Source organism: Roseospira goensis (assembly GCF_014197795.1).
Lineage (GTDB): Bacteria > Pseudomonadota > Alphaproteobacteria > Rhodospirillales > Rhodospirillaceae > Rhodospira > Rhodospira goensis.
This window is the reverse complement of sequence record NZ_JACIGI010000005.1, coordinates 136,471-192,930: the sequence shown is the minus strand read 5'-3', so window position 1 is coordinate 192,930 and position 56,460 is coordinate 136,471. Positions and strand designations below refer to the sequence as shown.

The window sequence follows — 56,460 nt, the reverse complement described above, 5'->3', positions numbered from 1 at the left end:
CATCTCGGTTCCACGCTCCCGCGTGGAACCGCGCTCCGCCCGAAACGCACCGCGCCCACGCGGGAGCGTGGGCGCCAGACACATTATCTTTCTCGGTTCCACGCTCCCGCGTGGAACCGCACACCGCCCGAAACGCACCCCGCCCACGCGGGAGCGTGGGCGCCAGATACATTATCATTCTCGCTCCCACGCTCCCGCGTGGGAGCGTGTTCGGCTAGGACGGCTCTACCCCAACCTCAGAACCCCAGCATCGGCGCCACCATGCGCGGCACCAGGCCGGAGAAGCGCAGCGGGGCCTCGGTGCCGATGATGCAGATGCACTCCTCGCCCGAATCGGCGATCGGCTGGTGGTTCACGTCGCTGTCCAGTTCGGCCAGGTCGCCGCGGGTGAAGCGGCCCTGCTCGTCGGTGAACGAGCCCTGCAAAACCACCGTCAGTTCCAGCCCGGTGTGGCCGTGCTCGGGCAGCACGCGCCCCGGCGCGATGCGCAACAGCTTGGCGGTGTCGCGCCCCTTGGGCCGGTGCATCAGGTCGAGCTGGCGCACGCCGGGTGACACCCACTGCCAGCGCGCCGCCGACAAATCCTGCACATAGCCGCGCAGGGGCGCCGGCAACGCGATGCCCTGCGGCGCCGCCCGCGCCGGCGAGGACGCCGGCCGCCGCCGCGTGACCGGCGGCGGCGCGCCCGCGCCCGCTTCGGGCCGGTCCAGCCGCCCCAGAACCGACAGCGCGTCGGCGCCCATGGCGACCGGCGCGACGGTGTCCATCATGGCGCCGCCGACCGCCTCCGCCTCGGCCACGGCCGCGCGGCAGTGCGGGCACAGCGTCAGATGCGTGGCCACCAGCAGCGACAGACCCTCGCCCAGATGCCCGGCGGCATAGGCGATGAGCAGCGCCTCGCTGGGATGATGCTTGACGGTCATGCCAACTCTTCTCCCACCAGCGCCCGCACCTTGCGGAAGGCCAGGCGCAGACGTGATTTCACGGTCCCCAGCGGGATGCCGAGCCGCTCGGCGATCTCCGAATGGGGAATGTCCTCGTAGAACGACAGCGTCAGGACCTCGGCCTGCTCCGGCGGCAGCGTCGCCATGGCGTCGCGGATCCGCACCTGCACCTGAGCGGTGGCCATGTGGGCCTCCGCCGACGGCTCCGGTTCGCCGACCAGCATCGGATCCTCTGCGTCCGGTTCGGGCCGGCGCTCCCGACGCAGCACGTCGATACGCCGATTGCGCGCGATGGTGAAGATCCACGTGCTCACCGCCGCCTTGCCGGGGTCGAACTGGGCCGCCTTGCGCCACACCGTCAGCATGACGTCCTGGGCCAGGTCCTCGGCCTCGCTCTCGATCGCGCCCTGACGCATCAGGAACCCCTTCACACGCGGCCCGAAGTACTCGAACAGCGCCACGAAGGCCGTCTGGTCCTGTCGCTCCGCGACCGCCCGCACCAGTTCTGCCAGGGCTTCGCCCTCCACGGCCACGCTCATCATGCCTGCCCCCCCGCGCCGTGCGGGTGAGCCTGGACGCGTCCGCTGACGAGGGTCAGTGGGCGCGGGGGGCGTGCGCGAAGGCGTCGCCGAGAATGCTGCCGCGTCGTCATACATATCCCTCCTACGCAGAGGACCGTCCCTGGATCATCGTCCGCGGCCCGGAAACTGTCTCATCCCCGGATCGACGCGCCAAGGGCCGCGACCGAACCCGTTCGTTGGGCGGACTGTAGCAGCCCACCATCGCACTTGGGTATGGCAGGGGCGGTACCGAAGGATTAATTCGCCGAAAGGTCCACTGGTCCAACACCACCTCTCGCCCCGTGCGGGTGATCCGGCTGCGAAAACCCTGCGTAGGGGCAGGAGATTGTGGTGACGGTTGTCGGCACCCGGGCGGTCGGCCCGGACGATCGACGGCAGAGGACACCGCAGAGGACTGCGCAGAGGAAAAGGGGGCAGACGACAGCATGACCGGGACCATGACAGGGGAGGAGGCGCTGGCCGCGGCCGGCAGGACGCAGGCCGGCGGACCGTCTCGGCGGATCGCCGTGGTCGGCACCGGCATCGCCGGCATGTCGGCGGCTTGGCTTCTGAGCCAGCGTCATCAGGTGACCGTGTTCGAACGGGGCGACTACGTCGGCGGGCACACCAACACGGTCGAGGCGCCGGGCCGAGACGGGCGTCCGATCGCGGTCGATACCGGCTTCATCGTCTATAACGAGGTGAACTATCCCAATCTGGTGGCGCTGTTCGACCACCTGGACGTCGCCACTCACGCCAGCGACATGAGCTTCGCCGCCTCCCTGGACGATGGCCGCCTCGAATATGCGGGCGACGGCCTCGGCGGTCTGTTCGCCCAGCCAGGGAATGCGCTGCGGCCGCGCTTCTGGTCCATGCTGCGTGATCTGATGCGGTTCTACCGCGAGGCGCCCGCGCTGCTGCGCCAACCAGAGGCGCACCGCATCACCCTGGGCGCCTATCTGGACGCCAACGGCTACGGTCGCGCCTTCATCGAGGACCATCTGCTGCCCATGGGCGCGGCGATCTGGTCGACACCGGTGGCCGACATGCGCGACTACCCGGCGGCCGCCTTCATCCGCTTCTTCGACAACCACGCGCTGCTGAAGCTGACCGGGCGGCCGCAGTGGCGCACGGTGACCGGCGGCAGTCGCGCCTACGTCAAGCCGCTGACCGCCCCCTACGCCGACCGCATCCTTCTGAACACCAAGGTCACCGGCATCCGCCGGGTGCAGGGCGGCGTGATGGTCGAGGACCTGCGCGGCGAGACCCGCCTGTTCGACGACGTCGTTCTGGCCTGCCACGCCGACGAGGCCCTGGCCCTGCTGGACGACGCGGACGATCGCGAGCGTACCGTGCTGCAAGGGTTCCGCTACACCCGCAATCGCGCCATCCTGCACAGCGATGCCAGCCTGATGCCGAAGGCGCGGCGCGCCTGGGCGAGCTGGAACTACATCGGCACCCGCGACGCCGACGGCAATCCGGCGGTGTGCGTGACCTACTGGATGAACCGGCTCCAGGGGCTGGACCCCGAGACGCCCCTGTTCGTCACCCTCAATCCGCCGCGCGAGCCCGCCGAGGGCACGGTGATCCGCGGCTTCCTGTACGACCATCCGCTCTACGACCGCGCCGCGCTGGCCGCGCAGAATCAGGTCTGGCGCCTCCAGGGCCACCGCCGGACCTGGTTCTGCGGCGCCTACATGGGGTCGGGCTTCCACGAGGACGGTCTCCAGGCCGGCCTGGCGGTCGCCGAAGCCCTGGGCGGCGTGCGCCGTCCGTGGCGGGTGCCAGACGAGAACGGCCGCATCGTGGTCGGCGACACGCCGGCCGCGGCGACGGATGCGGGCGAGGCCGCGGCATGACGGCCCCGACCTGGACCTCCGCCCTGTACGCGGGAACGGTGCTGCATCGGCGCCTGAAGCCGAAGCGGCACCGGCTGGATTATCGGGTGTTCTCGCTGCTGCTGGACCTGGACGAGCTGCCCGACCTGGACCGGCGGCTGCGCGGGTTCGGCCACAACCGGTGGGCACCGCTGGCCTTCCACGACCGCGACCACGGCCCGGGCGACGGTCGGCCGCTGCGCCCCTGGATCGAGTCCGCCCTGGCCGAGGCCGGGCTGGACCTGGGCGGCGGGCCGATCCGGGTGCTGTGCTATCCGCGCCTGTGGGGCTACGTGTTCAACCCGCTCACCGTCTACTTCTGCCACCACGCGGACGGCCGCCTGGGCGCGGTGCTGCATGAGGTCAACAACACGCTGGGTGAGCGCCACTGCTACCTGATCCCGGTCTCGGAGTCGGATGCGGCGGATCGGGTGGTGCGTCAGACCTGCGACAAGCGCTTCTACGTCTCCCCGTTCATCGCCATGGAGACGACCTATCACTTCAAGATCAAGCCGCCGGACGATAAGGTTGCGGTGGCGATCCAGCAGACCGACGCCGAGGGCACGGTGCTGCACGCCTCGTTCACCGGCGCCCGGCGCCCGCTGTCGGACCGGACCCTGGCCGCAGCCGTGGCGCGCCACCCGCTGATGACCCTGAAGGTGATCGTGGGCATCCACTGGGAGGCCCTCAACCTCTGGATCAAGGGCGTCAAGGTGGTGCGGCGCGATCCGCCCCCGGCCAACCTGGTCACCGTGGTGACCCCGCGCCCGGTGCCCTGACTCGTCGGCTCCCGAGCGCCGTTCCGCCCGCCGACGACCCGGACCAGCCCCCCGGACCAGCCCCCCGGACCAGACTGGAGCAGACCCGACGCCATGTCAGAGCCCAGCGCGAACGCCACCACGGCGCCCCTGTCGATGCCCCGCCTGCCCCGCGTGTTCCCCGGCGAGGACGCCCTGTGGCTGATGGTCCTGGACCGGGTGCTGCGGCGCCTGCAGCGCGGCCGCCTGACCCTGGTGCGCCCGGACGGCCGCACCCGTGTCTACGCCGGCCGCGACCCGGGACCGGAGGCCACCCTGTGCCTGCGCTCGACGGTCGCGGCGCGGCGGCTGATGGTGAACGGCGCCGTCGGCTTCGCCGAGGCGTTCATGGACGGGCTGTGGGATGCGCCGGACATCGAGGCGGTGCTGCGCCTGGCGCTGGCCAACAACGAGCGCATCTCGATCGCCAAGACCGGCTCGGCCTTGGCGCGGCGCCTGCGCAACCGCCGCCATCGCCGCAACGCCAATACAAAGGCCGGCAGCCGGCGCAACATTGCCTATCATTACGACCTGGGCAACGCGTTCTACCGCGCCTGGCTCGACCCCTCCATGACCTACTCTTCGGCCCTGTGGGAGACCCCGGCCCAGTCGCTGGCGGACGCGCAGGCAGCCAAGTACCGGCGCCTGTGCCGCAGCCTGGACCTGCGGCCGGGCCAGCACGTGCTGGAAATCGGCTGCGGCTGGGGCGGCTTCGCCGAGATCGCGGCGCGCGAGTTCGGCTGCCGGGTGACCGGCATCACCCTGTCGCGCGAGCAGCTCAGCTACGCCCGCGCGCGCATGGCGGCGGCCGGCCTGGCCGACCGCGTGGAGATCCGGTTCCAGGACTACCGCGATGTGACGGGGCAGTTCGACGCCATCGCCTCCATCGAGATGTTCGAGGCGGTCGGCGAGGACCACTGGCCCGTGTTCTATCGAACCGTGCATGACCGCCTCAAGCCCGGCGGGCGCGCCGCCCTTCAGGTGATCACCATCGAGGGGTCGCGCTTCGAGGACTACCGCTCCGGCGCCGACTTCATCCAGACCTACGTGTTCCCGGGCGGCATGCTGCCGACCGTGGACCACCTGCGCGATGGCCTGTCGGGCGCCGGACTCGCGGTCGGCGGCGCGCACGCCTTCGGGGCCGACTACGCCCGCACCCTCGACCTGTGGCGGGACGCCTTCCTGCGCGCCTGGCCCGAGCTGGTCGGCGCCGGCGGCGGCTTCGACGAGCGCTTCCGCCGGCTGTGGCTGTACTACCTCACCTACTGCAAGGTCGGCTTCGAGCACGGCAGCATCGACGTCGTCCAGGTGCGGGCGGACCGCCCCGCATGACCCCCGCGATGAGGGACAGGCGGTGGGCACAGGTCCTCTACGGCCTGCCCGGGCTGGCGCTGGCCATGCCCACCATCCCCGTGTTCGTGTTCCTGCCCACGCTGTACGCCGACGACCTGGGGCTCGGGCTGGCGGCGGTGGGCACGGTGCTGCTGGCCTCCCGCCTCGTCGACGGGATCACCGACCCGCTGGTCGGCGTGCTCAGCGATCGCCTGACGACCCGCTGGGGCCGGCGCAAACCGTGGATCCTGCTCGGCGGGCTGCTGGCGGCGCCGGCGCTGGTGATGCTGTTCCTGCCGCCCGACGGGGCCGGCATCGGCCATCTGCTCACCTGGACCCTGGTGCTCTACGTGGGCTGGACCCTGATCAGCGTCCCCTACACCGCCTGGGGCGCCGAGCTGTCCGGCGACTACCACGAGCGCACCCGCATCACCGGCTGGCGCGAGGGGCTGATGATCGTCGGCATCCTGGTCGCGGGCGCCATGCCGGTGCTGGCGACGGCGCTCGGGCTGGGCGAGGACGCCGGGCTGGGGCTTGTGGCCGGCGCGGCCATCGTGCTGGGCGCGCCGGCGATCGCGCTGCTGCTGTGGCGGGTGCCGGAGGTGCCGCTGCCGGCCGGGCGGCGCCGGGACCTCGGCTCCCTGTGGCGCCAGGCCCGGGGGGTGCTCGCCAACCGGCCGTTCACCCGCCTGCTGGCGGCGTGGGTGCTCAACGGTCTGGCCGGCGGGCTGCCGGCGGCGCTGTTCCCGCTCTACCTGGAGCACGGCCTGGGCGTCGACGAGGCCACCCGCGACCGCCTGATCCTGATCTACTTCGTGGCGGCGGTCGTAGCCATACCAGGCTGGTTGGCGCTGAGTCGGCTGTGGTCCAAGCATCGGGCCTGGGCCGCCGCCATGGCGCTGGCCTGCGTCAGCTTCGTCTGGGTGCCGCTGCTGGGGCCGGGCGACGTGGCGCCGTTCCTGGTCATCTGCATCCTGACCGGGGCGGCCCTGGGCGCCGACCTGGCGCTGCCGCCGGCGATGCAGGCGGACGTCATCGACCTGGACGCACTGCGCACCGGCCAGCGGCGCGAGGGGGTGTTCTTCGCGCTCTGGGGCATGGGCACCAAGGGCGCGCTGGCGCTGGCGGTCGGGCTGGCGTTCCCGATCCTGGATGCGGTCGGGTTCGACGCCCAGGCCGAGTCCAACACGCCGGCCGCGCTGGCGACGCTGGCGGGGTTGTACGCCCTGGCGCCCGTGGCCCTGAAGGTCGGGGTTCTGGCGCTGGTCTGGAACCACCCCATGACCCGGCGGCGCCAGGCCATCGTTCGCAAACGCCTGACCCGCCTGGGAGGGGAGACATGCTGAGAACCGTTCGGGCGCGCGCCGCGGCCGCCACCCGCCCTTTGCCGACCCTGCGTCGCCGCCTGGGGCGCCTGCTGGCGCTCGGGCTTCTGATCATCGGGACCGCGTCCCTGACCGCCTGTGGAGGCGACATGAAACTCGAGGACTTCAAGGGTACCGAGCCCACATTCGTGCTGGAGGAGTACTTCCCCGGCAAGACCTACGCCTGGGGCATCTTCGTCGACCGCTTCGGCAAACTGCGCCGTCAGTTCCAGGTGGAGATCGACGGCACCTGGGACGGCGAGACGCTGACCCTCGACGAACACTTCGACTACGCCGACGGCGAGACCGACCGCCGCGTCTGGCGCATCACCAAGACCGGCCCCGACACCTACGAAGGCCGCGCCGACGACATCCTCGGGGTGGCCAACGGCCGTATCGCCGGCAACGCGCTGAACTGGACCTACGACATGAACCTGGAGGTTGGAAACAGCACGTGGAAGGTCCACTTCAACGACTGGATGTGGCTGCAACCGGGCGGGGTGATGATCAACCGCGCCACCGTGTCACGCTGGGGCTTCGAGATCGGCACCGTCACCTTGTTCTTCCGCAAGGACGGTGAGGCCGCCGCCCAATCGGAGGCAGCGGAGTAGACCGGCCGCGGCGCGCGCGGTCAGGGGCGGAAATCGGGGCGCCGCCACAGCGCGGTGACGATGGTCAGGCCGGCACCGATGGCGCCGATGGTGAACACCACCCGCAAGGCATCGTTGACCGCGCTCAGCAGCAGGGCGTCCGCCCCGGCCACGTCCGGGGCGGTCAGCTCCAACAGGCTCATGATGCCCTGCGCCGCGAGGCTGCCGGGGATCATCGGGATGCAGCCGGCCACCGCCAGGGCGGCGCCGGCCCGGCGCACGCCGACCGGCACGGTGTCCAGGGCCTGCACGCTGACGGCCACGGCGGCGGCCGCCACGAAGGAGGCGGCCTCCAGGCTCCAGCCCGCCTCCAGCCCCAGAGTCCGCACCGACAGGGCGATGGCGCCGGCGGCGGCGGCCCAGGCCACCGCCCCCCAGCCGAAGTTGAACAGCACCCCGAACCCGGCCGAGGCGACGGCGCCGAACAGCGCCTGATGCCACAGCACCCGGGGCGGCACCGCGACCGGTCCGGGCTCCAGCAGGCCCAGGGTGGCCTGGGCCGTCCAGACCCCCACGGTCAGGAACACCAGGGTCATCAGCACGCTGACCGCGCGGGCGCTGCCCAGGGTGGGCTGACCCTCCATGATGTCGGTCTGCGCGTTCAGGGCATGCACCCCCGGCACCAGCATCAGCACGGCGGCGATCATCGCGGTCTCGGTCATGCCGCTGCCCAGCGCCCGGGCCGCGGTCGCCGCCAGCGCCGAGGCCACGAAGGCCACCACGGCCGTGGTCACGAACGCGTTCAGGCCGCGCCGCGCCAGGTGGTGGCGCACCGCCTGGCCCAGCGCGCCGGCCGCCAGCACCGGGGCGACCGCGATCCAGTCCACCCCCAGCAGGCGGCCGAAGGCGGCGCAGGCGACGCCCACCGCCAGGCACACCAGCGGCCAGGGATGGCGCGGGGTCTCGCGCTCCAGCCGGTCCAGGTCGGCGCCGATCGCGTCCACGGTCAGGTCGCCACGCCCGGCCCGCGCGCACAGCCGGCGCAGGGCGTGGTTCAGGCGCAGGTTGACACCGTGCGGTCCCACCACGGTCATGCGGGTGATGGTCTGGGCCCCGTGGCCCACGGTGATGGCGAGCGAGGCGAAGCCGACCCGGACATGCACCTGGGTGGCGCCCAGGCCGCGCGAGATGCGGTCGACACCTTCGCGCACCACCTGGGCCTTCACCCCGCATTCCATCAGCAGGCGGCCGGCGCGCAGCGCGACCAACGCGATCTGTTCCAGGTCGCGGTGGCGCATGGGCACCGTGTCGGCGGCCTCGTGGTCCAGTGTCTCCGGCATCGACGCGGCCCCCTTCTGGTCCGGACGGGATCGTCGCCGCCATCCTCCGCCAAACGGCGGCCGGAGGCCAGAGGGACCGCGCCGCCGGGCTGCCGCCCGTCCGCCCCTATGCCGCCGCTTGCTCCAGGGCCTCGCCGTTGACGATCAGGCCGCCCTCGCCGGCGGAGACGCGGGCGGTGTCGCCGTCGCCGATGCGCCCCTCCAGGACCATCATGGCCAGTGGGTTCTCCAGGTGGCGCTGGATCACCCGCTTCAGCGGCCGGGCCCCATAGACCGGATCATAGCCGCGCTCGGCCAGCCACGCCTTGGCCGCCGCGTCCAGCTCCAGCGCGATGCCGCGGTCCTCCAGGCGCGCCGTCAGACGGCCGATCTGGATCTCGACGATGCCGGCCATGTGTTCCTTGAACAGACGGTGGAACAGCAGGATCTCGTCCAGCCGGTTGAGGAACTCGGGCCGGAAGGCGGCGCGCACCTCCTCCATGACCGGGCCACGCACCGCCGCCGAGTCCTCGCCCTCGCCCTGCGCCGCCAGGATGTCCGCGCCCAGGTTGGAGGTCATGACGATCAGGGTGTTGCGGAAGTCCACCACGCGACCATGACCGTCGGTCAGACGCCCCTCGTCGAGCACCTGCAACAGCACGTTGAAGACGTCCGGGTGGGCCTTCTCGATCTCGTCGAACAGCACCACCTGATAGGGCCGCCGGCGCACCGCCTCGGTGAGCGCCCCGCCCTCGTCGTAGCCGACGTAACCCGGGGGCGCCCCGATCAGCCGGGCCACCGCGTGCTTCTCCATGTACTCCGACATGTCGACGCGGATCAGCGCCGTCTCGTCGTCGAACAGGAACGCGGCCAGGGCCTTGGTCAGCTCGGTCTTGCCGACGCCGGTCGGCCCCAGGAACAGGAACGAGCCGATCGGCCGGTTGGGATCACCCAGCCCGGCGCGCGCCCGGCGCACCGCGTTGGAGACCGCCGAGACCGCCTCGGCCTGGCCGACCACGCGCGTCCCCAGGGCGGTTTCCATCGCCAGCAGCTTGTCGCGTTCGCCGGTCAGCATCTTGTCGACCGGAATGCCGGTCCAGCGCGAGACCACGCTGGCCACCGTCTCCTCGGTGACCACCTCGTTCAGCATCGCCTGGCCCTGGCCGGTCTCGGCCTCGGCCAGCTTCTTCTGAAGGTCGGGGATGACGCCGTACTCCAGCTCGCCGGCCCGGGCCCAATTGGCCTGGCGGCGCGCGATGTCCAGTTCCCCGCGGGCCTGATCGAGCTGCTCCTTCAGGGTGTTGGTGTCGGCCAGCGCGCTCTTGTGACGCTGCCATTCGGCGGCCAGGGCGGCGGCCTTGGCCTCCAGCTCGCCCAGTTCGTCCTCCAGCTTGCCGAGACGATCGCGCGACGCCGGGTCCTCCTCCTTCTTCAGCGCCTCGCGCTCGATCTTGAGCTGGATGACGCGCCGGTCCAGTTCGTCGAGCGCCTCCGGCTTGCTGTCCACCTGCATGCGCAGGCGGGCGGCGGCCTCGTCCACCAGGTCGATGGCCTTGTCGGGCAGGAAGCGGTCGGTGATGTAGCGGTTGGAGAGGGTCGCGGCGGCCACCAGCGCGGCGTCGGCGATGCGGACGCCATGGTGCAGTTCATACTTCTCCTTGATGCCGCGCAGGATGGAGATGCTGTCCTCCACCGACGGCTGGGCCACGAACACCGGCTGGAACCGGCGCGCCAGGGCGGCGTCCTTCTCGACGTGCTTGCGGTACTCGTCGAGCGTGGTGGCGCCGATGCAGTGCAGTTCGCCGCGCGCCAGCGCCGGCTTGAGCAGGTTGGAGGCGTCCATCGCACCCTCCGCCTTGCCGGCGCCAACCAGGGTGTGCATCTCGTCGATGAACAGCACGTATTCGCCGTCGCTGGACGAGATCTCGGACAGCACGGCCTTCAGCCGCTCCTCGAACTCGCCGCGGTACTTGGCGCCCGCCACCAGGGCGCCCAGGTCCAGCACCATCAGCGTCTTGTCGCGCAGGGACTCGGGCACGTCGCCGTTGACGATGCGCAGCGCCAGGCCCTCGACGATGGCGGTCTTGCCGACGCCGGGCTCGCCGATCAGGACGGGGTTGTTCTTGGTGCGCCGGGACAGCACCTGGACGGTGCGCCGGATCTCGTCGTCGCGACCGATGACCGGGTCCAGCTTGCCCTCGCGGGCGGCCTCGGTGAGGTCGCGGGCGTACTTCTTGAGGGCGTCGTACTGCTGCTCGGCGCCCGCGCTGTCGGCGGTGCGGCCCTTGCGCAGGCGCTCGACGGCGCCGTTCAGGCCCTGCGGCGTGACCCCGGCCTCGGCCAGCACCTTGGCCGCCGCGCTGCCTTTGGCCAGCGCCAGGGCAAGCAGGATGCGCTCGACGGTCACGAAGCTGTCGCCGGCCTTCTCGGCCATCTGCTGGGCCTGATCGAGCAACCGGGTGGTCTGCTGCGCCCAGTACATGCTGGACGCGCCCTCGACCCGCGGCAGCTTGCCCACCTCCAGGTCGGTGCCGCTGCGCGCCTGCTCGACGTCACCGCTGGCGGCGGAGATCAGGCTGGCGGCCATGCCCTCCGGATCGTCGAGCAGCGCCTTCAGCACGTGTTCGGGGGTGACCTGCTGGTGGTGCTCGCGCAGGGCGATGGTCTGCGCTGCCTGCAGGAACCCCTTGGCGCGGTCTGTGAATTTCTCCAGGTCCATCACGGTCGTCCTCTGTCTCCCGGCGAGGACGCCGACCCCCGGATCCCGGGTCCCGTCCCCGGGTCCGTCCTGGGCTGTCGCACGTCCCCCCGCACGACCGGCGCGCCAACGGAACGGCGGCCGGCCACGTGGTTGGCGGGCGGCGGGGCCGCCCGGTCTCGTCCCGTCGATATAGGGAGGCGCAACGAACCGCCGCAAGCTGGCGCGTCCGCCCGACCCGCGCGGGATGGTGCCGGCGGCGGCGCGGGGTCGAACGCACGAACCCCCTGGCGGGACAGCACGGTCCGCACCAGGGGGTCGGGTCTGCGCGAAAGCGCGATCTGGATCGACGCGCGCGGGCGACCGGGGCCGCCCTCAGGCCACCGCCGGGGCGGCGCCGCCGTTGCCGGCCCCGGCCCCCCCGCCGGGCACGGCGCGGGTCATCCACTTCTGGAGCTTCTCGAACGCGCGCACCTCGATCTGACGCACCCGCTCGCGGGAGATGCCGTACTCGCGGCTCAGGTCCTCAAGGGTCATCGGCTCCTCGCTCAGGCGCCGTTCGGTCAGGATATGCCGTTCGCGCTGGTTGAGGGTCTCCATAGCGCGGGCCAGGAGATCGCGGCGCTGGCTCAGCTCCTCGTGGTCGGCCAGCAGGCTTTCCTGGTCATCGCCCTCGTCGACCAGCCAATCCTGCCACTCGCCCTCGCCGTCGATGCGCACCGGCGCGTTCAGCGAGTGGTCGGGGCTGCCCAGGCGGCGGTTCATGTTGATGACGTCCTGCTCCGGCACGCCCAGCTTGGTGGCGATCTCGGTGACGCTCTCGAACGGCAGGTCGCCGTCTTCCATGAGCTGGAGCTGGCCCTTCATCTTGCGCAGATTGAAGAACAGCTTCTTCTGCGCCGCCGTGGTGCCCATCTTCACCAGCGACCAGGAATGCAGAATGTACTCTTGGATCGAGGCCCGGATCCACCACATGGCATAGGTGGCCAGGCGGAAGCCCCGGTCGGGGTCGAACCGCTTCACGGCCTGCATCAGGCCCACGTTGCCCTCGGAGATGACCTCGCCCATGGGCAGGCCGTAGCCGCGATACCCCATGGCGATCTTGGCCACCAGCCGCAGGTGGCTGGAGACCAAACGGTGCGCGGCATCCGCGTCTGCATTGTCCTGATAGCGCTTGGCGAGCATGTATTCCTCGTCCGGCGCCAGCATGGGGAACTTGCGGATATCCTGAAGGTACCGCGACAGGTTGCTCTCCGGTTCAAGGCCGAGCAGGCCGCCGGGTGCATTTGCCATCAGTCGCTCTCCTTGTCGCCGTGGCCCCGCGAGCCCCGGCGGTCGCCGGGACCGGAGCGGCCGAGCCGAACGTCACAGCGGACGCGGGGGTCTGCCCTGACGCCAGTTTGGAGTCATCCTAACCAGCCCGATCATCCGAGTCCAACCATACTGTACCAAATTGGTCAGAAATCTGGATGAATTCCCCGTAACGTGTCGAGGCTTTCCAGGATGTCCCTGAGGTCCTTGGGCATACGGGCGGTGAAGCGCATCGGTTCACCGGACACGGGATGATCGAAGCCGAGAGCGATGGCGTGCAGGGCCTGGCGCGGCAGACTGACGAGCCGGGTCATGATCTCCGGCGGCAGAGACGGCCGAGACGGCGACCGCCGGGGCGGCCGGCCATAGGTCGCATCGCCCACCAGCGGATGCCCGATGTGGGCCATGTGGACCCGAATCTGATGGGTCCGCCCGGTGGCGAGGCGGCATTCCAGCAGCGCCAGCCCCGGCCCCCAGGCCCGCAGGGTGCGGTAGCGGGTCAAGGCCGGCTTGCCCCCCGACTCGACCACCGCCATGCGGGTGCGCTGGGTGGGGTGGCGGCCGATCGGCCCGGCGACCTCGCCCGCCGCCGGGCTCGGCACGCCCCAGACCAGCGCGTGGTAGACCCGGTGCAGGGTGCGGTCGCCGAACTGCGCCGCCAACGCCCGGTGGGCGCGGTCGGTCTTGGCCACCACCATCAGGCCGCTGGTGTCCTTGTCCAGGCGGTGCACGATGCCCGGCCGGCGCACGCCCCCGATGCCCGACAGGCTGTCGCCGCAGTGGGCCAGCAGGGCGTTGACCAGCGTGTGGTCGGGGTTGCCCGGAGCCGGATGCACCACCAGGCCGACGGGCTTGTCGATCACGATGACGTCGGCATCCTCGTACACCACCGCCAGCGCCATGTCGCGCGGGCGCGGGGTGGCGTCCTCGGGCGGCGGCTCGGCCAGCCGCACCGCCTGGCCGGCCCGCAGCCGCCGGCTGGGGTCGGTCACCACGACGCCGTCCAGGGTCAACGCGCCGCCCGCGATCAGGGCCTTGAGGCGTGAGCGGGAATGCCGCCCGTGGGTCTCGGCCAGCCAGCGGTCGAGGCGCAGCCCCGCCGCGGTGTCGGGCACCGTGGCCGCGAAGGGCGGCGGGGACGGGGAAGCGTTGCCCTCGGTCATGCCGTGCCCGTATACCCGCTCGGGAAGGACGCCGGCCCGGCGTCGCAAGGGAGGGAACACATGGCTGCCGTCAAGGGTCTGGTCGCGTTCATGTCGCTGCTGCTGCTGCTCGGGCTCGGACTGCTGGGCTACGGGATGGTTCAGAAGTCGGACGAAATGCGGCAGCCGGAGGGCAGTGGCCTGGCGGCCTTCGGCCCGGCCGGCCTCGACGAACCGGCGGGGACGCGGATCACCCACATGGTGAGCGACGGCCGCGGCCGGGTGCTGCTCGGGCTGACCGGCGGCGGCCGACCGGACCGCGTGGCGGTGATCGACGCCGCCGACGGCCGCCGGCTTGGCACCCTCACCGTGGGCGGCGCCGGGGCCGCGCCGCAATGACCGCTGCCGGGCCGCGCGCCCTGGTGCTGCCTGCCCCGGCCCGCGCCGCGATCCTGGACCACGTGCGCGCCGGCTGGCCGCGCGAGGCCTGCGGGCTGCTGAGCGGACGCGACGGCCCGGACGGCACCGTGCTGGTCGCGGCCGCGCATGCCGCCGCCAACGTGGAGGCCAGCGGCCGGCCGGACCGCTTCGAGGTCGATCCGGCGGCGCGGTTCGCCCTGATGCGCGCCCTACGCGGCGGCCCGACGCGCCTGATCGGACACTTCCATTCCCATCCGGGCCACCCGCCAGTGCCCAGCGAGACCGACCGCCGGGCCACCCACGAGCCCGACCTGGTGTGGCTGATCGTGGGGCTGTCGGGACCAGACGACCCGGCGCCGGCCCTGGCCGCCTGGACCGTCGCCCCCACGGCGCCGACCGGCTTCCGGCCGCTGCCGCTCACCTGAGCCCCCCGCGAGCCACCGCCCGCGACCGGCCCGGGGGCCTTGGGCCTCAGTCGGCGGCGGACGTCGTGACGGCAGGCTCGGCCATCGGCAAACGCACCGTCACGGTGGTCCGGCCGGACACACTGGCGTCCAGATCGACGCGGCCGCCCTGGGCGCGCGCCATCATCGCCGCCGAATAGGTGCCCAGGCCGGTGCCGCCGGCCTTGCCGCTGGTCACGAACTTCTCGAAAAAGCGGTCGCGGATGTCGTCGGGCACGGCACCGGGATTGGTGATGCGCACGACCGCCGCCCCCGCCTCGGCGGTCAGGGCGATGGCGACCGTCTGTCCGCTCTCGGGCAGGGCTTCCAGGGCGTTGCGGACCAGGTTCGACAGCAGGGTGCGGCACAGCCACACCTCCCCCATCGCCCAGAGGTCGCGGCCGTCCTCGACCGTCACCGCCGCCCCGCGCGCCTCGGCCAGGTAGCGCAGTTCCTCGACCACCTCGCCGACCATGGTCCCCAGGGGCACCGGCACCGGGTCCAGGGGATAGGTGCCCGCCTCCATGCGGTGCAGCGCCATGGAGGTATCGAGCATCGTGAGCTGGCGCTGGTTGGCGCGCTCCATCATGTCCAGGGTCCGGCGCTGGTCCTCGGTCAGCGTCTCGCCCAGGCGCAGGATGGCGATGCCGGCCAGGGTGGCGGCGATCGGGCTGCGCAGGTCGTGGCGGACGATGCGCTCGACGTCGTCGCGGAACACCTCCGCGCGCTTGCGGTCGGTCACGTCCTGCACCGTGCCGTGAACCACGTGACCGGCCGGTCCGCGCTGCGGCTCGGGCTGCCCGAGGGCATGGATCCACTTCTGGCGCCCGTCCGGCAGGTCGAGTCGCAGGGTCAGTTCGAAGGGCACGCCGGCGTGGATGGCCTCCCGCATGGCCGTGCGAAAGGCGGCGAACGCCTCGCCGGCGTGCAGGGCCTCGTAGTCGGCCGGCCCCGGCGCCCCGCGCGCCGGGTCGCGCTCGTAGATGCGGTAGACCTCATCCGACCACGACTGGACACCGACAGCGGGATCGTAGGTCCAGCTTCCGACCCGGGCGATGCGCTGCGCCAGTTGCAAATGCGTCAGGTGCTGGGCCAGCGCGCGCTCGTGGCGGACCTGCTCCGTGACGTCCACGGCCACGCCCTGCATGACGACCACGGTCCCGGTCTCGTCGCGGACCGGCATGCCCCGCACCTTGATGTGGCGCACCTCCCCCGACGCGCCGTGGATAATGCGGTGCGTCCTGGTGTAGTCGGTGCCGGTGCGAATGGCCGTCTCGAAGGCCGCTTCCAGGCCCGGGCGGTCCTCGGGGTGGACCACCGGCAGATAGCTGTCCGGCGTGAGCGGCGGCTCGTCGAACCCGTGCAGGCGGCACCAGTTCTCGGACACGGTGCCGCGCCCCTGCACACAGTCCCACTCCCACGACCCGGCATCGGCGAGCTGCTCGGCCTGCGTCAGAAGGGTGGCGGTCTCCCGCAACCGCTGCTCGGCCCGCTTGCGCTGGCCGATGTCCTCGGCGATCACGAGGACCATGTCCGGCGGGACCGGCACCACCTTCAGCGCGAAATGCCGCACCTCGCCGGTCGCGCGCAGGGGGTAGAGGCTCTCCGTGGCTTCGACGAGACCCTTCGTATGGCTGCGCCACACCATGTCCCGCATCCAGGGCAGATCGGCATAGAAGGCCGACAGACGCCGTCCCAGGCTGGCGTGGGCCTGCCCCCCCGTGAGCTCCTCCGACGCGCGGTTAACGTCGGTGAGCACGAAGTCGTCGCCGTCCCGGCGCCACAGGGCGAGAAACAGCGGCAGATTGTCGAACAGGCGGCGGAACCGCACCTCGCCGGCGGCCAGCGCGTCGAGGGCGCGCGCCTGCACGGTGACGTCCTGGACCACACCGACGATCTGCACCGGCGTGCCCCGGGCGCCAGTGACCCGCTTGGCCACCCCGCGCACATGGAGCACGGCGCCGGTGCGGGCGTGCAACAGGCGATGCTCATAGGTCTGCGGGGTCCCGTCCAGAGCGCGGGCGATCACGGCATCGACCGCTGCCAGATCCGCCGGATGCACCAGCGCCCGCAACGCGGCGTCCGAGAGATCCCCGCTGTCGACGCCGATGTGGTGGACCCAGTTCTCGGAGATCCACCAGCGGCGGCGGTCGAGATCGAACGCGAACGAGCCCAGGTTGGCGAGGCTCTGTCCGCTGGCCAGCCACGCCGCGCGCTCCTCGGCCGTCGCCTCGGCCCGGCGGCGCGCGATCGCCAGCCCGCTCAGGCGCGCGGCCTCGACCAGCGGTTCCAGGGCGGCGTCGACCGGCGGCCCGGGATGCCGGAGGCACTGGGCAACGACGCCCAGCACGGTCCCCGCGTCATCGGTCACGGGCTCCCACCAGACGGCCCGGACCCCGGCCTCGTCGAGGGCCGCGCGCACCGCAGCCGGGAGGTCCCGGGACCTCACGTCCGGCCAGACGGCCCGCAGGAGAGGGGGCGTGCCCCGCGCGTCGGTGCCCGCAAGGCGGTCCGGCCAACCGCGCGCGGCCACAGCGGCCAGGGCGCCCGCCACGGCCCCGGGCAGCGTGGGCACGGCCGCCGCCCGCAGGGTCGTGCGGGACGGCTCGCAGACCAGGACGGCACAGCCCGCCGCCGGGTCGGCCTCCTCGACGCTGCGGGCGATCTCGGCCAGAACATCGTCGAGGGCAGCATCCCCCGCCAGCGCCTCGAGGGCCTGCTGGCGCCGCCGAAGGCTGCGGACCGTGGCATCAAGGCCCGGCGCTCTGCACGGCATCTCCACCCTGCCCTCAACACCGCTTGACGGGTTCTTGGTTGTATGTTGCGTCGCAACTTGCCCACAGGCTATCCCTGCGCCGCAACGAAAGCAACCGGCAAAGATGAGGGCACAGCCATGTGCCGATCAAAAGGATGTCTGGCAGTCACGGTGGTGGCAAAGTCATCGCGACTCGTTGGTCGGGGCCGTCGAGGCCCGCCGCCTCATCTCCGGGTCGCACCGTCGACCATCCGGCTCCTTTGCACGGATGCCGAGTTGCAACCCCTTCATTCTATCCCGGACCAGTCAGTCCAGACCGGGACGGCCGCGCATCGCCTTCACTTGACTGCGGCGCACCTTGTCCTCGACCCGGCGTCGCCGCGCCGCCCGGCTGGGCGCGGTCGGCTTGCGTCGGGCCGGGGCCTGGGTGGCGGTGCGGATCAGGTCGGCGAGTCGATCGCGGGCATCGGCCCGGTTGCGCTCCTGCTGGCGGAAGCGGTCGGCGGTCAGCACCAGCACGCCGTCCTTGGTCAGCCGGCGCCCGGCGAGGCGCACCAGGCGGGCCTTCACGGCATCGGGCAGCGACGGCGAGCGGCGCACGTCAAAGCGGAGCTGCACCGCCGTCTCGACCTTGTTGACGTTCTGCCCGCCGGGGCCGGAGGCGCGCGCGAAGCGCTCCTCGATCTCGGCCTCGGGAATGGACAGCGTGGGCGTGACGGTCAGCATGGGATACGGTCCGGGTTGAAGAGCCGGCGCCCGGACCTGAGCCGACCCGCGGAGCCGGTCAGCCGGCGGCCGTGGTGGCCTTCAGCTTGGCGAGAATCGGCGTCTCGTACGCCATCAGGGTGTCGTAGCCGCCGATCAGGTGGCCGTCCATCAGGATCTGCGGAACGGTCTTGGCGTCGGGCAGGCGCTGCTTCATCTCGCCGAAGGCGGCGGCGGTGGAGACGTCGTGCTCCTGATAGTCGATGCCGTGTTCCCGCATCCACGCCTTGGCCTTGGTGCAGAAAACGCAGTTCTGCTTGGTATAGATCTCGACCTGAACCATCGTGTCTCCGTCTCCCGATCGGCCGCCCGGGCCGACTCCGTCATTGTGGTGGAATGATGGCGGGCGGGGCCACCCCGCCGCCGATATAGGCGGCGCCGGCGCCCGGAACAACCCGGCACCACCGGCACCGCCGCCCCCAGGCGTCCCCGGGCGGCCCGTTACCCGCGCGGCGGCGGGAACGGCTTGCCATCGTCGCGCAGCGCCACGTAGATCGCCGGCACCACCAGCAGCGTGAGCGCGGTCGACGACGCCAGGCCGAACACCAGCGACAAGGCCAGCCCCTCGAAGATCGGATCGGCCAGGATGAAGGCCGCGCCGATGATCGCCGCCAGCGCGGTCAGCAGGATCGGCTTGAAGCGGATCGCCCCGGCGTCCAGCAATGCCTCGCGCAGGCACGAGGCCGTCGGCTGGCGGTGGCGGATGAAGTCGACCAGCAGGATGGAGTTGCGCACGATGATGCCGGCCAGCGCGATAAAGCCGATCATCGACGGGGCCGAGAACGGCGCCCCGAACAGCCAGTGCCCGACCATGATGCCGATGAACGTCAGCGGCACCGGGGTCAGGATCACCAGCGGTGCCTTGAACGAGCCGAACTGCGCCACCACCAGCAGGTAGATGCCCAGGATGGCGACGCCGAACGCCGCGCCCATGTCGCGGAAGGTCACATAGGTGATCTCCCATTCGCCGTCCCACAGCAGTACCGGTTCGGCGGTGCTCTCAGGCTGGCCGTGCAGGCGGATCGAGGGCTTGAGCAGGCCCAGGCCTTCCCAGTCGTGGGCGTCGATGCGGTCCTGCACCTCCAGCATGCCGTAGATCGGCGCCTCGAAGCGGCCGGCCAGGTCACCCATGACCATCTCGACGAAATGCCCGTCGCGCCGAAACACGGTGTGCGAGGCCATCTCGCGGTGGGTGACCGTGACGTCGCCCAGTTCCACGATGCCGTCGAGCCCCGGCACCGGCGTGGTCAGCAGCGCCTCGCCCGGCGTCAGCCCGGCCTTGGGCAGGCGCACGGCGATCTCGATCGGGTCGATGCCGTCGCCACGGTGGGAGTAGCCGACGCTGACCCCGCCGAGCAGAGCGCCCAGGGTGTCGTAGACCGCCTCCTCCTCGACGCGGTGGTACTCCAGCGCCTGCTGGTCGATGGCGTAATGCAGCCGCGCGGCGGGATCGCCCCAGGAATCGTCCACATCGACGATGAAGTCGACGTCGGCGAAGATGGCCTTCACCTCCTCCGCCACGGCCCGGCGGGTGGCGGCGTCGGGGCCGTAGATCTCGGCCAGCAGGGTCGCCAGCACCGGCGGTCCGGGCGGCACCTCCACCACCTGAAGGGCGGTCCCCTCGGGCAGGTCCATGTCGGCCAGGCGCGCTCGCACGTCCAGCGCGATGGCGTGGCTGGCGCGGGCACGCTCGCCCTTGGGGGTCAGGTTGACCTGGAGATCGCCCAGGTTGGGGGCGTCGCGGAGGTAGTAGTGCCGCACCAGACCGTTGAAGTTGAACGGCGCCGCGGTGCCGGCGTGAAGCTGCATCGACGTCAGTTCGGGCAGGTCGGCGAGGCGGCGGGCGGCATCCATCAACACCCGCTCGGTCTCCTCCAGCGGGGCATCGTCGGGCAGTGTGAGCACCACCTGCATTTCCGACTTGTTGTCGAACGGCAGCAGCTTGACCGTCACGTCCTGGGTATAGAACGGCACCCCGGCGGCCAGGGTCGCCAGCCCCACGGCGATCAGGAACACCCAGGCCCGCAGCCGGGTCTTCAGCACCGGGGCGGCGATGCGCCGGTACAGGCGGCCCAGTCGGCCTTCCTCCTCGGCGTGGCCGCCCGCCTCCGCCATGCGCGCGACCCGGCGGCCGGCGACCTTCAGCAGCAGCCACGGCGTCAGCATGACCGCAACGAAGAACGAGAAGATCATCGCCGCCGACGCATTGGCCGGGATGGGGCTCATGTACGGCCCCATCAGGCCGGAGACGAACATCATCGGCAGCAGGGCGGCGACGATGGTCAGGGTCGCGACGATGGTCGGGTTGCCCACCTCGGCGACCCCCTCGATGGCCTTCCGCACCACCGAGCGGTCGTCCTTCATGGCCCAGTGGCGGGCGATGTTCTCGACCACCACGATGGCGTCGTCGACCAGGATGCCGATCGAGAAAATGAGCGCGAACAGGCTGACCCGGTTGATGGTATAGCCCATCATCCAGGCCGCGAAGAGGGTCAGCAGGATGGTGGTGGGGATGACCACGGCGACCACCAGCCCCTCGCGCCAGCCGATGGCGACGGTGATGAGCAGCACGATGGAGACCGTCGCCAGCCCCAGGTGGAACAGCAGTTCGTTGGACTTCTCCAGCGCCGTCTCGCCGTAGTTCCGGGTCACCTCGACGCGCAGGCCCTCCGGCACCAGGCGACCCTCCAGGCCCTCCAGCCGTTCCAGGATGGTCTCGGCCACCACCACGGCGTTGGCGCCCTTGCGCTTGGCCAGCGCGATGGAGACCGCCGGCGTCGCGGTGATGGGGTCGCCCGCCGTGCCCTCGGTCGGGGCGATGCGCCACACCCGCTGTTCCAGGGGTTTGGCGCCGACCACCACGCTGGCGACGTCCTTGACGTAGACCGGACGGCCGTCCCGGGTGGTCAGCAGCAGGTCGCCGATATCGGCCACCCCCTGCAACGTGCGCCCGGCCACCACTGGCAGGCTGTCGCCGGCCTCGCGCAGCCGGCCCAGGCGGAAGGAGCGGTTGGCGTTCTCCAGCTTCTCGACCAGCCGGTTCAGCGTCAGGCCGTACATCGCCAGCCGTTCGGGGTCGGGCTCCACCCGGATCTGGTCGGGTCGGCCGCCAACCAGGAAGGTCAGGCCGACGTCCTCGACCTTGATCAGTTCGATCAGCAGTTCCTCGGCCACCGCATGCAGGCCGGCGTCGGTCCAGCGGTCGGCCACCGCCGGCTCCGGCGACAGGGTCAGGACCACGATGGGCACGTCGTTGATGCCGCGCCCGACGATCAACGGCTCCGGGATGCCCAGCGGGATCCGGTTCATGTTGGCACGGATGGTTTCATGGACGCGCAGCATGGCGACGTCCTCGTCGGTGCCAACCTCGAAGCGCGCGGTGACGGTGACGCCGTCGTCGACGGTCTGACTGTAGACGTGGTCGACGGCGTCGATGCCCTTGACGATGTCCTCCAAGGGCTTGGTGACCAGCTCGACGGCGTCGACGGCCTTCAGGCCGTCGGCCTGCACCATGATGTCGACCATGGGGACCGAGATCTGCGGCTCCTCCTCTCGCGGCACGGAGACCAGCGCGAGCAGGCCGACCACGATCGCGGCCAGCAGCAGCAGGGGGGTGAGCGGCGAGCGGATGAAGGCCTGGGTCAGATGCCCGGACAGTCCGAGTTTCATGGTGGCGCGCCCCTCCTACTCGCCCGATCCGCCAGACGCGTCCGCGGCGTCGGCCGACACGTCGGTCAGCGGCAGCAGGGTGTCCCCGGGCCGCAGGCCGGACAACACCTCCACCCCGCCCGGCACGGCGGCGCCGAGCTGCACCACCACCACGGCGCCGCTGTCCAGGTGGGCCACGGTGACGCCATGGCGCGAGCGCACGTAGGCCGGCGGCACCACGAAGGCCGTGCGCGCTCCGGTGACGATCTCCACCAGGGCGCGTTCGCCGACGAAGTAGCCGCCCAGGCCGGCGACCTCGACGTCGGCGATGACCCGGCCGTTCTCCAGTTCCGGATAGACCTTGACGATGGTGCCGTCGCGCCACGCCGGATCCGCCGGGTCGGACTCGTCCGGATCGAGACCGCGCGGTCCCACCCGCACGGTCTCACCCACCGCGATGAAGCGGGCATGACGTTCCGGCAGGCGCAGGCGCAGCAGGTAGGTTTCCGTGGCCACCCGCACCAGCGGCTCGCCCGGCATCACCACGCTGCCCTCGGACACCGACACCTCCAGCACGCGCCCGGGGCCGGGCGCCCGCACGTCGCCCTCGGCCTCCTGCTGGCGCAGCACCTCCAGGTCCGATTGCAGCGAGTCCAACTGGCGCTCGGCCACCTCCAGGGCGGTGCTGGCGGCGTCCAGCCGGCTTTGCGGCGCCACACCGTCGGCCCGCAACCGGCGCGCACGGTCGAAATCGGTGCGGGCCTGCTCGACACTGGCGCGCTGGGCGTTGAGCTGGGACTCCAGCGCCTCCATGCGCGGCGCGAGCTTCTCGTCCACCACCACGGCCACGATCTGGCCGTCACTGACCGCGTCGCCCTCGTCCACCCGCAGCGACTCGACGGTGCCGCCGAGACGGGCGCGCGCCGCCAGCACATCGACGCTCTCCACCGTGGCGAACACGGCCTTGTGGTCGGCGATGCGCCGCGGATGCACCGTCAGGGGCTGGGCCAGCGCAGCGGTCGCCACCATCAGGCAGACGAGGCCGATCAGGCCGGCGAGAACCGGGGGGGACAGGGCAGGCGCGGGCGGGCGCATCAGCGGCATGGCGGGGCTCCCTCGGGGTCGAACGCAGAGGCGAAGGCGGCGGCGTTGGCGGCGGCGTTGGCGGCGGCGTTGGCGGCGGCGTTGGCGGCGGCGTTGGCGGGCCGCGGCGCTCGGCGGTGCGGGCGAGGCCGCCGTCCGACGCATTTCGCGTTGACAATATATTAGTTCCGTCTAATGTATTCAACATGGATGTTGAACGCCTCCACGCCCACACGGCGCGGGCTGCCGCCTTACTGAAGGCGCTGGGCAACGACCGGCGCCTGCTGATCCTGTGCACGCTGGTCGGCGGCGAGAAGACGGTGGGCGAGTTGGAGGCCAAGGTCGGCCTGGGCCAGTCGGCGCTGTCCCAGCACCTGGCCCGGCTGCGACGCGATGGACTGGTCGCAACCCGACGCGCAGCACAACATATTCATTACCGCCTGGCCAGTGCCGAGGTGGTGGCGATCATCGAGACCCTGGCCGCCCTATACTGTCCGGCGCCGGCTGCGGCGCCACCCCCCGACGAGGAGGACTCCAGCCATGTCCATTGACCGCATCGTCCTGGCCTTCGCCGGCACCGTGATCCTGATCACCGTGCTGATCGCCCTGTTCACGCCCTACGACTGGGTGCTGTGGATCAGCGCCTTCGTCGGCGCCAACATGCTTCAGGCCGCGTTCACCGGCCTGTGCCCGCTGGCGATGATCCTCAAGAAGCTGGGCGTGAAGCCGGGCGTGGCGTTCGGCTGAGGCGGGGGCGCGCCCCCACCTGCACCCCTCGCCCCCACTCTACATCCGGCCCGGGATCCAGTCCGTACCGGCCAGTGGCACGCCGGCCATGGCGGCGGCCTCGACGGTCAGCGCGCGCAGATCCTCGGGCTCCATGTTGTGCACGTGGCTCTTGCCGCAGGCGCGGGCCAGGGTCTGGGTCTCCAGCGTCAGCACCCGCAGGTAGTTGGCCAGCCGGTGCCCGGCCACGGCCGGGTCGAGCCGGGTGTACTGGTCCGGGTCCTGCGTCGTGATCCCGGCCGGGTCGTTGCCGGCCTGCCAGTCCTCGAACAGGCCGGGGACCGTGCCCATGCGCCTGTAGGCGTCGGCCAGGCTGGGGTGGTTGTCGCCCAGCGCGATCAGCGCCGCCGAGCCGATGGCGACCGCATCCGCCCCCATGGCGAGCGCCTTGGCGACGTCCGCCCCGGTGCGGATGCCGCCGGAGACGATGAGCTGGACCGTGCGGTGCATGTCCAGTTCCTGGAGCGCCTCGACGGCCTGGCGCACCGCCGGCAGGGTGGGGATGCCGACGTGCTCGATGAACACGTCCTGGGTGGCGCCGGTGCCGCCCTGCATGCCGTCCAGCACGATCACGTCGGCGCCAGCCTTCACGCACAGCATGACGTCGTAATAGGTGCGGGTGGCGCCGATCTTGACGTAGATGGGTTTCTCCCAGTCGGTGATCTCGCGCAGCTCCTGGATCTTGATCGCCAGATCGTCGGGGCCGGTCCAGTCCGGATGGCGGCAGGCCGAACGCTGGTCGATGCCCTTCGGCAGGGTGCGCATCTCGGCCACGCGGTCGCTGATCTTCTGGCCCAGCAGCATGCCGCCGCCGCCGGGCTTCGCGCCCTGGCCCACCACCACCTCGATAGCGTCGGCCATGCGTAGGTGGCGCGGGTTCATGCCGTAGCGGCTGGGCAGCACCTGATAGACCAGCGTCTTGGAGTGCGTGCGCTCCTCGTCGGTCATGCCGCCGTCGCCGGTGGTGGTGCTGGTGCCGACCTCGTTGGCGCCGCGGCCCAGGGCCTCCTTGGCCGGTCCGGACAGCGAGCCGAAGCTCATGCCGGCGATGGTCACCGGGGTCTGGAGGGTGATCGGCTTCCTGGCGTAGCGGGTCCCGAGGGTCACCGTGGTGTCGCATTTCTCCCGGTAGCCCTCCAGCGGGTAACGGGAGATGGACGCGCCCAGGAACACCAGATCATCGAAGTGCGGCAGCCGCCGCTTGGCGCCGAAGCCGCGGATGCGGTACATCCCCTCGCGGGCCGCGCGGTGGATCTCGTGGATGGTGTGGCGGTCGAACAGGTGGGATTCGCGCTGGCCCCAGACGGCATCGAGGCGCGGCGGGGCGGTGTCGTCGTGGCTCATGGCAGCCTCCCTTGCGCGCGCGCTCAATACGCGCCGACGTTCTCGATCTTGAAGGTGTAAAGCTCGCGCGCCGAGCCGTAGCGGCGGAAGCCGGCCGGGTCCACGTCGTCCAGGCCGGCGGCGGCCAGCAGCTCCGCCACGCTGGCACGGTCGGCGTCCTCCATCGGCTGTTCGACGCAGTCGGCGCCCAGACCCTTGACGCGGCCGGCGACGTAGAGAACGGCCTCGTACAGCGAGTCCCCCAGCCCGTCGCCGGCGTCGCCGCACACCAGCAGGCGGCCGGCCTGGGCCATGAAGGCACTCATGGGACCGACCGAGCCCCGGACCACGATGTCGGCGCCCTTCAGAGAGATGGCGCAGCGCGCGGCGGCGTCGCCGTGGATCACCAGCAGCCCGCCGTGGGCGGTGGCACCGGCCGACTGGCTGGCGTTGCCGTGGACGACGACCCGGCCGCTCATCATGTTCTCGGCCAGGCCGACGCCGGCGTGGCCGGAAACCTCCACCGTGGCGTGCTGGTTCATGCCGGCGCAGTAGTAGCCGACATGGCCGTCGATCCGCACGGTGACCGGGGCGTCGAGCCCGACGGCGATGTTGTGGCGGCCCTTGGGGTGCAGCACGCGCCAGTCGGCGATGCGGCCGACCTGGGCCGGGTCGTGCAGGCGGGCGTTCAGGTCCCGCAACGGGACGGCATCAAGGTCAACGGTTTGCATGGCTGGGGCCTCCCGGTCGGGTGCCGAAACTGGATCGCCTCACCTCTCGTGCCCACGCTCCTGCGTGGGCGCCACAGAGCGGTGTGCCGGTCCCACGCAGGAGCGTGGGACCCAGAGCAAAGGAAGTCTCGCGCCCACGCTCCTGCGGGGGCGCCATAGGGCGGCGCGCGGGTCCCGCGCCGGAGCGGGGGACCCAGAGCGAAGGAAGTCTCGCGCCCACGCTCCCGCGGGGGCGCCACAGGGCAGTGTGCCGGTCCCACGCAGGAGCGTGGGACCCAGAGCGAAGGAAGTCTCGTGCCCACGCTCCTGCGTGGGCGCCACAGAGCGGTGTGCCGGTCCCACGCAGGAGCGTGGGACCCAGAGCAAAGGAAGTCTCGCGCCCACGCTCCCGCGGGGGCGCCATAGGGCGGTGTGCCGGTCCCACGCAGGAGCGTGGGACCCAGAGCGAAGGAAGTCTCGCGCCCACGCTCCCGCGGGGGCGCCATAGGGCGGCGCGCGGGTCCCGCGCCGGAGCGGGGGACCCAGAGCGAAGGAAGTCTCGCGCCCACGCTCCTGCGTGGGCGCCATAGGGCGGCGCGTGGGTCCCGCGCCGGAGCGTGGGACCCAGAGCGAAGGAAGTCTCGCGCCCACGCTCCCGCGGGGGCGCGCGCCGGCGCCGCCGCCGTCACGGGATCCGCCACGTGTAGACCTGGGCCGGCTCGGGCTCCCAGACCCGCGCCGTCTCCACCCCGGGCAGCCCGGCCAGGGCGCGGTACTCCGAGGCCATCGCCACCCAGGCGTCGGTCTCGGCCAGCACCGCCGGCTTGCAGGCGATGGGATCGCGCAGCACCGCGAAGCCGTCGCGGGTGCCGACACAGAAGGTGAAGAAGCCGTCCAGGTCGCGCAACGCCGCCTCCAGCGCCTGCTCCAGGGTGTCGCCCGCCTCCAGCCGCCAGGTCAGGTAGGCGGCGGCGACCTCGCTGTCGTTGTCGGTGGCGAAGCGCGCCCCGGCATGGCGACGCAGCCGCATGCGCACCCGGTTATGGTTGGACAGCGAGCCGTTGTGCACCAGGCACAGGTCAGGGCCGGTGTTGAAGGGGTGCGAGCCGGCGGTGGTCACGGCACTTTCGGTGGCCATGCGGGTATGACCGATGGCGTGGGTGCCGGCCATCCCGGCGATGCCGAAGCGGTCGAGCACGCTGGCCGGACTGCCCACCTCCTTGAAGATGGCGAGGCGGTCACCGACGCTGACCACGGCGACGTCGGGATGGGCCGTGGCCAGCCAATCGGCCAGCGGCGCCCAGTCCGGTCCGGGCACGGTCAGCATGGCGTGGGTGTCGATGACGTGGAGACCGACGCCGCCGCCCACCAGTTCGGACAAACCCTCGGCCAGCGCGGGCCAGTCATGGGCCGGATCGGCGTGGGACAGAACCACCCGGCGCCCGTCCGCCGGCGCGGCGTCGCCGTAGACGGCGATGCCGGCGCTGTCGGGGCCGCGCTCGGTCATCTCCACCAGCATGGGCGCGAACAGGGCGCCCAGGTGGGGACGCTGGGCGGGGTCCTTGAGGAACAGGCCGACGATGCCACACATGGCGGGGACCTCGCGGTTCGTGAACGCAGAGGAAAATAGTTTTCCTGTGGTTCAACGTACCCAGGCCAGCGGTCGTGTCAAGCGGGATGTTGCGCCGGGTCCCACGCGGGAGCGTGGGACCGAGACGCGAGGGGGCTCTCGCGCCCCCGCGCCCGCGCGGACACGACCCGGACGACCCCGCCTTTCGTTTCCTCCGTCCCTGACCGCCCCTATACTCTCGCGCGATGACCGACCACCCGCCCGCGCCATCCGCATCCGCCGTCACCGTGCCGCCCGTCCCCGCCCTGGTGGCGAGTCCGCGCGCGGCCGTTCTGGTGCACCCGGACGGCGAGGTCGAGGAGGATACCCCCGCCGCCCTGGGCCGGCGCGCCGCCGGTCTGCGGCCGCTGGTCTGCCACGCCCCGGCCACCGCCGCCCGTCTGGGCCGCGACGCGCTCGCCGGCCACGACCTGCTGGAGCTGTTCGCCTTCGTGCGCCCGGCGCGGTTCGTACTGCCCACCGTGGGGGGCCTGGCCGGAGCGGTGGGGCTGGAGGCGCCGCACGGCCTGACCGCCCAGGCGCTGGCCCTGCCCCGCATCGCCGCCGTCCTGCTGCACGCCCTGACCCGGCTGGTGCGCCAGGAGCAGGCCGACGCCCGCACCCTCGCCTTCGCCATGGCGCGCGGCGGCTGGGCCTGGGGACCGCCCGTGCTGGCCGCGCTGGGGGCGCACGGCGACGGCCCGCACGGGACCACCATCGCCCGCGCCTTCCGGGTGTGGGAGCGCCTGCCGGAGATCAGCGAGCACGCCCCCGAAGCCGCCCCCGGCCATCTGCCCGTGACCGGCGCCGAGGCCCGCGCGCGGCTGGCCGACCTGCTCGGCGCCGCCGCCGAGGACCGCCCGCAGCAGGCCGACTACGCCAGCGCCGCCGCGGCGGCCTTCGCGCCGCGCGAGCGGCGCGACGCGCCCCACGTCGTGCTGGCGGAGGCCGGCACCGGCGTTGGCAAGACCCTGGGCTACATCGCGCCGGCCAGCCTGTGGGCGGAGAAGAACGACGGCCCCGTCTGGATCGCGACCTACACCCGCAACCTGCAACGCCAGCTCGACGGCGAACTGGACCGTCTCTATCCGGACCCCAGGGAAAAGGCGCGCCGGGTGGTCATCCGCAAGGGGCGCGAGAACTACCTCTGCCTTCTGAACCTGGAGGAAGCGGTGTCGCGCCTGCCCACCCAGCCGGCGGCGGCCATCCCGCTCGGCCTGATGGCGCGGTGGGCGATGGCGACGCGGGACGGCGACCTGGTCGGCGGCGACTTCCCCGGCTGGCTGGTCGATATCCTGGGGCGCGGCTGGTCGCTGGGGCTGGCCGACCGGCGCGGCGAGTGCATCTTCGCTGCCTGCCCGCACTACAACCGCTGCTACATTGAGCGGACCGTGCGGCGGGCGAAACGGGCCCGGCTGGTGGTCGCCAACCACGCCCTGGTGCTGGTGCAGGCGGCGCTGGGCGGGCTGGAGGACGGCGCACTGCCCACCCGCTACGTGTTCGACGAGGGCCACCACCTGTTCGACGCCGCCGACGGCGCCTTCTCCGCCCACCTGTCGGGGCAGGAGACCGCCGACCTGCGGCGCTGGCTGCTGGGGGCGGAGGACGGGTCGCGCAGCCGGGCGCGCGGCCTCAAGACCCGGGCCGAAGACCTGATCGGCGAAGATCCGCGTGCCGCCGAGGCCCTGGTGGAGGTGCTGCACGGCGCCCGCGTGCTGCCCGGTCCGGGCTGGCACGCCCGCCTCGCCGGGGAGACGGCGCGCGGCCCCACCGAGCGGTTCCTGGCCCTGGTGCGCCAGCAGGTGCTGGCGCGGGCGCGCGGCCAGGACGGCCCCTATTCCCTGGAAGCCGGGGTGGCGCCGCCGCTGCCCGAGCTGGTCGAGGCGGCGCAGGCGCTGGAGACGGCCCTGCACGACCTGGAGCGCCCGGTGGCGCGGCTGATGAAGGCGCTGGCCCGGCGCCTGGACGACGAAGCCGCCAGCCTGGATCCCACCACCCGCCAGCGCATCGAGGGCCTGATCCGCAGCCTGGAGCGGCGCGCCCTGCTGCCGGTGCGGGCCTGGCGGTCGATGTGCCGGGCGCTGGAGACCGAGACACCGCCCGGATACGTGGACTGGCTGGGCATCGAGCGGGCCTACGGCCGCGACATGGACGTCGGCCTGCACCGCCACTGGGTCGACCCCATGGTGCCGTTCGCCGAGACGGTGGCGGGCCGCGCCCACGGCGTGCTGGTGACCTCGGCCACCCTGCGCGACGGCTCCGGCGACCCGGAGGCCGACTGGCAGGCCGCCGAGCGCCGCACCGGTGCGGTGCACCTGCCCGATCACATCCGCGCCGCCGTGCCGTCGCCGTTCGATTACCCGGCCCAGACCCGGGTGCTGGTGGTCACCGATGTGCGCAAGGACGACATGGACCGGGTGGCGGCGGCCTACCGGGAACTGGTGCTGGCCTCGGGCGGCGGCGCGCTCGGCCTGTTCACTGCCATCGGCCGGCTGCGGGCCGTGCACCAGCGCATCGCCGACGCCCTGGACGCCGCCGACCTGCCGCTGTTCGCCCAGCACGTGGACGGCATCGACCCGGCCACGCTGGTGGAGATGTTCCGGACCGAGGAGAACGCCTGCCTGCTGGGCACCGATGCGCTGCGCGACGGCGTCGACATCCCAGGCCGGGCGCTGCGCCTGATCGTGTTCGACCGCGTGCCGTGGCCGCGCCCGGACATCCTGCACAAGGCGCGGCGCAAGGCGTTCGGCGGCCGCGCCTACGACGAAATGGTCACCCGCCTGCGCCTGAAGCAGGCCTTCGGCCGGCTGGTGCGCCGGGCCGACGACCACGGCGCCTTCGTGCTGCTCGATCCCATGATGCCGTCGCGCCTGGGCGGCGCCTTCCCGGACGGCGTGGCCCTGGAGCGGGTCGGCCTGGCCGAGGCGGTGGCAGCGGTGCGGGCGCAGGGCTAGCCGTCATCCCCGCGCCGCGTCGAGGAAACGCGCGCGCGCCTCCGGATCGGCGATCTGGTCCGCCACCAGGACGGCCAAGTGGGCGGCGTCGCGGGCCTCGGCCCGGGCCTGGCGGACCAGGACGCCGGCGATCGGCCCCAGGTGCTGGGCCAGCGCCAGCCGGACCCGCTCGGCGGCGGCATCGTCCACCCCGCCGGCCGGCGCGCCGCCCGGCGGGGCCGGAGCCGTCGCCGGCGCCGCAACGGCCGTCTCCCGGCCCAGCCCCAGCGCGGCCCGCGTCGCCGCGCGCAGGAAGGCGCGACGCTCGGCCTCGCCCGGGATGTGGTCGGCCAGCACCTCGTACAGGTGGCGGATGCCGCTGACGCGGGGCGCGGCCTCGCGCACCACCACCGACGCCACCGGCCCGATGTAGCTCGCCAGATGGGCGCCGGCCTGGCGCAGCGCGGCGTCGTCCAGTTCACCGCGATCGCCGGCCGCCACCGGCGCCATCACCCGGGTGGCGTCCGGATCGGGGGCCGCGCGCTCGGCCGGCGCACCGCGCAAGACACCCTTCAGCACCCGCGCCAGGGTCGCGGCATCAGCCGGCCGGGCCTCCGGGTCGCGCGCCAGGGCTCCCTCAAGCGCCGCCACCAGCGCCGGCGGCAGCGGGTCCGGGCGGCCCACCGGCGGCACCGGCGGCCGGTTGAGGACGGCATGCATGACCTCGGGCACGGTGGCGCCGGGGAACGGCTTCTGCCCGGTCAGCAGTTCGTAGAGCACGACCCCGACCGCGAACAGGTCGGTGCGGGCGTCGACTGTCGCCCCGGTGAACTGCTCCGGCGCCATGTAGCCGGGCGTGCCCACCATGGTGCCGTGCTGGGACAGCGACACCGCCGAGTCCAGGCGGGCGATGCCGAAGTCGGTCACCTTCACCTTGCCCTCGGCCAGCAGGATGATGTTGCTCGGCTTGATGTCGCGGTGGACGATGCCGAAGGCGTGCGCCGCGCCGAGACCATCCAGGACCTGCAGGATCATGCGCAGGCTGATGCGGACTCCGAACTGCACCCCGTGGGCCAGGAACGCCTGGAGCGGCCGGCCGCGCACGTACTCCATCGCCAGATAGGCCAGGCCGGCGTCCTCGCCGTACTCGAACACCGTGACGATGTTGGGATGCAGGCAGCGCGCGGCCGCCTTGGCCTCGCGCTGGAACCGCGCCCGCCAGGCGGCGCCGTCCTCGCCCGCCAGCAGGTCGGCATGCACGGTCTTGAGCGCCACCGGGCGGTCGATGCTCTCGTCGTGGGCGGCGTAGACCACGCCCATCGCCCCCCGGCCCAACTCGCCGTCGACCCGGTAGCGGCCGATGCGCGCCGGCCGCGCCGGTCGCGCCGGGGCGACGCGGGTCGCGTCGTCGACGGGCTCCGGTTCCCGGGCCATGCCGGCCTCCGCCTCAGCCGCCCAGCATGCGCAGCGCCGTCTCCAGGCTGCGCCGCATGCGGTTGAAGGCGGCGGCCAGCGCGCCGATCTCGTCCTGGCTGGCGTGCGTGACCTCGGGCGCGTCCATCTTGCCCAGGCTGACCGTGTCCGCCATCCGCGACAGCTTCACCACCGGCCGGATCACCAGCGCGTTCAACAGCACGTTGATGAGCACCGCCACGGTCACGAACACCACGGTCAGCGTGCCGACGAACACCAGGAACTTGGTCCAGGCCCGCTCCAGCGGCAGCGCCATCGGCACCGAGACCACCTGGGCGCCCACCGTCTCGCCCAGTTCCCAGCCGAACCCGTTGCTGGGGCCGTAGGTCGCCACCATGGCCGCCGGCGCCGCCTCCGGGGTGCTGTGGCAGTCAAGGCAACTGGCGTCGTCCACCGTCAGCGGGCGCGCCAGCACCAGGCTGCGGCCGGACGGCGTGTCGCGCTCGGTCACGATCTCCGCCTGCGCGGGATCCTGCCGGAAGGCGCGGATGATGTCGGCCTCCCAGTCGGTGGCGCGGTCGGCGGGGTTGGTGGGGTTGAGAGCCGCCTCCTTGTAGGCGTACTCGGGGAACTCGTCGGCCATGCGGCGGAAGTTGCTCTGGGCCGCGAACGACGGCACCACATGGGGCAGGAACACCCCCTCGCGCCCGGTCCCGAGCAAGGGCCGGATCTCCGTCGCGGTGTACTCGCGGACGGCGATGGCGTTGGCCATCATGATACGGGCGTGGGCGAGCACCTCGGCGCGCGCGTTGGCCTGCACCACCTGGTAGGCCAGGGCGGCGGCGATCGCCAGACCGATCGCGAACGCCCCCAGCAGGACCAGGTTGAACTTCACCCCGAGCCCCATGCACGCCTCCCGTCTCGCCGGGGCCCGCCGACCGTGCCCCGGACCGGTCCGCCGGCCCCCGCCCCCGGACCGGCGCCCATGGTAGCGGATGGCGGGCCGGACGCAAACGCGCGCCGATACGCCCCCGGTCCGAACCCGGTCCGAGCCCGGTCATCCCACCGTGGCGACCAGGCGGTCGATGATGTCGCCCAGGGCGACGCCGTCGGCCCGGGCCGTGAAGGTGGGCGCCATGCGGTGGATCAGCACCGGCCGCGCCAGCGCGATGACGTCGTCCACCGACGGCGCCAGACGCCCGTCCAGGATCGCCCGCGCCCGCGCCGCCAGCGCCAGCGCCTGGCTGGCGCGCGGCCCCGGCCCCCAGGCCACGTGGGCCTTGACCTCGGGCAGCGCGGTGGTCTCGGGCCGGCCGTTGCGCACCAGGGTGAGGATCGCCTCCACCACGCTCTCGCCGGTCGGCACCCGGCGCACCAGCCGTTGCGCCGCCAGCAGGTCACCGTCGCCCAGCACCGGCGCGGGCTCCACCGGCCGGTCGGTGGTCGTGGTCGCCAGCATGGCGCGCTCGGCCGCGCGGTCGGGATAGCCGATGTCCACCTGCATCAGGAAGCGGTCGAGCTGGGCTTCGGGCAGCGGGTAGGTGCCCTCCTGCTCGATCGGGTTCTGCGTCGCCAGCACGTGGAACGGGCTGGGCAGGTCGTGATAGTGCCCGGCGACCGAGACCTTGTGCTCCTGCATCGACTGCAACAGCGCGGACTGGGTGCGCGGGCTGGCGCGGTTGATCTCGTCGGCCATCAGAAGCTGGCAGAACACCGGTCCCGGGATGAAGCGGAAGCCGCGCCGGCCGCTCTCGTCCTGCTCCAGCACCTCGGAGCCGAGAATGTCGGCCGGCATCAGGTCGGGGGTGAACTGGACCCGCTTGGCGTCGAGCCCCAGGACCACCCCCAGGGTCTGCACCAGCCGGGTCTTGGCCAGGCCCGGCACGCCGATCAGCAGGCAGTGACCACCGGCGAGCAGGGTCACCAGGGTGCCGTCGATGACGTCCTGCTGGCCGAAGATGACGCGGCCGATGGCCTCCCGGGCCGCCTTGATTTGACCCCCCAGCCGTTCTACGTCTTCGACCAGCACCCGCTCGGCGACGGGGTCGGCGGACGCGGTCATCGGCGCTTCGGTCTCGGTGGCTGCGCTCACGGCTCTCCCTCCCATGCACGACGACGAGGACTTTTGATGGCACTGGACGCCCGAGACACCGGTCCGGATCCCCGCGCCACGGCGCGGACCGGGCCGCTCCCCGGGTCCCGGACCGGCGGATCCCAGACCCACCCCCGGCCACAGGAAGACCCGGAGGGCGCCCTGCCGCACCTGGCGGCGCTGGAGACCCCCGGGGCGGGCGGCCGCCCGCGGCACGTCTGCGGCGACCTGGGCCTCTCCATAGATCGGGACGGTGTCTGGCATTACCAGGGCTCGCCGATCGGCCGGAAGGAGATGATGTGCCTGTTCGCGTCGGTCCTGCACCGGGCCGACGACGGCACCTACTGGATGGTCACGCCGGCCGAGGTCGGCCGGGTCGAGGTCGCCGATGTCCCCTTCCTGGCGGTCGAGATGTTCGTGCACAGTTGCGGGGCGGACCAGTGCCTCAGCTTCCGCACCAACTGCGACGAGGTCGTGACCGTGGACGAGGCCCATCCGCTGCGCATCGAGACCGACGGGCGCACCGGCGAGCCGCTGCCGTATGTGACGGTGCGGGACGGGCTCGATGCCCGCCTGACCCGGTCGGTGTACTATGACCTGGTGTCGCGCGGGGTCGAGGAGGAGCGCGGCGGGGAGAGACGATTCGGGGTATGGAGCAGGAACCGCTTCTTCAGCCTGGGCACGCTGGATCCGGACGAGGATTAGACCGGGCCGCGCTGGCGCGCCGGCTGACGGCCGGCCGCGGCCGCGGTCAGGGCTCGGACATGGCGATCGCCCGGCTGCTGGGCGGCGAGGCGGCGCGCCTGTTCCTGGCCGACCGCCCGCCGGCCCCGCACCGGCCCGCCGCCGTGCTGGTGCCGATCCTCGACCATCCCGGCGCCCCCACCGTGCTGCTGACCCGGCGCGCCCACTACCTGCCGCACCATCCGGGCCAGATCTCGTTCCCGGGAGGACGGGTCGAGGCCCAGGATGCCTCGCCGCAGGCGGCCGCGCTGCGCGAGGCCGCGGAGGAAACCGCGCTCGACCCGGCGCGGGTGGAGGTCGTCGGCCGGCTCGACGACTACATCACCGTCACCGGCTTCCGGGTCGCGCCGTTCGTGGGCGTGGTGACGCCGCCGGTGACGCTGCGGCCGGACCCGGCGGAGGTCGACAGCCTGTTCGAGGTGCCGCTGGCCTTCCTGATGGACGAGGCCAACCATCAGCACGGGGTGCGCGAAAAGGACGGAAAATACCGGCCGTACTTCGCCATTCCCTACGGGGATTACTATATCTGGGGAGCGACGGCCGGGATCCTCATCAACCTTCACGCGGTGCTGGACGGTAACCCGGGCGCCGTCCCGCAGACCCCGGCCTGACCCGCGGCCAGACTCCCGACGAGGCGATTCCACGATGCGCGTGTTCCTGACCGTCATCCTGCCGCTGCTGACCCCCAGTCTGCTCTACATCGCCTGGCTGTTCCTGCGCGGGCGGGCGGCGCCCGGCAGTGCCCCCGCCGATGGCGGCGCGGGGGTGTCGGTGGTGCGCCGCCTGGGCGACGACGTGCCCTGGCTGACCCTGGTCCTGACCGGCGCGCTGCTGGCCGTGGCGGTCACCATGGCGATGTACTTCTTCCAGCCGATGGGCGATCCCGACATGGAATACGTTCCGCCGCGCTTCGAGGATGGTAGGATCATCCCGGGCGAGATGCGGCCGCGCGGCGCGGGTGACCCGACGGCGCCGGCCGAGCAGCCGTAGCGCCCGCGTGACCCGGCCGGGGGGGCCGGGGCCACGACGGCGAAGGGATGGCATGGCGCGGGACTGGAGCCACTTTCAGGCGCGGCCGCCGGTCGGGCAGCTCTCGCCCGACCCGTGGCTGCACACGCCGCCGGTGCGCACCCTGCTGGCGGCGTTACAGGCGGACGGCACGGCGGTGCGTTTCGTCGGCGGCTGTGTGCGCGACGGCCTGCTGCGGCGCCCGGTGCAGGACGTGGACATCGGCACCCCGGACCGGCCCGAGACGGTGCTGGCCCTGCTGGAGCGCGCCGGCATCCAGACGGTGCCCTGGGCGCGCGGCCTGGCCCACGGCACGGTGCTCGCGGTGGTCGACCACACCCCGTTCGAGGTCACCACCCTGCGGCGCGACGTGACCTGCGACGGCCGCCACGCCGAGGTCGCGTTCACCGACGACTGGATGGCCGACGCGGCCCGGCGCGACTTCACCATCAACGCCCTGTCGGCCACCCCGGACGGCGCCGTCTACGACTACTTCGACGGCATCACCGACCTGGCCCAGGGCCACGTCCGCTTCGTCGGGCGCTCCAGCGAGCGCATCCGCGAGGACGCCCTGCGCATCCTGCGCTTCTTCCGGTTCCACGCCCACTACGGCCAGACCGCGCCCGACGCCGACGCCTTCGCCGCCTGCCAGGCCCTGGCCCACACCGTCGACGGCCTTTCGGGCGAGCGGGTGCGCACCGAACTGCTGAAAACCCTGCGGGCGCCCGATCCGGCCGGCGCGCTGCTGCTGATGCGCGGCGCCCACGTGCTCGATCGGGTGCTGCCGGAGGCCGGCCGCATCGACGTGCTGCGCGTGCTGGCCTTCCTGGAGACGCGCGGCGTGGTCTCCCCCGGGGTCGCGCCGGATGCGCTGCGCCGGCTGGCCGCCGTGCTGACCACCGACGCCGCCGGCGCGGCGGCGGTGGCCGAGCGGCTGCGGCTGTCGCGGGCGGAGGGCCGCCGCCTGGGGGACATCGTCGCCACCCCCGCGGACGACCGCCCCCGCTGCGACCTGTCCGGCCCGGACCGGCGCCGGCTTCTGGACCGGCTGGGACCGGACCTGTTCCGCGACCTCTGCCTGGTGGCCTGGGCGACCGAACGCGCCGTCAGCGGCCACATCGATTCGCGCCGGACCCAGGGCTGGCTGGCGCAGCTCGACGGCGCCGCCGCCTTCGCGCCGCCGCCGTTCCCCCTGACCGGGCACGACCTGATCCGCGCCGGCGTGCCGCGCGGCCCGGCCCTGGGCGACGCCCTGGCGGCGCTGCGGGACTGGTGGCTGGCGGAGGCGTTCCGGCCCGACAAGGCGGCCCTGCTGGCCCGCCTCGACCAGTTGCCGACCGCCGCCCGGCGCCGCCCCTAACCGCAGCCCTGACCCAGGCCCTGACCGAGGCCCCACCTGAGTCACCGCCCGGGCGCCGGCGCGGGCCCCGCGCCACCGTTTCCGCTTGTCGTCCGACCCGCAAGCTCGGACAATAGGCGCGCGGGCGGGTGGTCGGCTTGGCGTGCGTCGGCTCGGGGCTCGGGGACTTGGGGCTCAGGGACTCGGGGCTCAGGGACTTGGGGCTCAGGGACTTGGGGCGCGCGGCGCGTTGTGGAGGGTGGGACAGCCATGCGCACGGTCTGCTTCGTGGGCGACAGCATGGTGCGGGGCTGGGACATGCCGGCCGAGGACGCCTGGCCGGCCCGCGTGATCGCGGCCGAGACCCGGCGCGGGCACCCCGCCGAAGGGTTCAATCTGGGCATCGCCAAGGATACGACCCGGGCCATCGGGCGGCGCTGGCAGCACGAGGCGGTCGGCCGGCTCGCGTCCGCGCTGGCCGCGCACCGCGCGCGGGCCGGGCTGGTGTTCGCGTTCGGCCTCGACGACATGGCCGACTTCGGCGGCGACGGCATCCGCGTCGCCCTGCCCGACGCGCTGGATCAGGCGGAGCAGATCATCGCCGCCGCCACCGCGTGGGCGCCCACCCTGTGGATCGGGCCGCCGCCCCTCGCCTGCCTGCCGCGCATCATCGGTCGGCCCGACGGTCTGGTGTATCCGGCGGAGCGCAGCGAGGCCCTGGCCGGCGCCTATCGCGGCATCGCGCGGCGCCTCGGGGTGCCGTTCCTGGACCTGCACGGCCTGTTGCGCGCCAGCCCGCACTGGCGCCGGGCGATGGCGCGGTGGCAAGCCGGCCGGCCGGCGCCCGAGCTGCACGACATGGTGACCCAGGCGGTGCTGGGCTGGGAGGCCTGGAGCGCCTGGTGGGGCCGCTCGGCCACCGCGGCGCCGCCCATCCGGACCGTCGCCGCCGGCTTTCGCCCGCTGCGCGTGGAGGCGGGCCGGCTGGTTTAGCCGTCGGCCGGGGGCGCCGGGAAGCCATCGGTCTGCCGCAGCGCCTCGCCCAGCACCACCGCGGCCGCCGCCGCCACGTTGAGCGAGCGCGCCCCGGGCGCCATGGGGATCGTCAACCGGGCGTCGACGGCGGCGTGCACGGTTTCCGGCACGCCCGCGCTCTCGCGCCCCAGCATCACCACGTCATCGGCCCGAAACGCAAAGGCCAGGTGCGACACCGCGCCCTGGGTGGTCAGCAGCACGACCCGCGCCCCGGCCACGCCGGGGGCGGCGCGGAAGGCATCCCACGCAGAATGACGACGAATGGTTGCAGCGCCCCAATAGTCCAGTCCCACCCTGCGCAAACGCTTGTCGTCCCACAAGAATCCGCAGGGCTCGATGATGTCCAGCGGCACCCCGAGACAGGCCGCGAGGCGCATGACGGCGGCCGCATTCTGGGGCATGTCGGGCTGGTACAGGGCGACGCGCATCGCGAAAAAGCCTGGACGGCGAAAGGGTTATGGGTAAGGGCCGGTATTTTTTATCCTTTTCATGGCTATGGATTTCGATTATACACCCCGGGAACCGCCGCTGCCCATGGGCCGCGTGTGCCCCCGTTCGCCGGGTCATTCGTGGGGCAAGAACGGTGGACCCAATCCGTCCTGGGTTTGTTGCTGTCGGCTCACCCTTTGCGTGGTGCCGGCTCGGACGGGTTGTCACGACTGAGTTTTCCCCGACGCACGCCGATCCGAGGGGGAGGGAGCGTGAGTCGTCTTTTTTTGCGCTCCGCAAACGCAATGAAGAGGTTGCTTCATCATGTCTCAAGCGGCTCATCCGGCTGGTAACGGCGAGGGCTCCAGCCGTCGCGACTTCCTGCTGTATGCCACAGGTGCGATGGGCGCGGTCGGCACCGCGCTGGCTCTGTGGCCTTTCATCGACAGCATGAACCCGGCCAAGGACGTGATGGCCCTGGCCACCGTGGAGGTTGACCTGTCTCCCGTGGACGTCGGCCAGTCCATCACCGTCGTCTGGCGCGGCAAACCGGTGTTCGTCCGGCACCGGACCGAACAGGACATCGAGAAGGCCCGCGCCGTGGACGTCGCCACCCTGCGGGACCCCCAGACCGATGACGAGCGCGTCATCAAGCCGGAATGGCTGGTGCAGATCGGCATCTGTACGCACCTGGGCTGCGTGCCCAAGGGCCAGAAGCCCAGCGACCCGAAGGGGGACTACGACGGTTGGTTCTGCGTCTGCCACGGCTCGCACTACGACACCGCGGGCCGCATCCGCAAGGGTCCGGCGCCGCTGAACCTGCCCGTCCCGCAGTACGCCTTCCTGGATGACACCACCATCCGGATCGGTGAGGAGTGATTGGTTCATGAGCAGCACACCGAACCCTGTCTGGAGCAATCGGACCATCAAGTGGGTGGATCGCCGGCTGCCGATCTTCTCCATGATGCACAGGGAATTGATCGTCTACCCCACGCCGCGCAATCTGAATTACTGGTGGAACTTCGGCTCGCTCGCGGGCATCACGCTGGTGATCCTGATTCTCAGCGGCATTTTTTTGGCCATGTACTACACGCCGCATGAGGACATGGCGTTCGCGTCCATCGAACGCATCATGCGCGAGGTCAACTACGGTTGGCTGGTCCGGTTCATTCACATGAACACGGTCTCCCTGTTCTTCCTGGTCGTCTACATCCACATCTTTCGTGGCATGTACTACGGCTCGTACAAGGCACCACGCGAGTTGCTCTGGGGCATCGGCGTCCTGATCTATCTGGTCATGGTGGCCACCGCGTTCCTCGGCTACGTGCTGCCGTGGGGCCAGATGTCGTTCTGGGCCGCGACGGTGATCACCAGCCTGGTGACGGCGGTGCCGTGGGTCGGCGAGGACCTGGCGATCTGGCTGTGGGGTGGCTTCTCGGTCGACAACGCGACGCTGAAGCGCTTCTTCTCGCTGCACTACCTGCTGCCGTTCGTCATCTTCGCGCTGGTGTTCCTGCACCTGTGGGCACTGCACACGACCAAGTCGAACAACCCGCTGGGCGTGGAAGTGAAGAAGCCGGCCGACACGCTGCCGTTCCATCCGTACTACACGATGAAGGATGCCTTCGGTCTGGGCGTCGCCCTGCTCGTCCTGGCCTTCTTCGTGTTCTTCTACCCGAACTACTTCAACCATGCGATCAACTACGTGCAGGCCGACCCGATGGTTACGCCCGCGCACATCGTGCCCGAGTGGTACTTCCTGCCGTTCTACGCCATCCTGCGCGCCATCCCCGACAAGCTCGGCGGCGTGGTGCTGATGTTCGCCTCGATCGCGATCTGGTTCATCCTGCCGCTGCTGGATACCTCCAAGGTGCGAAGTGGGCGCTTCCGTCCGGTCTTCAAGTGGTTCTTCTGGATCCTCGTGGCTGACTTCATCTTCCTGACCTACCTCGGCGCCATGCCGGCGGAGGGCATCTACGTCACCATGGGTCAGTGGGCCACCGGATACTATTTCGTCCACTTCCTGGTGATCCTGCCTCTGCTGGGCTGGTTCGAGAAACCGCTGCCGGTCCCCGAGAGCATCAGCGCCGCCGTCACCGCCGGTCACGAGAAGGAGGCCGCAGCATGAAGACCCTGACCGGAGTCGCGACCGCGGCCGCCTTTGCCGCCGGCCTGGCGCTGGCGGCGCCGACCGCCCAGGCCGCTGGCGGTGAGCATCCGCCGCTGAAGACGCAGAACTGGACCTTCGAGGGCGTGTTCGGGACCTACGACGAAGCCCAGCTCCAGCGCGGCTGGGAGGTCTACACCAACGTCTGCAAGTCCTGCCACGCGCTTGACTACATGTACTACCGGAACCTCGAGCAGATCGGGTACTCCGAGGACGAGGTCAAGGAGATCGCGGCCAGCTTCGAGACCGAGGACGGCCCGGACGAGTGGGGCGAGATGTTCATGCGTCCCGCCGAGCCGCTCGACCCGATCATTGAGCCCTACGAGAACGACGCCATCGCCATGCTGGCCAACGGTGGTGTGGTGCCGCCGAACCTGTCGGTCATGACGCGGGCCCGCGACGGCGGCGCCGACTACGTCTACAGCCTGCTGCTGGGCTACGAGGACTCGGTGCCGGAGTGGGTCCTGGAGGCGGATCCCAACTTCGAACTGGCGCCGGGCAAGTCGTTCAACAGCTACTTCCCGGGCTATGCCATCTCGATGCCGCAGCAGCTCTTCGAGGGCATCCTGGAGTACTCCGACGGCACACCGGCGACGCCGCAGCAGATGGCCAAGGACGTCTCGGCGTTCCTCCAGTGGGCCGCCGAGCCGGAGCTGGAAGACCGCAAGACCCTGGGCCGGTATGTCCTGGTGTTCCTGGTCGTCTTCACGGCCCTGCTGTACGCCTACAAGCGGGAGATCTGGAAGGACGCGCACTGATCCCTCCGGCAACCTCTTGATCGCCTGATCGACCGACGCTGGTCGATGGGGGCCGTTCGCATCGCGCGGACGGCCCCCTTTTTCTTGGTGCGGCTCTCCCCCGGGCCGCACCAGCCCGGACACCGGCGCACTGCCCCCTTGACCCGACGACCGCGCCGCGCTTCGCTGACCCCGGTCGCGCGGACCAGACGCGCACACCGATCGGGAGACCCCCATGGGACGCTTCGGCAAGGGACAGGGCATCCGGCGCGTCGAGGACCGGCGCTTCCTCACCGGCACCGGCCGCTATACCGACGACATCGCCCTGCCCGGCATGGCCTGGGGCGCGGTCGTGCGCTCGCCGCATGCCCACGGCACGATCGCCGCGCTGGACACCGACGCCGCCCGGGAGATGCCGGGCGTGCTGGGGGTCTTCACCGCCGCCGACCTGGACGCCGCCGGCCTGGGCGGCCTGCCCGTCGCCATGGCGGTCAAGAGCCGCGACGGCACCCGCATGACGGCACCCGACCGCCCCATCCTGGCGCGCGACCGGGTCCGCTTCGTCGGCGAGCCGGTGGCCTTCGTCGTCGCCGAGACCCTGGACCAGGCCCGCGACGCCGCCGAGGCGGTGATGGTCGACATCGACCCGTTGCCCGCCGCCCCCGACATCGCCACCGCCCTGGCCGAAGGCGCCCCCGCGCTGCACCCCGACGAGGCCCCCGGCAACGTCCTGTTCGACTGGGAGACCGGCGATGCCGAGGCGACGGCCGCGGCCTTCGCCCGCGCCGCCCGCGTGGTGCGCCTGGATCTGGTCAACAGCCGTGTCGCCCCCACCCCGATGGAGCCGCGCGGCGCCCTCGGTCACTACGACACCGCCACCGAGCGCTATGAGCTGGTCACCGGCAGCCAGGGCTCGCACACCCTGCGCGGCTGGCTGGCGAAGCACGTCTTCAAGCTGCCCGAGGAGCGGTTCCACGTCGTCAGCCCGGACGTGGGCGGCGGCTTCGGCATGCGCCTGTTCCTGATGAACGAACATGCCCTGGTGTTGTTCGCCGCCCACGCGCTCGGCCGCCCGGTGAAGTGGATCGCCGACCGCACCGAGGGCTTCGCCAGTGACCTGCACGGCCGCGACCACCTTACCCACGCCGCGCTGGCGCTGGACGCCGAGGGCCGCTTCCTCGCCCTCCGGGTCGACGTGCGCGCCAACCTGGGCGCCTACTGCTCCCAGATGGGGGCCTTCATCCCCACCCAGGCCGGCGCCGCCATGATCGTGGGTGTCTATACGATCGGCGCCGCCACCATGCGCACGCGCGGCGTGATGACCACCAGCACCCCCGTCGACGCCTACCGCGGCGCCGGCCGGCCGGAGGCGGCCTACATGCTCGACCGCCTGATCGACGTGGCGGCGCGCGAAACCGGCCTGGCGCGCGACGACATCCGGCGGCGCAACATGATCCCGCCCGACACCCTGCCCTACAAGACGGCGCTGGGGCGCACCTACGACTCGGGCCATTTCAGCGCCATCCTCGACCGTGCCCTGAAGCGCGCCGACTGGGCCGGGTTCGAGGACCGCCGCGCCGCTGCCGCCGCGCGCGGACTGCTGCGCGGCATCGGGCTGAGCTACTACGTCGAGGCCTGCGGCGGCGGGGGCGACGAGACCGCCGCCCTGGAGGTCGCCGACGACGGCACCGTGACCGTGCTGATCGGCACCCAGTCCACCGGCCAGGGCCACGAGACCGCCTACGGCCAGATGGTCGCCGACGCCCTCGGCGTGCCGCTGGAGACCATCCGGGTGCGCCAGGGCGACACCGATGTGATCCCCACCGGCAAGGGCACCGGCGGCTCGCGCTCGCTGCCCGTGGGCGGGGCCTCGCTGGCCGCCGCCAGCGACGACCTGATCGCGCTCGCCAAGGCCGTGGCCGCCCATGTGCTGGAGGCCGACGATCCCGAGTCCATCGAGCACGACCCCGACACCGGCCTGTTCCGCCGCCCTGGCACCAACCGGGTGCTGCACTGGGACGAGGTGGCGCGGGCCGCGCACGATCCGGCCAGCCTGCCCGCCGCCATGGACCGGCCGGGCCTGCGCGCTCGCCACGCCTGGGCGCCACCGGAGGCCACCTATCCCAACGGCTGCCACGTCTGCGAAGTGGAGATCGACCCGGACACCGGCACGGTGCGGGTGGACCGCTACTGCATCGTCGACGACGTGGGCGTGGTGCTGAACCCGCTCCTGCTGGAAGGCCAGATCATCGGCGGCGCCGTGCAGGGCATCGCCCAGGCGCTGACGGAGCAGGTGGTCTACGACCCCGACAGCGGTCAGCTCGTCACCGGCACCCTGCAGGACTATCAACTGCCGCGCGCCCGCGACATCCCGGACATCGCCTTCGAGGCGGTCGAGGACACCCCCTGCCGCACCAACCCGCTGGGCGTGAAGGGGGCGGGCGAGGCCGGCACCATCGGCGCCACCCCGGCGGTCATCAACGCGGTGGTGGACGCGCTGGCGCCGCTGGGCATCGACCACCTGGACATGCCGGCCACGCCGCTGCGGGTGTGGCAGGCGATCCGCACCGCACGCGGGGAGGCCGCGGCGTGACCCACCGCTTCGACACCCCGGAGGCCCGCGCCCGCCTGGCCGAGGCCCTGGTCCCGGTGATCCGCGCCGCCGGCGCCGCGGTCATGACGGTCTACGACAGCGATTTCTCGGTGCGGACCAAGGACGACGACTCGCCGGTGACCGAGGCCGACGGCCGCGCCGAGGCCGTCATCCTGGACGCCCTCGACCGCCTGACGCCCGACGTGCCGGTGGTGGCCGAGGAACGGGTCGCCGCCGGCCATGTCCCGGCGGTCGATGACGGGCCGTTCTGGCTCGTCGATCCGCTCGACGGCACCAAGGAGTTCATCAAACGCAACGGCGAGTTCACGGTGAACATCGGCCTGGTGGAGGACCATGCGCCGGTGCTCGGCCTCGTGCTGGCCCCGGCCCTGGACCGGCTCTACGTCGGCCACGGCCCCGGCACCGCCCGCCTGCTGACGGCCGATGCGGCACGGCCGATCCACTGCCGCCGGCCGGATCCGGCCGGTCTGGTCGTGCTGGCCAGCCGGTCGCACGGGGACGGCGGCGCCATGGACGCCTTCCTGGCCCGCTACCCCGTGGCCGCGCGCACCAGCGCCGGCAGTTCGCTGAAGTTCTGCCGCGTGGCCGAGGGCGCGGCCGACCTGTACCCGCGCCTCGCCCCCACCTGCGCCTGGGACACCGCGGCCGCCCACGCCGTGCTGCTGGCCGCCGGCGGGCACGTGGAGACGGCCGAGGGCGCCCCGCTGACCTACGACGGCCGCAGGCCGGGCTTCCTCAACCCGCATTTCGTGGCCCGCGGAGCCTGGACCGATGCCGACCTGTCGGTCTAGGGCTTGGGCCCGGGCGGTCGCCGCGCTGCTGGCGGCACTCACGGTCTGGGTCTGGGCCTGGGTCTGGAGCGGGGCCGCCCCGGCGCGGGCCGCCGAGCTGCCCGGCATCCAGGGACCGGACGACCGCCGCCCGGTCATCGCCGGCGGCCCCCAGGCCGGCGCGGATTATCCCTGGCCGTGGCGCGCCATCGGCCGGGTCAACCGCAACACCGGCGGCTTCTGCACCGGCACGCTCATCGCGCCCGATCTGGTGCTGACCGCCGGGCACTGCCTGGAGAGCGGACGCGTCGGCCAGCTTCCGCCGGAGAGCCTGCACTTCGTCGCCGCCTACCGGTTCGGCGACTACGACGCCCACGGCCGCATCGCCGCCATCCACCGCCCGGTCGCGGACGGTCCGCGCGGCGACTTCGCGCTGCTGCGGCTGACCGAGGCGCTGGACATCCGCCCCCTTCCGCTCACGGCGCCACCGGCGGACCCGACACCGATCGCCGTGCACGCCCGCGTGCTGCTGGCCGGCTACAGCCAGGACCGGCCGCACCTGCTGGCCATCGACGACGCCTGCTTCATGCTGGGACTGCGCACCGACGCACTGTGGCGCCACGACTGCGACGGCCCCAAGGGCTCGTCGGGCGGCCCGATCCTGGTCGGCGCCGAAGAGGGCGGCGCCCCGCGCGTCGCCGGCATCTCCATCGGGTTCGCGGCGGGCGGCCCGCATCCGCGCGGCGTGATGGTGCCGACCCCGGTGATCCGGGCCTTCCTGGACAAGCGGGGGCTGGCGGTGGCGGTGCCGGAGTGACCATCCCGGCACGGCGCCATCCGGCCCCCCGACACGCGCGACCCCGCGCCCGGCGTGAACCGGGCGCGGGGCCTTCGGGGTCTGGGATCGTGGCGATCGTCGTGTTCGGCCGGACGCCTACGCGGCGGCCTCCTCACGGGTGTCGCGGTGCTCCAGCGTGGCGGTCCCGCCGCCGTTGGCACCGGTGATCGCGATCTTGCGCGGCTTCTTCTCTTCCGGCACCTCGCGTTCGAGATTCACGTGCAGCAGGCCGTTCTCGATGGCGGCGCCGCGCACCTTGATGTGATCGGCCAGCTCAAACTTGCGCTCGAACGCCCGGGTGGCGATGCCGCGATGCAGGAAGCGGGCCTGCTCCTCGTCGCGCGCCTGACGGCCGGAGATCACCAGCGTGCTGTCATGCACGGTGACATCGAGCTCCTCGGGCGTGAAGCCGGCGACCGCCATGGTGATGCGGTAGTCGTCGTCGGACACCTTCTCGATGTTGTACGGCGGATAGGCAGTGGCCTGATCATCGAGGCGGCTGGCGGTGTCGAGCAGGCGGCTGACGTTGTCGAAGCCGATGGCGAAGCGATGCAGGGGGGTCAGGTCAAAGGTACGCATGGCGACAGTCCTCCTTCGGAAGCGACTTGGTCTCAGCCGGGCGCATCAACGGGATCACGCCCGGTATCCATCGGTATGTTCCCTTCCGGCTCCGTCCTCGGGCACCGCCGGCCAGGCCGCGCGATCCCTCGGGAGCAAGGTCCGGTCCCCAGTCGGGCAACCGGACGACGCCGATATGGGCGCGGCGACGGCGGCGCGCAAGAGGCGATCGCGCCCGTCGGACTGCTTGGATCAGCGGCGGTTTTCCCGCACCGCAGGCCGCCCCCAGCCCGCGGACAGGTCCGGGAGGCCGTCGGGCGCCGCAGCGCCGGACGGCGGGCGCGCCGGCGCGGCCTCCACCCAGCCCTCGGCTTCGGGGTCCACCGGCGCCGGCCCGTCCCAGGACCCGCCGGACCCGTCCGGGTCGCCGGTCGCCGCCCGGTCCGGCTCCCCGGTGCCGCCCTCCGGGGCGGCAGTCCCCCCCTCTTCCGCCGCCGCGCCCGCGTCGGGGGTGGTCGCGCCGTCGCCCGTGTCCTCCTGCCCCGTGTCCTCCTTTAGGGACGGCGCGCCGTCCCACAGCGCCTCGTGGAGGTGCTGGGCCTGCTTGATGCCCTTCAGCGGTTCGGCCCCACGGTCGGCGAAGCGCAGCTCGGTGCCCTCGCACAGGTCGCGCACCACCTGCGAGACGTAGATCTGGTTCATGTCGGCCTTGGCACAGATCCGCGCCGCGATGGTGACGGCGAGGCCGTAGTAGTCGTTCTCCGCGCTGATCGGCTCGCCGGCATTGATGCCGATGCGGATGCGCAGCGGGATCTCGGGCTGGGTCTGGTTGTGGGCGCGCACGGCCTTGAGCACGTCGATCATGCCCCAGACGGCATCCGGAACGTGATCGAAGGTCGCCATGATCCCGTCGCCGGTGTGCTTGATCTCGCGCCCGCCGAACCGCGCCAGCGCCGAGCGCACGGCCGAATTGTGGGCGCGGAGGATCTGCTGGGCCTTCACGTCGCCGTGCTCGCTGGTCAGGTCGGTCGAGCCCACCATGTCGGTGAACACGATGGCGATGGTGCTGCCGCTGACCGTCTGGGTCTTCGGGGTGTTCCAGTCCTCGATCACCATGCCGAGGTTGGCGAACGGCTCACCGGCACCGCGGCGATCCAGGGTCATCGCCTCCCGGCCCGACTGCACCATTTGGTTGTAGCGGTCCTCGCCCAGGTAGTTGCCGAGGCGCTCGACGAACGAGGCCGCCTGGGCCGGGCGGGTGCCCATGATCTCGACGGTCTCGCGCAACAGCCGCTCGAACTCCGCCCGGGTCAGCCCGACCTCCTGCGCCAGGACCTGGCACACGCCGGCTAGGTAGAGGTTGATGCCGAACCGGTTGTAGGTGTCGAGGCGGGGGCGGATGGCCTTCAGCGCGCTGACGTAGCCGCCGAGAAAGGTCATCACGATGGCGCGGCCGGAGACGAAGCCGGGGCTCAGGACCTCTTCGGGCACGTCGGCCGGCCCGTCCTCCGACTCGGACGCCGCCTCGCCCGCGGCGTCCGGATCGCCCTCGGCGTCCGCGTCCGCCTCCTCGCCTTTTTTCTTCTTGCGCTCCTTTTCCTTCGCCTTCTTTTCTTTCTCGCGCTCGCGCTCGCGCTCGCGCTCCTTTTCCTTTTCTTTGTCCTGCCGTATCCGCTCCGCCTCGCGTTCGGCCTCGGCCGCGCGCGCCGCCGCCTCCGCCGCCTGGGCCGGCCCGCCCCCCGGCGCGGCGGCGTCCTCCGGCGCAACCTGCGCCGAGCCGGCGGCGGACGCGGCCTCCTCCCGGCGCGCGCTCCCCTGCGGGCGCGGCCGCGGGCGCTTGCGGCGGCGCCGGTCGTCGCGCACCCCGTGCAGCGGCACCAGACGCAGGGTGAGCAGGAACCCGCTGGCCAGGAACAGCACCATGAAGACCGCGAACAGGGTCTCGGACAGGGCCGCCCCGGAGACCTCCAGCCCGAAGCCGCGCAGCAGGTTGATGACGACCGGTATCAACGCGGTGCCGGAGGTGGCGATGACCAGGCCGGCCACGATCACGAAGATCACGCGGGCCAGCAGATCGCTGGTGGATTTGGCGTGCGTCGGCGCCAGAAAGCCCCGGCCACCGCCGTCGTCCTCGTCCTCCAGGTCCTCGCCGAAGGCGTCGAGCCCCGGCGGCATGCGGGCGTGCGGTCGCAGCCCGCCGGCCGGTGCTCCCCCGGCCGCCGCCCCACCGGGGCGCCGATGGGACGCGGGCCACCGCTCCCGGCCCTGGCGCCGCAGGGCCGCGGCCTTCTGGCTCAGGAACACGGTCTGGCCGGCGTAGCGGTTGGTGTCGGTGTCGTAGGTCTCGCGCAGGACCTTGGCGGGCCGGTTCAGGTAGACGTCGAGGGCCTTGGCCTCGTCCAGCGCCTTGGCCTTCTCGGTGCTGACGTACCGCGTGTGCAGGACCCAGCCGCTGTCTTCAAGCGTATAGACCTCGTAATGCGCGATCGTGGGCATGCAACCGTTCCCGGGGCGGCCGGCAGCGACGCTCCGACGGTGCGGGCCGCGGCGGAGCCTGTGACGAGGGTACGGTCAGACCGTCGCGTGAACAATAGCCCTTGCAACAGCACGTCGTTTTGTCGGCAATTCGGTCTGAACTCTTGACAGGGCCATGCAGATGCTTCCCTGATTTGCAGGGAAATAGGGTGCTGTCGTCATCGGTCGTTGGATGGAGTCATGAACCATAAGAACGGACTCAGCGGGGCCCCCCGCGCACACATGCGGACGGTGGCGCGGCGCGTCCGGCCGCTGGCGGTCGCCGCCGCGCTGAGCCTGGCGGCCGCGGCCGGAGCGCCGCCGACCGCCGGCGCCGCGCAAACCACCGGCACCGCCGACACCAGCGAAACGAGTGACACCAGCGACCCGCGCCGCGTGGTCACCCTGCCGCCGACGGTCGCGGTCGCCTTCCTGGCCGAAATGCGCGGTCACATGCGCACCCTCGACGACATCATGATGGCGCTGGCCGACGGCGACTTCGAGGCGGCGGCGACGATCGCCGACCTGCGGCTCGATTTCGGCCATGTCATGTGGGAGTCCCTGGCCGATCAGGGCCTGAGCGACCAGGCCATCGTGGACATGAAGCGGGCCATGCGCGAGGCCGGCGTCGGTCCCGGCCAGGCCCAGGGCCTAGGACCCGGGATGGGACAGGGTGGCGGCCGTGGGTTCGGCCGCTACATGCCGGAGGACTTCCGGTCCATGGGGCGCCTGTTCCACCAAGCGGGCGCCGAGCTCGCCGTCGTCGCCCGCGCCGTGCCCGCCGATCCGGGACCGGCCGACTATGCCACGGTGATCGAGGCGGTTCAGGGGGTCACCGGCATGTGCCGCGCCTGTCACGACACCTTCCGCGTCGTGCCGGCGGAGTAGCGGACGCGGACCGCCGCCCCCGGCAAGGCAGGCCGGGGACAGCAAGAAGGAACAAGGAACGGTGTCGATGGCGGACAGGCGGTCAGTGAACCCCACGGACGACGGCGCGGCGGAGGGCGCGGTCCTCGCCGACGACCGCCCGGTGGCCGCCGGACCGCCCGCCCGCGATCCCGATCCCCATCCCGATCCCTACCCCGACGCCGGCACGGCCGAACCGCCCACCGACCCGGCGGGCACCCAGACCGTGCACGCGGTGACCCAGGCGCGCCGCCTGTTCGCCGCGGGTGACGATAGCGGCGTGCGCGCCCTCGCCGACGCCCTCGAAACGGAACCCCTGCCCCGCAACCGGGGCAACCTCATGCGCATGATCGGTCTGGCCGCGCTGCGCCAGGGCGACGCCGCCGACGGTCGCGACTGGCTGGAGGCGGCCCGCGACGATCTCGGCGACGACGATGTCGCCCTCAGCGTGGCCCTGGGCGGCGCCTGCCTCGCCGACGGTTCACCGGGCACCGCCGAGGCCCACTTTCGCTATGCGCTGGCGCGCGTCCCGAACGCCGTCGGGGCCTGCGTCGGGCTGGCCTGCGCGCTGGAGGGGCTGAACGACCGCGCCGGCGCCCTGGTCGCCTGGCGCCACGCCGTCGCCGCGCTGGTCACCCTGACGCCATCGACGGCGGACCCATGGATGCTGGGGCTGCCGTCCGGGGTCGCGCGCGGCCCGGTCACGGAGATGGCCGCGGCGTTGCACGAGGCCGGCGACGAGGCCGGAGCCGACCGCCTGCTGACCCGCCTCGCCGCCCTGTTTCCGGCCGATGCCGACATCCTAGAGGTCCGCGCCCAGGTGCCGCAGACCGGCGCCGAAACCGGACCGGATCACACCGCCGATGCGGAACACGGGCTGCTGGTCGAGGCCGGCCCGGACGGCCCGCGCGCGCTCATGGATCAGGCCCACGAGGCCAGCGAGGCCGGACACCGCGAGGCCGCGCGCCAGCTCTACCAGCGCGCCGGGGCGCTGGCGGTGGCGGCCCCCAGTCCGCTGGACGACGATCTGGCCGCGCTGGCGCTGGGGGCGGCCGACGCCCTGCGCCGCCTTGGCGATCCGGGCACCGCCACCGGCCTGCTGGAGCGGCTGGCCGAACACCGCCCGGACGATCCCGAGGTCACCCGCGAACGAGCGCTGTCGCTGCAGGCCGGCGGCGACGCGGAGGCCGCGTTGGCGCTGGTGGAGCGGACCGAGGCGAGCCTGGGCCGCACCCGCCATGTGCCGCTGCTGCTGGTCCATGCGGGACTGCTGCACCAACTCGGACGCCTGGACGAGGCCGCCGGCGTATGCGCCCGGGCGGTCGCCGCGGACCCGGCGGCGGCGGCACCCTACCGTGACCTGGCACAGATTCTGGAGCAGGCCCAGCGTCCCGACGAGGCGATGGCCGCCTGCCATGCCGCCCTGTTGCGCGACCCGGCGCAGACCTGGTGCCGGTCGCTGATCGCGCGCGTGCTGGAGAGCCGCAACCAGCTTGATCCCGCCATCGAGCATCATGGTCGCGTGCTCGACAGCGACCCGGACAGCCCCGACGCCCACCTGGCCCTGGCGCTGGCCCTGCTGAAGCGCGGCGACTGGACCGACGGCTGGGAGGAGTACGAGTGGCGGGTGCTGAAGACCGACCGGCCGCCCGACTCGTTCGGTCAACGCCCCTGGGAGGGCGAGCCGCTGGACGGCCGCCGCCTGCTCATCTGGCACGAGATGCAGGGGGTGGTCGAGGAGCTGATGTTCCTGCGGCTGGCCCCGGCCGCGGCACGCCTCGCCAACGGACCGCTGGTGATCGAGGCCGACCCGCGCCTGGTGCCGCTGCTGGCGCGCGGCATGCCCGACGTCACGGTGGTGCCGGTCGCCGACCCGCCGGCGGAGGCCGTGCACGCCCCGGACGTGGTGGCCCAGGTGCCGTTCGGCAGCCTGCCCCGGCTGGTGGCCCCGGAACCCGCCGCCGGCGTGACCGGGCGCCCCACCATCGCCGCCGACGAGGGGCGCGCGGCAGCGCTGCGCGAGCGCTACCTGGCGGACGGCGAGGCGCTGCTGGTCGGGCTGTGCTGGTCGCCGCTGGGGTCCCGCCGACGGCGCGAGCGGCGGGTGCCGCTGTCGGCGCTGGACCCGCTGTTCGCCCTCGAGGGGGTGCGCTTCGTCGCCCTCCAGCCCGGCTCCGCCCGCGCCAAGCTGGAGCGCCTGCGCGCCGAACGGACCCTCGACGCGGTGATCGACCCCGAGATCGACGCCGCCACCGACCTCGACGGGCTGGCGGCGCAGATCACGGCCTGCGACATGGTGGTCAGCGCCGACGCGCTGGTGGCGCACCTGACCGGCAGCCTGGCGGTGCCCGGCCTGCTGCTGCTGCCGTTCGCGGCCGACTGGCGCTGGGGTCTGTCCGGCACGCGGACACCCTGGTATCCGAGCCTGCGCCTGGCGCGCCAGACCGTGCCGCGGGACTGGTCGCGCCCGGTGGCCCGGGCCGCCGCCGCCGTGACGCACTATCGCGACGCCGCCCGGGCGGCCGGAGGCACACCGTGACGACGACCCCCGACGCCCTGACCGTGTATCTGTGCGAGCGGGTGGGCGCCCTGCGCGGGCTCGACCCCGAGGACGTGCTCGTCACCCCGCTGCACGACGAGGCCGGCGGCCCGGTGTACTGCATCGTCGAGTGGGAGGGCACCGACGAGGCCCTGGTGGTGCGCCTGCCGATCGACGACGACAGCCGCGACGACGAGACCCAGCCGCCTTCCGGTCCCTGGCGCCCCGCCGCCGAGGGCCGCAACCTGGCGCTGGCCGGTCCGCTGGGGGTGACGCCGGCGACGATCCAGTTCGACCGCCGCGACGGCCTGTGGGTCTACCCCCTGTGGGCGGGCGCGCCCGCCACCGCCATCACGGTGATCGACCCGGCGCTGCTGGCGCGCGTCGGGCGATCGGCGCGCCTGCTGCACGCCAGCGGTCTGGCGTTCGAGGGCGCCGACGATCCCTTCGCGGGCATGGACCCGGCGCGCCCATGGCAGCGCGACAGCGCCCTGGACCTGCCCCTGCGCAAGCTCAACATGGTGCACGACATCATCGGGCAGTGCCGTGACGTCCTCGCCAGCGTGCCGACGGCCCCGGTGCCCTGCGTCAACGCGCTGGCCCCCGAAGCCTGCTTCGACACCGGGACGCGGGTGGTGTTCCTGGACTGGCGGGCCTCGGCCATGGGCGACCCGCACCACGATCTGGCGCGGCTGGCCGACCGCGCCAACCTGAATGCCGATCAGGTCGGGGCGCTGCTGGACGCCTATTTCGGCACCGAAGCCCCCGTCGCGCGGGACCGGGTGCGGGTGTTCCGGCTGGTGGCGGCCTATCGGCGGCTGCTGGAGCACATGGAGCCCATGCACGCCGGGCGCGTCGACCCGGCCGACGACGTCGCCCGCCACCACCTGGGCGCCCGCCTGGATGCCTGCCTGATGATCCTGGACAGCGCCTCCTGGACCGGCGCCATGGACCGCCTGAGCGCGCACCGCCGCGCCTCCTGATCCCGCAGCGTGGATCGGCGCTAGATCGTAAAGTCGATGGCCTCGTCGCGGGCGCCGCGCACCCCCTGCGCCCGCCCTTCGCGGCACAGGTCCTCGATCGTCAGGGTCTCCAGGTGGGTCTGGAGCGCGCGCTCCGCCGCCTCCGCCATCGGCGCGATCACCGCCTGTCCCAGGGCCGAGGCCGACGCCGCCGCCGCCGGCTCGCCGTTGGCCGGCGTCTCGCCGCCGTCGTCGGACTCCAGCGCCCGGACGATCTCCCCCACGGAAATGCGGCGGCGCTCCCGCGCCAGTCGGTAGCCGCCCCGCGGGCCGCGCTGGGCCAGCAGGATCCCGGCCCTGGCCAACGCTTGCAGGCTCTGTTCCAGGTAGCGCCGCGGCAGGCCCAGACGCTCCGCGATCTCCGCCCCGCGGACCGGCACCGAACCGCCGTGATACGCGACGTCCAGCACCGCTTCGATCGCGGCCAGGTGGCGCCGGGGGATTCGGATCATGCACTCAACTCCGGGCGGTCGCTCGGGAGACGGCGGCTCCGGGTCGCCTGACTCGATCGGCCGGACCGCGCCCCGTGACTGTCGATTTAGTCAGAGGGCCGGGACGCGTCAATCGGTGCGGCCCGCTCCAGCAGGCAGGCGTCTCCATAGCTGTAGAAGCGGTAGCCGCCCGCCACGGCATGGGCATAGGCGGCCCGCATGGTCTCCAGGCCGGAGAACGCCGACACCAGCATGAACAGCGTGCTGCGCGGCAGGTGAAAGTTGGTCATCAGCCGGTCCACGACCTTGAAACGGTAGCCCGGGGTGATGAACAGGTCGGTGCCGCCGGCGAACGGCGCCAGCGTGCCGTCGTCGGCCGCGGCGGTCTCCAGGATGCGCAGCGCGGTGGTGCCGACGGCCACCACCCGCCCGCCGGCGGCGCGCGCCCGGTTGAGGGCGGTGGCGGCCTCGGCGGTGATCACGCCGTCCTCGACATGCATGCGGTGGGCGGCGGTGTCGGCCACCTTGACCGGCAGGAAGGTGCCGGCGCCCACGTGCAGGGTCACCGTGACCCGGTGCACCCCCCGCGCGTCGAGGGCGGCGAACAGGCGCTCGGTCATGTGCAGCCCGGCCGTGGGCGCGGCCACGGCGCCGTCGGACCGGGCGTGAACGGTCTGATAATCCGCCCGGTCGCGGGCGTCGTCGGGCCGGCGGATGTAGGGCGGCAGCGGCACGTGTCCATGGGCCTGCAACGCGGCCATCAGGTCGGCGCCACCGCGGTCGAAGCGCACCGTCACCTCGCCGCCCTCGCCCTTGGCCACGCAGGTGCCGGTGAAGGTCTCGGTCAACGCGATCGCCGTGCCGGGCGCCAGCTTGCGGGCCGGCCGCGCGAAGGCGCACCAGGTGTCGTCCGCCACCCGCCGGTGCAGCATCACCTGCACGCGCGCGCGTCCGACGCGCCCGAACAGCCGCGCCGGGATCACCCGGGTGTCGTTGAGCACCAGCACGTCGCCGGGATCGAGCAGGGCGGGCAGGTCACGGACGCCGCGGTCCTCCAGGGCGCCGTCGGCCGTCACCCGCAGCAGGCGGGCGGCGTCGCGCGGCTGGGCCGGACGGTCGGCGATGCGATCGGGCGGCAGGTCGAAGTCGAACAGGTCAACGCGCATCGGCAGGGCCATTGTCGGTTTCGGTAGGACCGACCCTGCGTCACGGCTCGCAGCCCGTCCAGTCAAACCGCTCCGCCAGGGCGATGACGGCCCGCACGGCGGGCGAGAAGCGCCGACCGGCGACGGTGACCAGGCTGATCTCGCGGCTGACGGCGGGGCGGACCAGCTCGCGGGTGACGATGCCCGGCATGATGGGCAGGAACTCGGGCATCACGGCACAGCCCATGCCGGCCAGGATCATGGCCTGGATCCAGTCCTCGCGCTCGGTCTCGTACCGCACCCGCACGCCCGGTTCCGGCCGGTCCGGATGCAGCGCCCGCATGTAATCGCCGAACTCGCAGTTGGAGCGGTTCAGGTAGTCCTCGCCGTCGAGTGCATCGAGCGGCACGGTCGTCATGGCATCGAAGCGGTGGCCGGCGGGGAAGGCGATGACATAGCGTTCGGTGAACAGGGTGCGGGCGTCCAGGCGCTCGGGGAAGGCGGGCAGCGACAGCAGCGCCAGGTCCAGCTCGCCCTGCATCATCAGATCCATGACCCAGTCCGCCGGCCCCTCGCGCAGGCTCACCTCCAGGGTCGGCACCTCGGCCTCCAGGCGCTGGAAGAAGCGGATCAGGCGGCGCGGACCGATGGTGCACATGACGCCGATGTTGAGCGGCGCCTTCTCCAGGGTCCGGAAACACTGGGCCTCGACGCGCGCCGCCGCGCTGGCCGCCATCACCGCCTCCAGGTGCGGCTTCATCAGGTGGCCCAGGTCGGTCAGGTGGGTCAGGTTGCGCTCGCGCCGGAAGAGCTGGCCGCCCAATTCCTCCTCCAGCTTCTTGATCGCCTTGGTCAAGGAGGGTTGCGAGACGTGGCACACCTCGGCCGCCCGGGTGAAATTGAGCGACTCGGCCAGCGCGAGGAAGTACCGCACCTGATGCATTTCCATGGCCAGGGCCTCACGGATGCGCGCACGTGTCCGGCGATCGGGAACGGGGCGGACCGGGCGATTCAGAACGCGCCCCACGGTCCCCCAAACACGATCCCCCAGACATGATCCCCCACACACGATCTCCCACACTGTGGGCAGGATCTCTGGGCAGGATTAGGGCAACCGCATGGCGCCGCCGCGACGGGTCGTCGCGCTGCAAGGGCATGGCGCTGCGGCCGATGCCGCCCTACACTGGGGTCCGAACGTCGACGCCCGATGGGTTCCAGGAGGGCCGCCCGCCATGACCCTGTCGCCGCAGCCCACACCCCGCCCAACGGACGCGTCGGACACCCAAGCCGGCACCGAGGCCGGCGGCGCAGGGACCGCCTCCCCTGGCGCCGCCAACGATGCCGGCACGCTGGTGCACGAGGAGGTCCGCCGGCACGCCATCGACGCCCGCCTGTCGATCCCACTGTTCCGGCGGCGCTTCTATCTGGTGGTGCTGGCGGGTCGGGAGTTGCGCGCCCCGGGGCGGCGGGCGCGCGAGCGCGACCACCACCCCCTTCTGACCCTGGGCAACGTGCTGTTTTTGGCCGCCGTGGTCGGGGTGGTCTACGCGCTGGCGCTGGTCGCGCTGGTGTTCTTCCGGGGCGTGATGGGCGGCTAGAGCAGATCGCGCCAAAAACGGACTCGCGCCGCGGTCCCATTTCGGCGCATGACTCTGCTCTAGAATCAATAATTTAGAGCCGATTCACGTTCGAAATCGGACCGCATCTGCGGTTGCGATTCCGAACAATCGGCTCTGAGGCGGCCGGCCGG

The 56,460-nt window shown here is 72.3% G+C and carries 48 protein-coding genes; 25 read left to right on the top strand and 23 right to left on the bottom strand.

All coding sequences use genetic code 11. The features are described 5' to 3' along the window. Positions 1-236: 236 nt before the first annotated feature. Together GGD88_RS04850 and GGD88_RS04845 are read right to left on the bottom strand one after the other, a co-directional pair. A complete protein-coding gene (locus tag GGD88_RS04850) occupies positions 237-923 on the bottom strand; it encodes a ChrR family anti-sigma-E factor (RefSeq protein ID WP_184432282.1) in 687 nt (228 codons plus the stop codon). Continuing rightward, positions 920-1,486, bottom strand: coding sequence for a sigma-70 family RNA polymerase sigma factor (locus GGD88_RS04845; protein WP_343056269.1), 567 nt, complete (start codon positions 1,484-1,486; stop codon positions 920-922). The genes GGD88_RS04850 and GGD88_RS04845 overlap by 4 nt, the downstream gene beginning before the upstream one ends. A gap of 476 nt (positions 1,487-1,962) precedes the next feature. On the opposite strand from GGD88_RS04845, the gene GGD88_RS04840 reads away from it, so the two are divergent. The 5 genes from GGD88_RS04840 (at position 1,963) to GGD88_RS04820 (ending at position 7,485) form a co-directional block, all read left to right on the top strand. Beyond that, on the top strand, positions 1,963-3,363 hold the full coding sequence (locus GGD88_RS04840; protein WP_184432280.1) for an NAD(P)/FAD-dependent oxidoreductase: 1,401 nt from the start codon (positions 1,963-1,965) through the stop codon (positions 3,361-3,363). Beyond that, positions 3,360-4,160 carry a DUF1365 domain-containing protein gene (locus GGD88_RS04835; RefSeq protein ID WP_184432278.1) on the top strand — a complete coding sequence of 267 codons (801 nt, stop codon included), beginning with the start codon at positions 3,360-3,362 and terminating at the stop codon, positions 4,158-4,160. Before GGD88_RS04840 ends, GGD88_RS04835 begins: the two co-directional genes overlap by 4 nt. 93 nt (positions 4,161-4,253) lie before the next feature. Further along, complete coding sequence (locus GGD88_RS04830) at positions 4,254-5,510, top strand: SAM-dependent methyltransferase (protein ID WP_184432276.1); 1,257 nt, start codon at positions 4,254-4,256, stop codon at positions 5,508-5,510. Continuing rightward, positions 5,507-6,856, top strand: a complete 1,350-nt coding sequence (locus GGD88_RS04825) for an MFS transporter (protein WP_246423566.1) — start codon at positions 5,507-5,509, stop codon at positions 6,854-6,856. The genes GGD88_RS04830 and GGD88_RS04825 overlap by 4 nt, the downstream gene beginning before the upstream one ends. Next, a complete protein-coding gene (locus GGD88_RS04820) occupies positions 6,850-7,485 on the top strand; it encodes a DUF3833 family protein (protein WP_184432274.1) in 636 nt (211 codons plus the stop codon). The genes GGD88_RS04825 and GGD88_RS04820 overlap by 7 nt, the downstream gene beginning before the upstream one ends. 20 nt (positions 7,486-7,505) lie before the next feature. Here the strand turns inward: GGD88_RS04820 and GGD88_RS04815 are convergent, their stop codons facing one another. From GGD88_RS04815 to GGD88_RS04800, 4 genes are all read right to left on the bottom strand, one after another. Next, positions 7,506-8,804 (bottom strand): threonine/serine exporter family protein, encoded by a 1,299-nt coding sequence (locus GGD88_RS04815; protein ID WP_184432272.1) that lies wholly within the window; start codon positions 8,802-8,804, stop codon positions 7,506-7,508. A gap of 106 nt (positions 8,805-8,910) precedes the next feature. Then, positions 8,911-11,502 carry an ATP-dependent chaperone ClpB gene (gene clpB, locus GGD88_RS04810; protein ID WP_184432270.1) on the bottom strand — a complete coding sequence of 864 codons (2,592 nt, stop codon included), beginning with the start codon at positions 11,500-11,502 and terminating at the stop codon, positions 8,911-8,913. A 354-nt stretch (positions 11,503-11,856) separates the two neighbouring features. Beyond that, the gene (rpoH, locus tag GGD88_RS04805; RefSeq protein WP_184432268.1) at positions 11,857-12,774 is read right to left on the bottom strand and encodes an RNA polymerase sigma factor RpoH; all 918 of its coding nucleotides are present in this window, start codon (positions 12,772-12,774) and stop codon (positions 11,857-11,859) included. 164 nt (positions 12,775-12,938) lie between these two features. Next, on the bottom strand, positions 12,939-13,955 hold the full coding sequence (locus GGD88_RS04800; protein ID WP_184432266.1) for an RluA family pseudouridine synthase: 1,017 nt from the start codon (positions 13,953-13,955) through the stop codon (positions 12,939-12,941). Between the two features lie 60 nt (positions 13,956-14,015). Between GGD88_RS04800 and GGD88_RS04795 the strand changes: the two genes are divergently transcribed. After that, positions 14,016-14,333, top strand: coding sequence for a hypothetical protein (locus GGD88_RS04795; RefSeq protein WP_184432264.1), 318 nt, complete (start codon positions 14,016-14,018; stop codon positions 14,331-14,333). Next, positions 14,330-14,779, top strand: a complete 450-nt coding sequence (locus GGD88_RS04790; RefSeq protein ID WP_184432262.1) for a M67 family metallopeptidase — start codon at positions 14,330-14,332, stop codon at positions 14,777-14,779. Before GGD88_RS04795 ends, GGD88_RS04790 begins: the two co-directional genes overlap by 4 nt. Positions 14,780-14,825: 46 nt before the next feature. Here the strand turns inward: GGD88_RS04790 and GGD88_RS04785 are convergent, their stop codons facing one another. The 5 genes from GGD88_RS04785 to GGD88_RS04765 form a co-directional block, all read right to left on the bottom strand. Beyond that, positions 14,826-17,573, bottom strand: a complete 2,748-nt coding sequence (locus GGD88_RS04785) for a PAS domain-containing sensor histidine kinase (protein WP_184432260.1) — start codon at positions 17,571-17,573, stop codon at positions 14,826-14,828. 285 nt (positions 17,574-17,858) lie between these two features. After that, the gene (gene arfB / locus GGD88_RS04780) at positions 17,859-18,278 is read right to left on the bottom strand and encodes an alternative ribosome rescue aminoacyl-tRNA hydrolase ArfB (RefSeq protein WP_184432258.1); all 420 of its coding nucleotides are present in this window, start codon (positions 18,276-18,278) and stop codon (positions 17,859-17,861) included. Positions 18,279-18,336: 58 nt separating this feature from the next. Continuing rightward, positions 18,337-18,600, bottom strand: a complete 264-nt coding sequence (locus tag GGD88_RS04775; RefSeq protein WP_184432256.1) for a glutaredoxin domain-containing protein — start codon at positions 18,598-18,600, stop codon at positions 18,337-18,339. 158 nt (positions 18,601-18,758) lie between these two features. Further along, complete coding sequence (locus tag GGD88_RS04770) at positions 18,759-21,986, bottom strand: efflux RND transporter permease subunit (protein ID WP_184432254.1); 3,228 nt, start codon at positions 21,984-21,986, stop codon at positions 18,759-18,761. Between the two features lie 15 nt (positions 21,987-22,001). Continuing rightward, positions 22,002-23,069 (bottom strand): efflux RND transporter periplasmic adaptor subunit, encoded by a 1,068-nt coding sequence (locus GGD88_RS04765; RefSeq protein ID WP_246423565.1) that lies wholly within the window; start codon positions 23,067-23,069, stop codon positions 22,002-22,004. Positions 23,070-23,254: 185 nt separating this feature from the next. Between GGD88_RS04765 and GGD88_RS04760 the strand changes: the two genes are divergently transcribed. Beyond that, the gene (locus GGD88_RS04760; protein ID WP_184432252.1) at positions 23,255-23,599 is read left to right on the top strand and encodes an ArsR/SmtB family transcription factor; all 345 of its coding nucleotides are present in this window, start codon (positions 23,255-23,257) and stop codon (positions 23,597-23,599) included. Next, the gene (locus GGD88_RS04755; RefSeq protein WP_184432250.1) at positions 23,589-23,795 is read left to right on the top strand and encodes a YgaP family membrane protein; all 207 of its coding nucleotides are present in this window, start codon (positions 23,589-23,591) and stop codon (positions 23,793-23,795) included. Before GGD88_RS04760 ends, GGD88_RS04755 begins: the two co-directional genes overlap by 11 nt. Positions 23,796-23,834: 39 nt before the next feature. Here GGD88_RS04755 and GGD88_RS04750 read toward each other — a convergent pair whose 3' ends face one another. The 3 genes from GGD88_RS04750 to GGD88_RS04740 form a co-directional block, all read right to left on the bottom strand. After that, positions 23,835-25,178, bottom strand: a complete 1,344-nt coding sequence (locus GGD88_RS04750; RefSeq protein WP_184432249.1) for an FMN-binding glutamate synthase family protein — start codon at positions 25,176-25,178, stop codon at positions 23,835-23,837. Positions 25,179-25,201: 23 nt separating this feature from the next. Further along, entirely contained in the window at positions 25,202-25,888 is a 687-nt protein-coding gene (locus GGD88_RS04745) for a GltB/FmdC/FwdC-like GXGXG domain-containing protein (RefSeq protein WP_184432247.1), read from the bottom strand. Positions 25,889-26,552: 664 nt separating this feature from the next. After that, on the bottom strand, positions 26,553-27,458 hold the full coding sequence (locus GGD88_RS04740) for a class II glutamine amidotransferase (protein ID WP_184432245.1): 906 nt from the start codon (positions 27,456-27,458) through the stop codon (positions 26,553-26,555). 224 nt (positions 27,459-27,682) lie between these two features. On the opposite strand from GGD88_RS04740, the gene GGD88_RS04735 reads away from it, so the two are divergent. Continuing rightward, complete coding sequence (locus GGD88_RS04735; protein WP_184432244.1) at positions 27,683-30,430, top strand: ATP-dependent DNA helicase; 2,748 nt, start codon at positions 27,683-27,685, stop codon at positions 30,428-30,430. A 3-nt stretch (positions 30,431-30,433) separates the two neighbouring features. On the opposite strand, the gene GGD88_RS04730 is transcribed toward GGD88_RS04735, so the two are convergent. The 3 genes from GGD88_RS04730 to GGD88_RS04720 form a co-directional block, all read right to left on the bottom strand. Next, positions 30,434-31,843, bottom strand: coding sequence for a serine/threonine-protein kinase (locus GGD88_RS04730; RefSeq protein WP_184432242.1), 1,410 nt, complete (start codon positions 31,841-31,843; stop codon positions 30,434-30,436). A 13-nt stretch (positions 31,844-31,856) separates the two neighbouring features. Then, positions 31,857-32,729, bottom strand: a complete 873-nt coding sequence (locus GGD88_RS04725) for a c-type heme family protein (RefSeq protein ID WP_184432240.1) — start codon at positions 32,727-32,729, stop codon at positions 31,857-31,859. A 150-nt stretch (positions 32,730-32,879) separates the two neighbouring features. Then, positions 32,880-33,884 (bottom strand): AAA family ATPase, encoded by a 1,005-nt coding sequence (locus GGD88_RS04720; protein WP_184432339.1) that lies wholly within the window; start codon positions 33,882-33,884, stop codon positions 32,880-32,882. A 66-nt stretch (positions 33,885-33,950) separates the two neighbouring features. Between GGD88_RS04720 and GGD88_RS04715 the strand changes: the two genes are divergently transcribed. The 5 genes from GGD88_RS04715 to GGD88_RS04695 all read left to right on the top strand — a co-directional run bounded on the left by GGD88_RS04715 (position 33,951) and on the right by GGD88_RS04695 (position 37,998). Further along, the gene (locus tag GGD88_RS04715) at positions 33,951-34,619 is read left to right on the top strand and encodes a DUF1285 domain-containing protein (RefSeq protein ID WP_184432239.1); all 669 of its coding nucleotides are present in this window, start codon (positions 33,951-33,953) and stop codon (positions 34,617-34,619) included. Positions 34,620-34,678: 59 nt separating this feature from the next. After that, positions 34,679-35,269 (top strand): CoA pyrophosphatase, encoded by a 591-nt coding sequence (locus GGD88_RS04710; protein ID WP_246423564.1) that lies wholly within the window; start codon positions 34,679-34,681, stop codon positions 35,267-35,269. 34 nt (positions 35,270-35,303) lie between these two features. Further along, complete coding sequence (locus GGD88_RS04705) at positions 35,304-35,648, top strand: hypothetical protein (RefSeq protein WP_184432236.1); 345 nt, start codon at positions 35,304-35,306, stop codon at positions 35,646-35,648. A 52-nt stretch (positions 35,649-35,700) separates the two neighbouring features. Then, positions 35,701-37,026, top strand: coding sequence for a CCA tRNA nucleotidyltransferase (locus GGD88_RS04700; RefSeq protein ID WP_184432234.1), 1,326 nt, complete (start codon positions 35,701-35,703; stop codon positions 37,024-37,026). Between the two features lie 249 nt (positions 37,027-37,275). Continuing rightward, the gene (locus tag GGD88_RS04695; RefSeq protein WP_184432232.1) at positions 37,276-37,998 is read left to right on the top strand and encodes a GDSL-type esterase/lipase family protein; all 723 of its coding nucleotides are present in this window, start codon (positions 37,276-37,278) and stop codon (positions 37,996-37,998) included. Here the strand turns inward: GGD88_RS04695 and GGD88_RS04690 are convergent. Continuing rightward, on the bottom strand, positions 37,995-38,468 hold the full coding sequence (locus tag GGD88_RS04690; protein ID WP_184432230.1) for a tRNA (cytidine(34)-2'-O)-methyltransferase: 474 nt from the start codon (positions 38,466-38,468) through the stop codon (positions 37,995-37,997). The genes GGD88_RS04695 and GGD88_RS04690 overlap by 4 nt on opposite strands. Before the next feature lie 325 nt (positions 38,469-38,793). Between GGD88_RS04690 and petA the strand changes: the two genes are divergently transcribed. The 6 genes from petA (at position 38,794) to GGD88_RS04660 (ending at position 45,574) form a co-directional block, all read left to right on the top strand. Then, positions 38,794-39,348: a ubiquinol-cytochrome c reductase iron-sulfur subunit gene (gene petA / locus GGD88_RS04685; protein ID WP_184432228.1), complete on the top strand. Its 555-nt coding sequence runs from the start codon at positions 38,794-38,796 to the stop codon at positions 39,346-39,348. 7 nt (positions 39,349-39,355) lie between these two features. Beyond that, positions 39,356-40,597 (top strand): cytochrome b, encoded by a 1,242-nt coding sequence (locus tag GGD88_RS04680; protein ID WP_184432226.1) that lies wholly within the window; start codon positions 39,356-39,358, stop codon positions 40,595-40,597. After that, on the top strand, positions 40,594-41,394 hold the full coding sequence (locus GGD88_RS04675; RefSeq protein ID WP_184432224.1) for a cytochrome c1: 801 nt from the start codon (positions 40,594-40,596) through the stop codon (positions 41,392-41,394). Before GGD88_RS04680 ends, GGD88_RS04675 begins: the two co-directional genes overlap by 4 nt. Before the next feature lie 214 nt (positions 41,395-41,608). Continuing rightward, positions 41,609-43,966, top strand: coding sequence for a xanthine dehydrogenase family protein molybdopterin-binding subunit (locus tag GGD88_RS04670; protein WP_184432222.1), 2,358 nt, complete (start codon positions 41,609-41,611; stop codon positions 43,964-43,966). Then, on the top strand, positions 43,963-44,778 hold the full coding sequence (gene cysQ, locus GGD88_RS04665) for a 3'(2'),5'-bisphosphate nucleotidase CysQ (RefSeq protein WP_184432220.1): 816 nt from the start codon (positions 43,963-43,965) through the stop codon (positions 44,776-44,778). Before GGD88_RS04670 ends, cysQ begins: the two co-directional genes overlap by 4 nt. Continuing rightward, a complete protein-coding gene (locus tag GGD88_RS04660) occupies positions 44,759-45,574 on the top strand; it encodes a trypsin-like serine peptidase (RefSeq protein WP_184432218.1) in 816 nt (271 codons plus the stop codon). The genes cysQ and GGD88_RS04660 overlap by 20 nt, the downstream gene beginning before the upstream one ends. Before the next feature lie 117 nt (positions 45,575-45,691). Here GGD88_RS04660 and GGD88_RS04655 read toward each other — a convergent pair whose 3' ends face one another. Together GGD88_RS04655 and GGD88_RS04650 are read right to left on the bottom strand one after the other, a co-directional pair. Continuing rightward, positions 45,692-46,174: an Hsp20 family protein gene (locus GGD88_RS04655; RefSeq protein WP_184432216.1), complete on the bottom strand. Its 483-nt coding sequence runs from the start codon at positions 46,172-46,174 to the stop codon at positions 45,692-45,694. A 231-nt stretch (positions 46,175-46,405) separates the two neighbouring features. Beyond that, a complete protein-coding gene (locus GGD88_RS04650) occupies positions 46,406-48,649 on the bottom strand; it encodes an adenylate/guanylate cyclase domain-containing protein (RefSeq protein WP_184432214.1) in 2,244 nt (747 codons plus the stop codon). Between the two features lie 219 nt (positions 48,650-48,868). Here GGD88_RS04650 and GGD88_RS04645 point away from each other — a divergent pair, with 219 nt between their 5' ends. From GGD88_RS04645 to GGD88_RS04635, 3 genes are all read left to right on the top strand, one after another. Further along, positions 48,869-49,555, top strand: coding sequence for a cytochrome c (locus tag GGD88_RS04645; protein WP_184432212.1), 687 nt, complete (start codon positions 48,869-48,871; stop codon positions 49,553-49,555). Between the two features lie 85 nt (positions 49,556-49,640). After that, positions 49,641-52,112, top strand: coding sequence for a tetratricopeptide repeat protein (locus GGD88_RS04640; protein ID WP_184432210.1), 2,472 nt, complete (start codon positions 49,641-49,643; stop codon positions 52,110-52,112). Beyond that, positions 52,109-53,095 carry a phosphotransferase family protein gene (locus GGD88_RS04635; RefSeq protein ID WP_184432208.1) on the top strand — a complete coding sequence of 329 codons (987 nt, stop codon included), beginning with the start codon at positions 52,109-52,111 and terminating at the stop codon, positions 53,093-53,095. Before GGD88_RS04640 ends, GGD88_RS04635 begins: the two co-directional genes overlap by 4 nt. Positions 53,096-53,115: 20 nt before the next feature. Here the strand turns inward: GGD88_RS04635 and GGD88_RS04630 are convergent, their stop codons facing one another. The 3 genes from GGD88_RS04630 to GGD88_RS04620 all read right to left on the bottom strand — a co-directional run bounded on the left by GGD88_RS04630 (position 53,116) and on the right by GGD88_RS04620 (position 55,659). Then, positions 53,116-53,586, bottom strand: a complete 471-nt coding sequence (locus tag GGD88_RS04630) for an RrF2 family transcriptional regulator (RefSeq protein ID WP_184432206.1) — start codon at positions 53,584-53,586, stop codon at positions 53,116-53,118. Positions 53,587-53,672: 86 nt separating this feature from the next. Beyond that, positions 53,673-54,731, bottom strand: coding sequence for a tRNA preQ1(34) S-adenosylmethionine ribosyltransferase-isomerase QueA (queA, locus tag GGD88_RS04625; protein WP_184432337.1), 1,059 nt, complete (start codon positions 54,729-54,731; stop codon positions 53,673-53,675). Positions 54,732-54,771: 40 nt separating this feature from the next. Continuing rightward, complete coding sequence (locus tag GGD88_RS04620) at positions 54,772-55,659, bottom strand: LysR family transcriptional regulator (protein ID WP_184432204.1); 888 nt, start codon at positions 55,657-55,659, stop codon at positions 54,772-54,774. Between the two features lie 283 nt (positions 55,660-55,942). On the opposite strand from GGD88_RS04620, the gene GGD88_RS04615 reads away from it, so the two are divergent. Next, positions 55,943-56,308, top strand: coding sequence for a hypothetical protein (locus GGD88_RS04615; RefSeq protein WP_184432202.1), 366 nt, complete (start codon positions 55,943-55,945; stop codon positions 56,306-56,308). The last annotated feature ends 152 nt before the right edge of the window (positions 56,309-56,460 follow it).

Excerpts from the sequence above, each read along its gene's own strand:
- queA (WP_184432337.1), bottom strand. The coding sequence starts at position 54,731 with ATGCGCGTTGACCTGTTCGACTTCGACCTGCCGCCCGATCGCATCGCC.
- GGD88_RS04730 (WP_184432242.1), bottom strand. The coding sequence starts at position 31,843 with ATGGCCCGGGAACCGGAGCCCGTCGACGACGCGACCCGCGTCGCCCCG.
- GGD88_RS04615 (WP_184432202.1), top strand. The coding sequence starts at position 55,943 with ATGACCCTGTCGCCGCAGCCCACACCCCGCCCAACGGACGCGTCGGAC.
- GGD88_RS04695 (WP_184432232.1), top strand. The coding sequence starts at position 37,276 with ATGCGCACGGTCTGCTTCGTGGGCGACAGCATGGTGCGGGGCTGGGAC.
- GGD88_RS04740 (WP_184432245.1), bottom strand. The coding sequence starts at position 27,458 with ATGTGTGGCATCGTCGGCCTGTTCCTCAAGGACCCCGCCCAGCGTCCC.
- GGD88_RS04760 (WP_184432252.1), top strand. The coding sequence starts at position 23,255 with ATGGATGTTGAACGCCTCCACGCCCACACGGCGCGGGCTGCCGCCTTA.
- GGD88_RS04790 (WP_184432262.1), top strand. The coding sequence starts at position 14,330 with ATGACCGCTGCCGGGCCGCGCGCCCTGGTGCTGCCTGCCCCGGCCCGC.
- GGD88_RS04825 (WP_246423566.1), top strand. The coding sequence starts at position 5,507 with ATGACCCCCGCGATGAGGGACAGGCGGTGGGCACAGGTCCTCTACGGC.
- GGD88_RS04715 (WP_184432239.1), top strand. The coding sequence starts at position 33,951 with ATGGCACTGGACGCCCGAGACACCGGTCCGGATCCCCGCGCCACGGCG.
- GGD88_RS04775 (WP_184432256.1), bottom strand. The coding sequence starts at position 18,600 with ATGGTTCAGGTCGAGATCTATACCAAGCAGAACTGCGTTTTCTGCACC.
- GGD88_RS04835 (WP_184432278.1), top strand. The coding sequence starts at position 3,360 with ATGACGGCCCCGACCTGGACCTCCGCCCTGTACGCGGGAACGGTGCTG.
- petA (WP_184432228.1), top strand. The coding sequence starts at position 38,794 with ATGTCTCAAGCGGCTCATCCGGCTGGTAACGGCGAGGGCTCCAGCCGT.
- GGD88_RS04660 (WP_184432218.1), top strand. The coding sequence starts at position 44,759 with ATGCCGACCTGTCGGTCTAGGGCTTGGGCCCGGGCGGTCGCCGCGCTG.
- GGD88_RS04680 (WP_184432226.1), top strand. The coding sequence starts at position 39,356 with ATGAGCAGCACACCGAACCCTGTCTGGAGCAATCGGACCATCAAGTGG.
- GGD88_RS04670 (WP_184432222.1), top strand. The coding sequence starts at position 41,609 with ATGGGACGCTTCGGCAAGGGACAGGGCATCCGGCGCGTCGAGGACCGG.
- GGD88_RS04710 (WP_246423564.1), top strand. The coding sequence starts at position 34,679 with ATGGCGATCGCCCGGCTGCTGGGCGGCGAGGCGGCGCGCCTGTTCCTG.
- GGD88_RS04770 (WP_184432254.1), bottom strand. The coding sequence starts at position 21,986 with ATGAAACTCGGACTGTCCGGGCATCTGACCCAGGCCTTCATCCGCTCG.
- GGD88_RS04725 (WP_184432240.1), bottom strand. The coding sequence starts at position 32,729 with ATGGGGCTCGGGGTGAAGTTCAACCTGGTCCTGCTGGGGGCGTTCGCG.
- GGD88_RS04850 (WP_184432282.1), bottom strand. The coding sequence starts at position 923 with ATGACCGTCAAGCATCATCCCAGCGAGGCGCTGCTCATCGCCTATGCC.
- GGD88_RS04675 (WP_184432224.1), top strand. The coding sequence starts at position 40,594 with ATGAAGACCCTGACCGGAGTCGCGACCGCGGCCGCCTTTGCCGCCGGC.
- GGD88_RS04845 (WP_343056269.1), bottom strand. The coding sequence starts at position 1,486 with ATGATGAGCGTGGCCGTGGAGGGCGAAGCCCTGGCAGAACTGGTGCGG.
- GGD88_RS04735 (WP_184432244.1), top strand. The coding sequence starts at position 27,683 with ATGACCGACCACCCGCCCGCGCCATCCGCATCCGCCGTCACCGTGCCG.
- GGD88_RS04655 (WP_184432216.1), bottom strand. The coding sequence starts at position 46,174 with ATGCGTACCTTTGACCTGACCCCCCTGCATCGCTTCGCCATCGGCTTC.
- GGD88_RS04620 (WP_184432204.1), bottom strand. The coding sequence starts at position 55,659 with ATGGAAATGCATCAGGTGCGGTACTTCCTCGCGCTGGCCGAGTCGCTC.
- GGD88_RS04785 (WP_184432260.1), bottom strand. The coding sequence starts at position 17,573 with ATGCCGTGCAGAGCGCCGGGCCTTGATGCCACGGTCCGCAGCCTTCGG.
- GGD88_RS04840 (WP_184432280.1), top strand. The coding sequence starts at position 1,963 with ATGACAGGGGAGGAGGCGCTGGCCGCGGCCGGCAGGACGCAGGCCGGC.
- GGD88_RS04755 (WP_184432250.1), top strand. The coding sequence starts at position 23,589 with ATGTCCATTGACCGCATCGTCCTGGCCTTCGCCGGCACCGTGATCCTG.
- GGD88_RS04690 (WP_184432230.1), bottom strand. The coding sequence starts at position 38,468 with ATGCGCGTCGCCCTGTACCAGCCCGACATGCCCCAGAATGCGGCCGCC.
- GGD88_RS04700 (WP_184432234.1), top strand. The coding sequence starts at position 35,701 with ATGGCGCGGGACTGGAGCCACTTTCAGGCGCGGCCGCCGGTCGGGCAG.
- clpB (WP_184432270.1), bottom strand. The coding sequence starts at position 11,502 with ATGGACCTGGAGAAATTCACAGACCGCGCCAAGGGGTTCCTGCAGGCA.
- GGD88_RS04820 (WP_184432274.1), top strand. The coding sequence starts at position 6,850 with ATGCTGAGAACCGTTCGGGCGCGCGCCGCGGCCGCCACCCGCCCTTTG.
- GGD88_RS04745 (WP_184432247.1), bottom strand. The coding sequence starts at position 25,888 with ATGCAAACCGTTGACCTTGATGCCGTCCCGTTGCGGGACCTGAACGCC.
- GGD88_RS04750 (WP_184432249.1), bottom strand. The coding sequence starts at position 25,178 with ATGAGCCACGACGACACCGCCCCGCCGCGCCTCGATGCCGTCTGGGGC.
- GGD88_RS04765 (WP_246423565.1), bottom strand. The coding sequence starts at position 23,069 with ATGCCGCTGATGCGCCCGCCCGCGCCTGCCCTGTCCCCCCCGGTTCTC.
- GGD88_RS04630 (WP_184432206.1), bottom strand. The coding sequence starts at position 53,586 with ATGATCCGAATCCCCCGGCGCCACCTGGCCGCGATCGAAGCGGTGCTG.
- rpoH (WP_184432268.1), bottom strand. The coding sequence starts at position 12,774 with ATGGCAAATGCACCCGGCGGCCTGCTCGGCCTTGAACCGGAGAGCAAC.
- GGD88_RS04815 (WP_184432272.1), bottom strand. The coding sequence starts at position 8,804 with ATGCCGGAGACACTGGACCACGAGGCCGCCGACACGGTGCCCATGCGC.
- GGD88_RS04645 (WP_184432212.1), top strand. The coding sequence starts at position 48,869 with ATGAACCATAAGAACGGACTCAGCGGGGCCCCCCGCGCACACATGCGG.
- GGD88_RS04720 (WP_184432339.1), bottom strand. The coding sequence starts at position 33,884 with ATGACCGCGTCCGCCGACCCCGTCGCCGAGCGGGTGCTGGTCGAAGAC.
- GGD88_RS04705 (WP_184432236.1), top strand. The coding sequence starts at position 35,304 with ATGCGCGTGTTCCTGACCGTCATCCTGCCGCTGCTGACCCCCAGTCTG.
- GGD88_RS04650 (WP_184432214.1), bottom strand. The coding sequence starts at position 48,649 with ATGCCCACGATCGCGCATTACGAGGTCTATACGCTTGAAGACAGCGGC.
- GGD88_RS04795 (WP_184432264.1), top strand. The coding sequence starts at position 14,016 with ATGGCTGCCGTCAAGGGTCTGGTCGCGTTCATGTCGCTGCTGCTGCTG.
- GGD88_RS04800 (WP_184432266.1), bottom strand. The coding sequence starts at position 13,955 with ATGACCGAGGGCAACGCTTCCCCGTCCCCGCCGCCCTTCGCGGCCACG.
- GGD88_RS04830 (WP_184432276.1), top strand. The coding sequence starts at position 4,254 with ATGTCAGAGCCCAGCGCGAACGCCACCACGGCGCCCCTGTCGATGCCC.
- arfB (WP_184432258.1), bottom strand. The coding sequence starts at position 18,278 with ATGCTGACCGTCACGCCCACGCTGTCCATTCCCGAGGCCGAGATCGAG.